49 protein-coding genes, 1 pseudogene and 1 CRISPR repeat array (2 of these 51 cut by a window edge) are annotated in these 57,671 nt (G+C 50.5%); of the genes and pseudogenes, 19 read left to right on the forward strand and 31 right to left on the reverse strand.

What is annotated here, in order from left to right; genetic code table 11:
- Positions 1-472 carry the final stretch of a LacI family DNA-binding transcriptional regulator gene (locus CLR69_RS16430; RefSeq protein ID WP_129712171.1) on the forward strand. It extends 578 nt beyond the left edge of the window, so the window shows 472 of its 1,050 coding nt (coding positions 579-1,050); its start codon lies beyond the left edge, outside the window; it ends in the stop codon at positions 470-472.
- 42 nt (positions 473-514) lie between these two features.
- Here the strand turns inward: CLR69_RS16430 and pdxR are convergent, their stop codons facing one another.
- Positions 515-1,933, reverse strand: a complete 1,419-nt coding sequence (gene pdxR, locus CLR69_RS16435; protein ID WP_129712170.1) for a MocR-like pyridoxine biosynthesis transcription factor PdxR — start codon at positions 1,931-1,933, stop codon at positions 515-517.
- A gap of 91 nt (positions 1,934-2,024) precedes the next feature.
- Between pdxR and CLR69_RS16440 the strand changes: the two genes are divergently transcribed.
- From CLR69_RS16440 to CLR69_RS16450, 3 genes are all read left to right on the forward strand, one after another.
- Positions 2,025-2,456: a GNAT family N-acetyltransferase gene (locus CLR69_RS16440; RefSeq protein WP_129712169.1), complete on the forward strand. Its 432-nt coding sequence runs from the start codon at positions 2,025-2,027 to the stop codon at positions 2,454-2,456.
- 133 nt (positions 2,457-2,589) lie between these two features.
- A complete protein-coding gene (locus CLR69_RS16445) occupies positions 2,590-3,021 on the forward strand; it encodes a carboxymuconolactone decarboxylase family protein (RefSeq protein WP_129706611.1) in 432 nt (143 codons plus the stop codon).
- Between the two features lie 198 nt (positions 3,022-3,219).
- A complete protein-coding gene (locus CLR69_RS16450; RefSeq protein ID WP_129712168.1) occupies positions 3,220-3,834 on the forward strand; it encodes a hypothetical protein in 615 nt (204 codons plus the stop codon).
- 62 nt (positions 3,835-3,896) lie between these two features.
- Here the strand turns inward: CLR69_RS16450 and CLR69_RS16455 are convergent, their stop codons facing one another.
- From CLR69_RS16455 to CLR69_RS16465, 3 genes are all read right to left on the reverse strand, one after another.
- A complete protein-coding gene (locus CLR69_RS16455; RefSeq protein ID WP_129712167.1) occupies positions 3,897-4,355 on the reverse strand; it encodes a GNAT family N-acetyltransferase in 459 nt (152 codons plus the stop codon).
- A gap of 354 nt (positions 4,356-4,709) precedes the next feature.
- Entirely contained in the window at positions 4,710-11,981 is a 7,272-nt protein-coding gene (locus CLR69_RS16460; RefSeq protein WP_165345978.1) for an RHS repeat domain-containing protein, read from the reverse strand.
- Between the two features lie 1,139 nt (positions 11,982-13,120).
- Positions 13,121-13,402 carry a hypothetical protein gene (locus tag CLR69_RS16465; protein ID WP_129706603.1) on the reverse strand — a complete coding sequence of 94 codons (282 nt, stop codon included), beginning with the start codon at positions 13,400-13,402 and terminating at the stop codon, positions 13,121-13,123.
- 269 nt (positions 13,403-13,671) lie between these two features.
- On the opposite strand from CLR69_RS16465, the pseudogene CLR69_RS16470 reads away from it, so the two are divergent.
- Positions 13,672-13,785: pseudogene (locus CLR69_RS16470) on the forward strand (IS630 family transposase); the annotation flags it as partial.
- Between the two features lie 174 nt (positions 13,786-13,959).
- On the opposite strand, the gene ssb1 reads toward CLR69_RS16470, so the two are convergent.
- Positions 13,960-14,505, reverse strand: a complete 546-nt coding sequence (gene ssb1 / locus CLR69_RS16475) for a single-stranded DNA-binding protein SSB1 (protein WP_005975000.1) — start codon at positions 14,503-14,505, stop codon at positions 13,960-13,962.
- A 250-nt stretch (positions 14,506-14,755) separates the two neighbouring features.
- On the opposite strand from ssb1, the gene uvrA reads away from it, so the two are divergent.
- The gene (uvrA, locus tag CLR69_RS16480; protein WP_129712165.1) at positions 14,756-17,590 is read left to right on the forward strand and encodes an excinuclease ABC subunit UvrA; all 2,835 of its coding nucleotides are present in this window, start codon (positions 14,756-14,758) and stop codon (positions 17,588-17,590) included.
- Positions 17,591-17,606: 16 nt separating this feature from the next.
- On the forward strand, positions 17,607-18,026 hold the full coding sequence (locus CLR69_RS16485; protein WP_129712164.1) for a secondary thiamine-phosphate synthase enzyme YjbQ: 420 nt from the start codon (positions 17,607-17,609) through the stop codon (positions 18,024-18,026).
- Between the two features lie 376 nt (positions 18,027-18,402).
- On the opposite strand, the gene cas6f is transcribed toward CLR69_RS16485, so the two are convergent.
- From cas6f to cas1f, 6 genes are read right to left on the reverse strand one after another with little or no spacing between them, the layout of a single operon-like run.
- Positions 18,403-18,957 carry a type I-F CRISPR-associated endoribonuclease Cas6/Csy4 gene (gene cas6f / locus CLR69_RS16490; RefSeq protein WP_129712163.1) on the reverse strand — a complete coding sequence of 185 codons (555 nt, stop codon included), beginning with the start codon at positions 18,955-18,957 and terminating at the stop codon, positions 18,403-18,405.
- 9 nt (positions 18,958-18,966) lie between these two features.
- Complete coding sequence (gene csy3, locus CLR69_RS16495) at positions 18,967-19,980, reverse strand: type I-F CRISPR-associated protein Csy3 (protein ID WP_129712162.1); 1,014 nt, start codon at positions 19,978-19,980, stop codon at positions 18,967-18,969.
- A 13-nt stretch (positions 19,981-19,993) separates the two neighbouring features.
- Positions 19,994-20,926, reverse strand: coding sequence for a type I-F CRISPR-associated protein Csy2 (csy2, locus tag CLR69_RS16500; protein ID WP_129712161.1), 933 nt, complete (start codon positions 20,924-20,926; stop codon positions 19,994-19,996).
- Positions 20,923-22,257, reverse strand: a complete 1,335-nt coding sequence (gene csy1, locus CLR69_RS16505) for a type I-F CRISPR-associated protein Csy1 (RefSeq protein WP_129712160.1) — start codon at positions 22,255-22,257, stop codon at positions 20,923-20,925. Before csy1 ends, csy2 begins: the two co-directional genes overlap by 4 nt.
- A gap of 14 nt (positions 22,258-22,271) precedes the next feature.
- On the reverse strand, positions 22,272-25,562 hold the full coding sequence (gene cas3f / locus CLR69_RS16510; RefSeq protein ID WP_129712159.1) for a type I-F CRISPR-associated helicase Cas3f: 3,291 nt from the start codon (positions 25,560-25,562) through the stop codon (positions 22,272-22,274).
- Positions 25,559-26,539: a type I-F CRISPR-associated endonuclease Cas1f gene (gene cas1f / locus CLR69_RS16515; protein ID WP_129712158.1), complete on the reverse strand. Its 981-nt coding sequence runs from the start codon at positions 26,537-26,539 to the stop codon at positions 25,559-25,561. Before cas1f ends, cas3f begins: the two co-directional genes overlap by 4 nt.
- A gap of 294 nt (positions 26,540-26,833) precedes the next feature.
- Positions 26,834-29,089: a CRISPR direct-repeat array (repeat unit 28 nt; unit sequence GTTCACTGCCGTACAGGCAGCTTAGAAA).
- A 252-nt stretch (positions 29,090-29,341) separates the two neighbouring features.
- Here cas1f and CLR69_RS16520 point away from each other — a divergent pair.
- Genes CLR69_RS16520 through CLR69_RS16535 form a run of 4 tightly spaced genes read left to right on the forward strand, consistent with a single transcriptional unit; the run spans position 29,342 to position 31,509 of the window.
- Positions 29,342-30,202, forward strand: coding sequence for a hypothetical protein (locus CLR69_RS16520; protein WP_129712157.1), 861 nt, complete (start codon positions 29,342-29,344; stop codon positions 30,200-30,202).
- Positions 30,195-30,599 carry a DUF1240 domain-containing protein gene (locus CLR69_RS16525; RefSeq protein WP_129712156.1) on the forward strand — a complete coding sequence of 135 codons (405 nt, stop codon included), beginning with the start codon at positions 30,195-30,197 and terminating at the stop codon, positions 30,597-30,599. Before CLR69_RS16520 ends, CLR69_RS16525 begins: the two co-directional genes overlap by 8 nt.
- A 46-nt stretch (positions 30,600-30,645) precedes the next feature.
- Positions 30,646-31,050, forward strand: coding sequence for a DUF1240 domain-containing protein (locus CLR69_RS16530; RefSeq protein WP_129712155.1), 405 nt, complete (start codon positions 30,646-30,648; stop codon positions 31,048-31,050).
- Positions 31,051-31,107: 57 nt separating this feature from the next.
- On the forward strand, positions 31,108-31,509 hold the full coding sequence (locus CLR69_RS16535) for a DUF1240 domain-containing protein (RefSeq protein WP_129712154.1): 402 nt from the start codon (positions 31,108-31,110) through the stop codon (positions 31,507-31,509).
- Positions 31,510-31,564: 55 nt separating this feature from the next.
- Here CLR69_RS16535 and CLR69_RS16540 read toward each other — a convergent pair whose 3' ends face one another.
- The 5 genes from CLR69_RS16540 to CLR69_RS16560 form a co-directional block, all read right to left on the reverse strand.
- Positions 31,565-32,044 (reverse strand): Hcp family type VI secretion system effector, encoded by a 480-nt coding sequence (locus CLR69_RS16540; protein WP_129712153.1) that lies wholly within the window; start codon positions 32,042-32,044, stop codon positions 31,565-31,567.
- 118 nt (positions 32,045-32,162) lie between these two features.
- A complete protein-coding gene (locus CLR69_RS16545) occupies positions 32,163-32,666 on the reverse strand; it encodes a M48 family metallopeptidase (protein ID WP_129712152.1) in 504 nt (167 codons plus the stop codon).
- 83 nt (positions 32,667-32,749) lie between these two features.
- Complete coding sequence (locus CLR69_RS16550) at positions 32,750-33,943, reverse strand: amino acid aminotransferase (protein WP_129712151.1); 1,194 nt, start codon at positions 33,941-33,943, stop codon at positions 32,750-32,752.
- A gap of 64 nt (positions 33,944-34,007) precedes the next feature.
- Positions 34,008-34,622 (reverse strand): YitT family protein, encoded by a 615-nt coding sequence (locus CLR69_RS16555; protein ID WP_129712150.1) that lies wholly within the window; start codon positions 34,620-34,622, stop codon positions 34,008-34,010.
- A 251-nt stretch (positions 34,623-34,873) separates the two neighbouring features.
- Entirely contained in the window at positions 34,874-35,353 is a 480-nt protein-coding gene (locus CLR69_RS16560; RefSeq protein WP_015841640.1) for an Lrp/AsnC family transcriptional regulator, read from the reverse strand.
- Positions 35,354-35,712: 359 nt separating this feature from the next.
- On the opposite strand from CLR69_RS16560, the gene CLR69_RS16565 reads away from it, so the two are divergent.
- A complete protein-coding gene (locus tag CLR69_RS16565; RefSeq protein WP_129706567.1) occupies positions 35,713-37,098 on the forward strand; it encodes an amino acid permease in 1,386 nt (461 codons plus the stop codon).
- A 133-nt stretch (positions 37,099-37,231) separates the two neighbouring features.
- Here the strand turns inward: CLR69_RS16565 and CLR69_RS16570 are convergent, their stop codons facing one another.
- The 3 genes from CLR69_RS16570 to dnaB are packed head-to-tail and all read right to left on the reverse strand — an operon-like array spanning position 37,232 to position 40,414.
- Positions 37,232-37,891 carry a hypothetical protein gene (locus tag CLR69_RS16570; RefSeq protein ID WP_129712149.1) on the reverse strand — a complete coding sequence of 220 codons (660 nt, stop codon included), beginning with the start codon at positions 37,889-37,891 and terminating at the stop codon, positions 37,232-37,234.
- Positions 37,884-38,966 carry an alanine racemase gene (gene alr / locus CLR69_RS16575; RefSeq protein ID WP_129706563.1) on the reverse strand — a complete coding sequence of 361 codons (1,083 nt, stop codon included), beginning with the start codon at positions 38,964-38,966 and terminating at the stop codon, positions 37,884-37,886. Before alr ends, CLR69_RS16570 begins: the two co-directional genes overlap by 8 nt.
- Before the next feature lie 41 nt (positions 38,967-39,007).
- Positions 39,008-40,414: a replicative DNA helicase gene (gene dnaB / locus CLR69_RS16580; protein WP_010279223.1), complete on the reverse strand. Its 1,407-nt coding sequence runs from the start codon at positions 40,412-40,414 to the stop codon at positions 39,008-39,010.
- Between the two features lie 274 nt (positions 40,415-40,688).
- Between dnaB and CLR69_RS16585 the strand changes: the two genes are divergently transcribed.
- Positions 40,689-41,672: a quinone oxidoreductase gene (locus CLR69_RS16585; RefSeq protein ID WP_129712148.1), complete on the forward strand. Its 984-nt coding sequence runs from the start codon at positions 40,689-40,691 to the stop codon at positions 41,670-41,672.
- Positions 41,673-42,041: 369 nt separating this feature from the next.
- Here CLR69_RS16585 and pspG read toward each other — a convergent pair whose 3' ends face one another.
- From pspG to CLR69_RS16605, 4 genes are all read right to left on the reverse strand, one after another.
- Positions 42,042-42,314 carry an envelope stress response protein PspG gene (gene pspG / locus CLR69_RS16590; RefSeq protein WP_129706559.1) on the reverse strand — a complete coding sequence of 91 codons (273 nt, stop codon included), beginning with the start codon at positions 42,312-42,314 and terminating at the stop codon, positions 42,042-42,044.
- Positions 42,315-42,491: 177 nt separating this feature from the next.
- Positions 42,492-43,514, reverse strand: coding sequence for a tRNA dihydrouridine(20/20a) synthase DusA (dusA, locus tag CLR69_RS16595; RefSeq protein ID WP_129712147.1), 1,023 nt, complete (start codon positions 43,512-43,514; stop codon positions 42,492-42,494).
- A 250-nt stretch (positions 43,515-43,764) separates the two neighbouring features.
- Positions 43,765-44,871: an NADH:flavin oxidoreductase gene (locus CLR69_RS16600; RefSeq protein WP_129712146.1), complete on the reverse strand. Its 1,107-nt coding sequence runs from the start codon at positions 44,869-44,871 to the stop codon at positions 43,765-43,767.
- Positions 44,872-44,937: 66 nt separating this feature from the next.
- Positions 44,938-45,732: an SDR family NAD(P)-dependent oxidoreductase gene (locus tag CLR69_RS16605; protein ID WP_129712145.1), complete on the reverse strand. Its 795-nt coding sequence runs from the start codon at positions 45,730-45,732 to the stop codon at positions 44,938-44,940.
- Between the two features lie 106 nt (positions 45,733-45,838).
- Between CLR69_RS16605 and CLR69_RS16610 the strand changes: the two genes are divergently transcribed.
- Both CLR69_RS16610 and CLR69_RS16615 read left to right on the forward strand, forming a co-directional pair.
- Positions 45,839-46,885 (forward strand): aldo/keto reductase, encoded by a 1,047-nt coding sequence (locus CLR69_RS16610; protein ID WP_129712144.1) that lies wholly within the window; start codon positions 45,839-45,841, stop codon positions 46,883-46,885.
- Positions 46,886-46,948: 63 nt separating this feature from the next.
- Positions 46,949-47,539, forward strand: coding sequence for a TetR/AcrR family transcriptional regulator (locus CLR69_RS16615; RefSeq protein ID WP_129712143.1), 591 nt, complete (start codon positions 46,949-46,951; stop codon positions 47,537-47,539).
- A gap of 165 nt (positions 47,540-47,704) precedes the next feature.
- On the opposite strand, the gene CLR69_RS16620 is transcribed toward CLR69_RS16615, so the two are convergent.
- A complete protein-coding gene (locus CLR69_RS16620) occupies positions 47,705-48,487 on the reverse strand; it encodes an ATP-grasp domain-containing protein (RefSeq protein ID WP_129712142.1) in 783 nt (260 codons plus the stop codon).
- Positions 48,488-48,870: 383 nt separating this feature from the next.
- On the opposite strand from CLR69_RS16620, the gene CLR69_RS16625 reads away from it, so the two are divergent.
- Entirely contained in the window at positions 48,871-49,251 is a 381-nt protein-coding gene (locus CLR69_RS16625) for a hypothetical protein (RefSeq protein WP_129706544.1), read from the forward strand.
- Between the two features lie 93 nt (positions 49,252-49,344).
- On the opposite strand, the gene CLR69_RS16630 is transcribed toward CLR69_RS16625, so the two are convergent.
- The 4 genes from CLR69_RS16630 to CLR69_RS16645 all read right to left on the reverse strand — a co-directional run bounded on the left by CLR69_RS16630 (position 49,345) and on the right by CLR69_RS16645 (position 51,930).
- Positions 49,345-49,638 carry a DUF7677 family protein gene (locus CLR69_RS16630; RefSeq protein ID WP_048262171.1) on the reverse strand — a complete coding sequence of 98 codons (294 nt, stop codon included), beginning with the start codon at positions 49,636-49,638 and terminating at the stop codon, positions 49,345-49,347.
- A 35-nt stretch (positions 49,639-49,673) separates the two neighbouring features.
- Positions 49,674-50,237 (reverse strand): SMI1/KNR4 family protein, encoded by a 564-nt coding sequence (locus CLR69_RS16635; protein WP_129706542.1) that lies wholly within the window; start codon positions 50,235-50,237, stop codon positions 49,674-49,676.
- Positions 50,238-50,404: 167 nt separating this feature from the next.
- On the reverse strand, positions 50,405-51,061 hold the full coding sequence (locus CLR69_RS16640) for a DsbA family protein (RefSeq protein WP_129712141.1): 657 nt from the start codon (positions 51,059-51,061) through the stop codon (positions 50,405-50,407).
- Entirely contained in the window at positions 51,049-51,930 is an 882-nt protein-coding gene (locus tag CLR69_RS16645) for an MBL fold metallo-hydrolase (protein ID WP_129706538.1), read from the reverse strand. Before CLR69_RS16645 ends, CLR69_RS16640 begins: the two co-directional genes overlap by 13 nt.
- 107 nt (positions 51,931-52,037) lie before the next feature.
- On the opposite strand from CLR69_RS16645, the gene CLR69_RS16650 reads away from it, so the two are divergent.
- Positions 52,038-52,946 (forward strand): LysR family transcriptional regulator, encoded by a 909-nt coding sequence (locus tag CLR69_RS16650; RefSeq protein ID WP_129712140.1) that lies wholly within the window; start codon positions 52,038-52,040, stop codon positions 52,944-52,946.
- A gap of 26 nt (positions 52,947-52,972) precedes the next feature.
- Here CLR69_RS16650 and CLR69_RS16655 read toward each other — a convergent pair whose 3' ends face one another.
- Positions 52,973-53,902: a LysR family transcriptional regulator gene (locus CLR69_RS16655; RefSeq protein WP_129712384.1), complete on the reverse strand. Its 930-nt coding sequence runs from the start codon at positions 53,900-53,902 to the stop codon at positions 52,973-52,975.
- Between the two features lie 118 nt (positions 53,903-54,020).
- Between CLR69_RS16655 and lysA the strand changes: the two genes are divergently transcribed.
- Complete coding sequence (gene lysA, locus CLR69_RS16660) at positions 54,021-55,283, forward strand: diaminopimelate decarboxylase (protein ID WP_129712139.1); 1,263 nt, start codon at positions 54,021-54,023, stop codon at positions 55,281-55,283.
- On the opposite strand, the gene CLR69_RS16665 is transcribed toward lysA, so the two are convergent.
- On the reverse strand, positions 55,280-56,236 hold the full coding sequence (locus CLR69_RS16665) for a DMT family transporter (RefSeq protein ID WP_129706530.1): 957 nt from the start codon (positions 56,234-56,236) through the stop codon (positions 55,280-55,282). The two genes, lysA and CLR69_RS16665, sit on opposite strands and share 4 nt — an antisense overlap.
- A 145-nt stretch (positions 56,237-56,381) precedes the next feature.
- On the opposite strand from CLR69_RS16665, the gene CLR69_RS16670 reads away from it, so the two are divergent.
- Positions 56,382-56,975 carry a helix-turn-helix domain-containing protein gene (locus tag CLR69_RS16670; RefSeq protein ID WP_129712138.1) on the forward strand — a complete coding sequence of 198 codons (594 nt, stop codon included), beginning with the start codon at positions 56,382-56,384 and terminating at the stop codon, positions 56,973-56,975.
- Positions 56,976-57,029: 54 nt separating this feature from the next.
- Here the strand turns inward: CLR69_RS16670 and CLR69_RS16675 are convergent, their stop codons facing one another.
- A protein-coding gene (locus CLR69_RS16675; protein WP_129712137.1) for a LacI family DNA-binding transcriptional regulator crosses the window boundary here: on the reverse strand, positions 57,030-57,671 show its 3' portion. Its footprint extends 372 nt past the window's final position; the window shows 642 of its 1,014 coding nt (coding positions 373-1,014); the start codon falls outside the window, past its right edge; its stop codon occupies positions 57,030-57,032.

Here is a 57,671-nt window from a genome sequence, read left to right on the forward strand (position 1 = left end):
GCGCATGACGATCAAACAACGTGAGCGCGGTTATCGCGATGCACTTGCGCAGGCGGGCATCGCGGTAGATGAGGAACTGATTCTGTCGTTGCCGGATTTTCATCCTCGCACCGCGCGTGATGCGCTGCTGCGCTGGCTGACGGCTAACCCTGATAGACTAGGCGTCACTGCGATTTTCTGTGCGGCGGATAATCAGGCTATCGGTGTGATCGATGCGCTGTATCAGCACGGGCTGCGGGTGCCGGAAGACATGTCGGTGATGGGAATGGACGATATTCTGCCATTCGACATGCTGCCAGTTTCACTCACCACGGTACATCTGCCGTTTGAAACGATTGCTCGCGCCGCACTACAACTGCTGGCGCAGCAAATGATGCCAGCGCAGGCGCTCGGTATTGCTCAGCGCACCGAGTTGGCGGGGCAGGTGGTAGTCAGAGAATCAGTGCGGCGAGTGGGGACGAATACCGATTGAGCCACGGGTAGCAGCGCGGTTCGGCTTGGGGAAAAAACGCTTTCACGACAATCCGATAGCCACTGCCAGCCGATGCACCAATGCCTTCGCCATCGCAGGTTCGGTCACATTCGTGAATCCCATAAGAAACCCACCGCCTGATGTCCTGCGCGTTTGCCAGTCATTTAGCGCTTGAATGGCAAGACCATGAGATTGAGCGGCCGCAGCCAGAGATTGGTCATCGCCACGAGTGGCCAATTTAGCTAACACATGAATGCCGCCTGCCTGTGGCTGGACGGTCAGGTGTGAACCTAATACCTGCAAAAGCTCATCAACGAGATAGCCGCGACGAATGGCATACAGTGAGCGCATCCTGCGTAAATGACGAGCAAAGTGGCCTTGCTCCATGAAATCTGCCACTGTGGCTTGGGGCAAGATCGAGCCAGGGCAGCAAAAGTGATTCGCCGTATCCCTGAAGCGCTCGATCTGCGCTTCAGGGACAACCAGATAGGCTAAGCGTAGGCCGGGGAACAGTACCTTACTGAAGGTGCCGGTATAGAGTACGCGCCCGTCGCGATCCAGACTTTTCAGCGCAGGTAATGGCCGGCCGTGGTAACGAAACTCGCTGTCGTAGTCGTCCTCAATGATCCACGATCCACGGTGGCTGGCCCATTCCAGCAGTTGTAGTCGCCGGGGCAAAGACAATGCCATCCCCATAGGGCTTTGATGCGTGGGAGTCACCACGGCAAAACGAGCCTCTGCGGCTCGCTGTTGACCGATGTTCACATTCAGTCCTTCCTCATCCACCGGTATCGGTTCCAGATGCATACCTGCTCGTTCCAAAAATTGGCGAGCAAAGAGATAGCCGGGATCTTCGAACCATCCACTATCTCCGGGCTGCAACAACGTGCGGCACACCAGTTCCAGTGCTCCCCGGTAGCCCGCGGTGATGAACACCTGATCGTGTGTGCAAGTGATGCCGCGCGAGATCCCCAGATAGGCAGCGATGGCTCGACGGAGCGGTTCATAGCCCGCCGGATCGGGATAGACCATGGCTGCGGTATCCAGAGTGCGTAAATTGTGTCCGGCAAGGCGCGCCCAGGTCTTGCGGGGAAAGGCATCCAGTGCAGGCAAGCCGAGTTGGAAAGGTTGTACTTGAGCGGCTTCGGTTTGCAGGCGCGGGGGTATTTGAGAAAGGGATGTGGTGATGTATCCCGACTCGGCCAGCTTTTCCAACTGGGGTGAGACGATAGTACCTGCTGGGCCACGAGTCAGGAAATAGCCTTCACTGGCCAACATTTGATAAGCCATTTCAACGGTGCCTCGTGCCAGATTCAGTTCACTGGCGAGGCTGCGCACGGACGGTACGCGATCGCCCGGATGAAGTTTTCCGGCGGTAATAGCGTCGCGGTAGCGTCGATACAACTGTAAATAGAGCGGTGCATCGTGTTCCCTGCTTGGCTTCAGTTGCTGCATGTCCATACGTTATGTCCCATTCATTTAGTCAATTCTTGCACCTTTCTTGTGGGGCATGATTTTCCTAACATACTGGCTTCATTACAAGGAGATCGACATGAGCACCTTTCGATTGAGCCTCATTGACAGCGATCGGGACTACCTGGCTTGCTTCGAGGTTATGCGGAGTCTGCGGCCCCATCTTCCTGATGCTGATGGATTCACCGCGCAGGCCCGTCGTCAAGCTGGGCAAGGCTATCGTCTGCTGGCGGCATGGCAGGGCGATCTCGTCATGGGGTTGGCGGGTTACCGCGTTCAGGAAAACCTATTGTATGGCCGATTCCTCTATGTTGATGACCTTGTGGTTGCCGTAGATGCCCGCGATCAAGGGCTCGGTGGCCTGTTGATCGAGGCAATGCGCGAGGATGCGCAGCGGCAAAATTGTGTTCATCTGGTGCTCGATACGGCCTTGGGCAATGCGCTGGCGCAACGCTTCTATTTTCGTCAGGGCTTGCTTTCCAAAGGGCTGCATTTCAGCCAAGCGCTATAGAGGTGTGAGCAAAAAGACGTTGTGGTCACCTCGGATGGCAAGGTCGGGCTACCCCGACGGTTGAAGCATGGGCTCAGACACACCATGCACTTGCTTCTTTTCTCGTTCTTTCATTTCTTATCGGAGATCTACAATGAGTACGCTTCGCTTGCCTTACCAAACCCTCTCGCCAGAAGCCTATCAAGGGTTCGGCATGGCCAAGAAAGCTCTGAACAAGAGCAGCCTTGGAAAACAGTTGATCGAATTGGTCTATTTGCGTGTTTCGCAAATTAATGGCTGTGCTTTCTGCCTGGAAATGCATGCGTCGGCTTTGCGTGCAGACGGCGTGCCGGATGCCAAGCTGGACAGTCTGGCGGGCTGGCGTGTGAGCGCGCAGTTCAATGAACGCGAGCGTGCGGCGCTAGCCTGGACTGAATCGCTTGTGGACGTGGCTCGCAGCCACGCGCCTGATGAGGACTTCGAACCGCTGAAGGCGCATTTCAGCGATGCAGAGATCGCCGATCTGAGCTTTGCCGTCGCGCTGATGAGTGCCTTTAATCGCTTGGCTATCGGTATGCGTCAATAAAGTATGGTTACCCGCTTGCTGGCTCAGCAAATGATGCCAGCACAGGCGCTCGGCATCGCCCAACGCGCTTAACTGGCCGGATAAGAGGTGGTCAGAGAATCGGTACGGCGAGTGGCGTTGTGAAGATCAACGTAGCAGGTTTGTTCATGTTGTGCTCAAATCCCTTACTGTGATGGTTTTGTGTCTAAGGAGGGAGTGATGGAGATTGAACAGAAAAACATTGGCAAGAACCAAACGGTTATAAACAATGAATCCGGCGTTATTAACGTCAATAATCACCACGGGCAATACACTAATCTGGCGGGCGAAAACACGGCTCGCATTTATAAGGAAATATCGCATTCTGAACAGAGTAAGTTCATTGTCAGTTTTGTCGCCGTTTGTTTATTGCCGGGATTGAGTCTTGTCGCGGATCTTATGCAGATTCATCCTGCAATCAACTTACCTCTGTGGGCGTATGTTGCCGCATTCGGGGTGATATTTGGTGTGGTGCTGGTGGGATATTATGACAATCTCCGCATTTTTGTCGTCGGTGCGCCGAATAAAGAGGAATGCAAACAGCTTTATGCCGACAGGTTATTTAGCAGAACTGAGGACGGCTATGTGGTGTTTACCCACACGACGGCGTGTATTTATCCAGACTGCTGCGGAAACATCGTGATTGCGACACCTCCAGAGCGATACAACGGAGAATACTCTTTTTTCGGTAAATGCAGCCTGGCTGGCAGGCAGCACTCTTACGGAATTGACTATAACTTCAAAGCGTACCCGATAAAGGTGGATTGGCGGCCGATACCCAAATCAAACCAATAACACGTCTAATATCACACGCTACCGCACAGAAGCACTGTGCGGTGACAATCTGTTGTTTATGATTAAAGCGGCATTCTATATTCGATAACACCTGGTTTTTCCGCGACCCAGTCATAAAGGCGCTGGGCTGTTTTATTGGTTTCCTGAGTATGCCAATACAGACGATCGCAGTGCGTTTCTTGTGCCTTTTCTCTCACATAGTCGATGAGTTTTTTGCCAACGTTTTTGCCACGAGCTGTGGGCTCAACAAAAAGATCCTCAAGGTAACAATAACGATTTATTCCCCAGGTGGAATCGTGAAAAACAAAGTGAACGAAGCCGACAATGCGTAAACCCTCCCTTGCTACAGCGCAATATACGGGAACATCAGCGTTAAAAAAGCGAGCCCAGGTTGTTTCAGTTACCTCTGCGGTAAGCTGGACTTTGTAAAACGCCTGATAACTTTCCCAATAGGGCAGCCATTGTTCGTAATCTTCTGGTTCTACTGGATTAATCATAATTTCCCGAACTGAATTCATCATTTCTTACTCTCATGTTGTCGCGGATATGCTGTTGCTACGGATAGGTGCTGAAAATCAGGCTGATTTTTTATAGCAATAAGCTAAAAATAAGATAGCAATGAAATAGACGGATATGTCCCTCCATTTATTGAGAGAGGTACAGACCAATTCGGGGGCGGTGTTTGCAGGGCCGCCTGTATCGACGACCCTGATATTTACTTTATGCTACAGACTGCGCCATGCGTTAGGATTTCTCTGGCGCCTCATGGACAAGCTGACCTTTGAAATATGTTTTGACTACGTTGGTACGACGAACCTCTTTATTCTGGATGTTAAATAGATGAGGAAACGCTACTTTCCTCATCTGCGATATCGTTATGCCTTGCTGTTGTTCCAGCTTGATGGGTTCATCATCAGTGCTGACTGCAAGCCCACGCTGCCGCTCATCGACGGGTTGTAGGCCTGTTTCCCGTAGAATGAAGAGGACTGATTTTGTGAGGTTGATGACGCGCTGTTTTTTCCACCCGACGAAGGGATAAAGGGTTTCACACCTTGTTTGGCTATCGCTCCTGTCAGGCTGCCAAACGCAGGTATCGTTAATTTACCGATTGTGAGGCTTTGCACTGTCTTTATGATGGGAATGCGGCTGAGATAAGTCGATTGCGGTACGATGCCGAGGCTGCCAAACGAGCTATAGGCATTACTGACATCCGTAAGTGATGACGGACTAAATGATAGTCTGTTGCCAGTACCAAGGATTTTTTCGTAAATCTTTGATTGTTGATGTGCAAATGCGCCGCCAGCACCCGCGACCGCCCCGGTGACCGCGCCACCAATCGCCCCGGTAATCGCGCCACTGAGCATCGATTGTTGCCAGGTTCCTGAGTTGGCTACGCCGAATGCGTCATTAACAAAATGCTGGCTGACGCCTTGCGCGGCGCCAATGACGCCGCCAGCAACCGCTCCTACCGATGCTCCAGCAAAAGCACCAGCGATCACGCCGCCAGCCGTTGTGGAGGCTGTCGCTGCTGCTGCTGAACCAGCGGCAAACGCGCCGACGCCACCCGCGGCAGATAATGCGCCTGTCACGGCTCCAATCCCCGCTCCGGCAAAGATATAGCCTGCCAATGCACCGCCTTTTAACCCGGATTGAATGCCGGTGTAGGCCGCGATGCCACCGCCAAGCACTGCGCCAACAAGCGCACCCATGAGTAAAATGACCAGAATTGGCGCTATTTCACCCGATGGATCGGTTTGGTTAACGGGGTTGTTGTAGCAATAAACGAAGGGGCCGCCGTATTGGAATCTGGGGTCGCATGAGTAGAAACGCCCAAGCTGAGGGTCGTAGAAACGAGCACGATAATTATAAATCGCCAGTTCAGCATCAAACTCTTGGCCGGTATAGCGATAGTGAACGATATCTGGCGTACCGACGCTATTGGCAAATAGCTGACCAAACGGCATGTAGTCCAGCATGGTCGCTACGGTGCCGTCAGCAGCGATGATAGCGCGTACTGACCCCTGTAAGTCTTTCAGAACATAGTATGTGGCATGGTCTTTTACCATTACCAATAGTCCACCGATGCCGTAGATATATTGGGTGTTCTGCTCCGCTGACTCCATCAGTGGAAGATCGCTAAGCCCATGTACATACAGTGTTTGTGTACCGTTACTATGCCTTTTTATGACACGCTGATTAATGCCGTTATAGGAAAACTCCAACGAGTTGCCATCTTCCAGTGAAACGGATAGCGGCAGATTGTTCAGCGTATTGTAGTCGATTCGTGCAATCTGGCGATGCGACGAGGCGGTGACATTGCCGAACATGTCATAACGATAGTACTGTGTCTGCGCGTTATCGTGATGGACGGCGGCAACCTTATTGCTGTTCTTCAGGTAATCATACGTGCGTAGTGCTGTTCCCTGCTGAAGGGACAAGATATTGCCGTTGGGATCGAAAGTGAGCGGGTGACCGACGCCAAGACTGTAGTCAGAATGAGTGCTGTGCTGGGCAACGATCAGTTGGCTGCGTTTATCGTACTGGTAGCGGTAAGTGAATGTATTTTCTGGGGTAATACTGTTCTCACTGGTGGCGCTGGCAATATTACCGTTGTAGTAACCTGAGCCATTATAGCCACCGGATGTGTAGCTAAAGGTGTGCTTGAGTAGTGGGCTACCGTCAGCGTACTGGTTATCTATTTCTGTTACCCAGCCCGGAGAGTTGTAGGCAAGTTGGCGCACTAGCGGCCGGTTTCCTGTGTTATTGAGCCGTTCTCCGGCGAGGCTACCATCGGCATGGTAACAATATCGGGCAAATTTTTCTGGGTCGTCTTCCGTACCGATAGCCGTGTTTTGCCCCATGCTGTTATAGGTATATATGATGCTGGGAATGGGAGCCCCTGCGGGGTAATCAATACGCGTAGTATTACCCAGATTGTTGTATGTATATGTTGTTATTTGCGTGGCCTTATCCGGCACGCTCAGTGTGGAAAGTGTCGTATTGCCATAGCGATCGTAGCCATAGCTATTTTCAACGATTGCACCGCTGGCATTTCGTTTCTGTATTTTCCATAAACGCCCACGTAATGTGACGTCCTCTCCGGTTCCGTCATAGCTATTTTGGGTTTCCCAGAGGTTATTCTGCGGATAGTGTGGATCGCTGTTCGCTATGTTTTGTAATTCCGTTCCATCTCCCCAGGAGCGCGTAATTTCTCCTTCCTCAACCACTCGGCCCAGAATGTCATATTTCTTGTAGAGAACCGTGCCTTTCTCAACCGTTAGTGGCGTTGAGCTGAAGCGTAAACGGCCTGCGGAATCATAGATGTAGTGCGTTTCTCCCGTATCTGGTGTCGTTCGGGATGTGAGTTGCTGTAGAAAGTTATATCGATTGTGGGTCGTAAATGCCCCGGCGTCATTGCCGGATAGAAAGGCATTCGGATGCAGGATTTGGCAGATATTCCCAGCGGCGTCGAAGATTTGCTGCACTGCATCAACAATCGTGTTATCCGCATTTGTCTGCTTGCCTAACGTTTGCCCTCGGCGATCTTTAATCTCCAGCACCTGAGAACCATTGGCATCGGTCAGCGCGGTGACCAGGAACTCGCCAGGACGATACGGAATTCCTGCGATGCTTTTTTGATCGGTAACGGCATACCTTATCTGGGTGGTATGGCTATTGTTGCCCGTGATGGCAAACAATTTACCGGGTAACCCTTTCTTGAGCGGTCGTCCGAGTGATGATGCTTCATAGCGGGTGCCGCTGTAAGGGTACCCTTCATCTTGTGGATAGCACTTGCTGATTTCACCACTCATGATGCCCGTGGTGCTATCCAGCCCGCTGACAAACTCAGGGCGGTAGCCGAAAAGCGTATCGTTAAATGTCGCTATCTTGGTTTCCGCAATACAGTTTCCTAGTGTGTCATAGCATTTTGCTTTAACCAGACACTGCGTGTCATTTAACACCTGATACTGCATCTCCTGTCGATTCGCATTTTTATAAACCATTGAAATCTGAGGTGAGCGATACGTAACAGGGTTAGCGAATTGTAATTCGCCCTGTGCTGAAAAAATGCATTCGCCGCTAATCGGTGTTGAGGTCTTTATTGCAAAAACGAGTCGTCCATCGGCGAGTAAGAGAACGGCACCTTGGACTGGGATCAGCAAGATTGTCGCGGGGACCTGGCCATTAATCTTGCTATTTTTGTGTGTTGTGCCATCCAGTTCTAGCGTCCAGCCTGTTGACGACTGCCATTTGGCGTTTAAACGATTGCCGATAGCAATGCCAAAAGCGACATTCTGAGGGGCGTGAGAGGATAGGGTAACGCCGACAGCATAGCGACCATGTTGCTGGGTTGGACGCCATGAAATGGTGTTAACTGACTGACCTGTATGACAAAGTTGACCGTTATTGCGCTGCCAGGCACCCGCGACATCCCGCAGCCAGCGATCCCAGGTTTGCTCGCCGTGCATAAACGTTTCGTATAGGCCACCTTCTGCCGCCATGATGTCACAGCTACTGGATGGATCGTTTTTAGAATAAACAAAAGGTTGTGCGTTATTTCCGCTTCGTGTCGCGTAGCTCACTGACCCCTTTTTACTGTTTTCCTGCGGGCCGACTTCGGTAAATTTCTGGCGTAGTGGGTCATAGCCATAACGTGTGATATCTGCATTGTTGCCGAGTATAGCCGTTTCATCCCAATAGATCGGATCGTAGAATTTGGCTTCCATATTGCTCGTTAACGGGGTAATGCTGATATTGTTGATCTGAAGGTAAGTGGATGATTTTTCATTTGTAAATGCTATGGTAAGCGGTAGGGACGTGCCTTCTCCCCGATAGTCGATGACTGCCTGCCAGTACACCCATTTTGCTTCATCGGTGGGGATAATCGCCACTTTTTTGCGCTCATCAGTGCCTGAGCGCGTTTCCAGATACACGTTGCCCGCATTGGTCAGAAAGCCTTTTTCCGCTTTTACCCAACCAGCAATAATGACGGTTTGCGATTGTTGCAGCGGCATTGTCCGTGACAGTGCATGCTTAGCCACAAGCTTAAAGCTACAGGTGCCCGTGCAGGCATCGCCAGAGATAAGATAGTCTGCCATCGTCCCCTTGCCAGACGATAATTGCCAGTTCAATGGGTAGGCTTCATAGGGTTCAAAACCGACAAAATCACAGGTGTTTTTGTCTTTACTGGTGAACGTCGCAATGGGCAGGATTTCATTTTTATCCCACAACGTGCTTTCTATCTGTTCGGTTGCCTCACTGCTACAGGTAATTGCCCCATAAAAACCCCTGTGCAGAATGCCGTTTACCATCAACCATGATGCGCCAGGGTTGCCCGTGATGAGGTGTGGATTCTCCGGCGTTGTGTCATCAATAGCTTGCTGCAAGATATACGCATGGCTTGTTGCCCACACCGTTGGGGCGGGGCTGCCAGAGGCTGGGTACTGACGCAATTGAGGAACGTATTGTTGCAGACTACCGGAAATGACCTCTTTCTTGCCGCTATTCGCAGGGAGGGTGACGGAATCAAAACGGGTGAATGGGGCGTCAATAACGTGCTTAAACAAGAACCACGGGTAAGCCTGATAAGCATAGCCATAGTGCTTGGTGAGCATTTCTACCACGCCATCTCGGGTGACATTATCAAACGTTTCTTGTACAAGCTTGCCGAATTGGCTGTCATAAATGTAGTTAGTCGTAGTTAGCAGACCATCATGGATGCTTGTATCGGTGGTGCAGCGGATATAGCCACCAAATAAGTCACGTTGCATTCCTTCGACGGTGAGCGTTGTAAATACCTTGATATGTTTCTGCTCATGAACCAGCAGAGTATGAGTACTATCAAAAGTTTTTTGCTCAATAAGCTGCCCATCCAGAAGGCCTGAATCATCCTGATCTGCTGCACTGACCTTCTGATGTTTTCTGGTTAGTCCATTAAAGTAGTTATTTTCGGTATAGCCAAAAAGAGGGGCGGCTAGCGTAGCCGTGCCTGGATAATAGGTGCTTTTGTAATACTTAAATACGGCGCCGGTAGGATCGCAGGTCGCCGTCTCGATATCAAAAACATAGGCGGTTGTGCTGGTGGTATAGCCGTCATTGATACTGACCGTATCGACGCAATAATCGACGAGAGTCCCTTGCAGGGTATTATCCAGATAGCGGTTCAACGTTAAGGTTTCTGCGTTATCAAAGCTCTTCTCCAACGGTAAATAGGTAACAAAAGTGGATAGCCCGGCAGGGTATTGACCGTTAATGTTGGTTTTGATTTGCCCGTCAGCGTTGATCTGTGTGAAGTAGCGTTGGACGATAACGTCTTTATTCGCAAGGTCCTGATTGAGGAATGGCCAGACCGTCGTATCTTTGACTGCGGTTCCTGCCAGGTTCAGATAAGAAATAAAACGCGGCCCCTGATTGATCATGGTTGTGCTGTCAATTTCATATGGCACTTCCTGATAATGGCTTACCGCGTCCTGCCAATTACACCGTGAACCTCGTTGGTAGATACGATTTCCCATGGTGGCAATATCGGCCCCCGCCGTTGGGAAGAAATGTATTTTCCGCGCTGATGTTGGGCCGTCTTTACTATACAAATCCGTGGCGCTGTTATCCCATCGGGTCATTTGGGTTGTGGGATCGTAGCCGATGATTTTAGCTTGAACGGCAGATTCCCGATTGCTGACAGCAATGGCGTAATCGGTGCCGTAGGCGTACCAGTTTATGTCCTGATCGCTACAGGTATCGCGGAAATTTAGGCTTTTGTTAAATAGCCATGATGTACCGTTGTAACGCAGTAAATGCGGACCAGAAGCAATCATGCTGTTGTTGATGAACTTGGCGATAAAGGGGATGGTAATCACCTTGGAGGGGTGACTTTTCGGTAGCCTACATGGGAAGTCGACGCTTTTTAGCGAGCTAAAATCAGCGTCCCATTCCAGGACTTTAATGGTGTAATCAACGCTAAGAGACGCTTCCTGAGTAATATACGTCAGCGCAACAAACGAGGCGCTGCTGGCAAAACCAAAGCTGTTTTCTGGGTTAGAGCCGCCGATCGTAAAGGTTAACTCCGTCGATGCGCCTGCGAGCCACCGATCGTTTCCGTCCTGATAATAGAGCGCGAAGGTGTTGTTGTGCGCGCCGCCGCTTTCTGGCGCATAGTCCAGAATGGCGTAGTACTTGTTGGTGGCGGTGATGTAGGGCTTATTGTTTGGCTTATTTGCCGCAAGATCTGAGGATCTTTCTTCAATAATCCATAACTTGGAAAAATTATTCCACGTGTAGCGTTGCAGCTTACGATTATCTTTATCACAGGTGACGAAGAAATTGTCACCTGCGGCAAGCTGTAGGTGAGCGGTTTTCTCGCTAATCGGTGTAGTTTCAAGCCATTCGCCCCATTTGCGATTGTCTTTATGGTAAACGTGTACGCCTGATTTCTTATTCTGTGGGCTGGAGTACGTCAAGCAGGCGAAATCAGCGGAGGTAACGACGTTAACGCTGTTAATATCGAATGCGGCCTTGATGATCTGTTGTGTCGGCGTCCATTGGTGCCAACGTCCCAACCAGGTATAAAACGTGACATGGATTTGGTCGGTCGATTCGTTTAGCCATAGGCTGACGACATAGTCCGCCCCAAACCAGACTCGTGGTTTCGCCGCGCGTGGCCAAGGGCTGGTTATCTGCTGTTGTCGGTCACAGAGGGGGAGTGTTTGCTGTTTGTATCGATAGGAGATATCCGCCCCATCAGGCGTAATTGCACGGCTAAGTGCACCAGCGTTAACACTGCCTGTGGCCCAGTAGCTGAGTTGCAGGTCTGGCAAGGAACATGAGGTGGCGTACGTGCGTCTTATGCTGGTCAGCGTGCGTTTGACCGTATCGCCGTAGAGATTGTCATTTTTTGCGTAGTGGCTGAAATTACTGCTGATGTCATAGCCCAATTGCACGGTATAAAGGGGATCACCTTGAGGGTTATTGACGACAATATTGTCCAGATAACGTGTTTCGTATTTGTCCTGATAGGGACTGGGCTGGTTGTCTGGGATCTGTGTATAGGGGGCGTGCCAATGTGGTGACAAGTATTCGCGTGGGCCAGAAGGAGAATGGATATCGTACTGTTTTTCTTTGTAGTTGAAATTAATGGTACGGTTAAACATGTCGGTTATTGTTGAAAGATAGCAGGCTTTAGTAAACGATAATCCGTTGTTGCCAACCTGTTGTTCCACCACGTTATAGCTAAAAGCGATCGTATCTCCCCAAAGACTTTCTATTCTCTCCAGATTCCAGGCAGATGCGAATCTTGATTGTAATCGTGTTTTATCTCCAGCATGCGTTAGTGCTGATTGCCCTGACCAGTTACCCCATCTTACTTTCCACTGGATTGCATGTTGACTCGAGGTTATTCCGCCATAAAAATAACTGGTGCCATCGTCTTTCACAATTTCCCAGCGTTCAAATTCTGGGTAATATAAAATCTTACTGAAATCATACTGGAAGCATTCAAAAGCGAAACCACCAGAAAGTACACTCAGATATGAGTCTCGGTTATTAACGGTAAAAATACGTTGATTATGGCTATCTGTGATTTTCCATTCTTGGTTTTTTTCGACTGTATTAACGCTGGCGTTAATATCAATGGCTATTCCCGAATCAATAAACTGTGACTGAATGGCGGAATCTATTTTCCCTTTGTTAAGTGTGTCAATACTATTGTTGGATAGCGTAGCACGCCGCCATTCATTTTTGGTTCTTATTAGCTCTGTTACGCTATTATTAATATAAATTTGATAGGTGTTATCGCTTAATGAGGCATTTCCTCGTATTTCTACTTCTATCCTCTCAAATGGAAGTTTCCAACCTAGCCCTAATATACTGGTTGGTGCGCTGACATTTGACTGATGGATTTCATTTTTAATATTACTTCCATAGGATGCCGTGACTTTCACATCTAACTTGTTTCTTCCTTTTAACGAAACCAGTTCCAGAGGTAAGTTTATATCGCCACGAAACAAATTAACACTATCCTTGAATATGTTGTTGATATTTTTATAAAACTGATCTGGACGTATTTGAGGAGTTTGACTGTTTGTGCTGTTATTCATTTTTCATATCCTTTTAATGAAGCGATGCCAGTCAGGATGTGTGTGAGACTAATTGGAATATAGACGATAGTACGTAATTAGATTGACGGATTTCGAGTGTGTGAAAAATGTATTCTGCTCTATGGTGGTATTCAAAAATCGCAGATAGCATTTCTGCTACCTGCGATACTATTGTACGAGAATGAAATGTAAAATTATGAATCACATTCTGCGACAACCAGAACGTTGACGCTGCCGTAGGCTTTATTATTGGATTTATCTTCCATATAACAGGTTGCAGAAACGGTTACGCCGTTGCCACTAAAACTCGATATGGAACTTGAAACACTGATGGTTTTTAAATGGTGGTCTGCACTACCGAACGAAAGTTCAAAGGCTTGAACCGCGACAGAGGCGTTAAGTACACGAGTTCCGAAATCTATATTTTGTGTTGAACCAGATTGAACTTTGACAACTTGAAATTTTGTAGTGGACATAGCTTATCCTTATTAATAAATAATTTAATTGTAGTGGCAATTTATTTCAGGAGTATTTCTGTTAGCTATTTAAATAACATCAGTGCAAGATTAAATTATATTTAATAAATGCTTTTGTCAATGTGGTGAGATAAAAATAATTAATGCTATTAAATTTATTATCTCATTGTTTTTTATTGATTTTTAAATATCATTTTCATGATCATTATTAGTCGTGAAATTATATATTGGGTCTGATTTTACGTGATAAGGAGATCATATTTGTTGCCATGAAGGTATTTATTACTGTTGAGCAAAAAATCGAACTCGAACGCTTGCATGATACCACTCACGATGGGCGTGTTCGTGATCGTATCAACGTCGTACCTCCAGCTTCCGAAGGCTAGAGTTCAGCGATGATTGCGCAAGCTGTTTTTTGGTGGGAAAGTTCGCCAATGCATTTTTATAATAGTTGTGTAATAAAATCAGGGATGCTCTGAGAAATATGCTCAGTCGTGTTGAATAAAAACCCCCGTAATAACGGGGGCTTATATTTTACACTTTACAACGAGTAACTGTTAGAACGGAATATCGTCGTCGAAATCCATTGGCGGCTCGTTGCTTTGTGCCGGAGCGCTATTCTGAGCTGGGCGCTGCTGCGCTTGCGCGCCGCCGCTGAACTGGTTGCCGCCCTGCGGTTGCTGAGGTTGACCCCAACCGCCTTGTTGTTGGCCGCCACCTGCATTGCCACCGCCTGCTGGTGCGCCGCCGCCCTGACGTCCACCTAGCATTTGCATGGTGCCGCCGACGTTAACGACCACTTCAGTGGTGTAACGCTCTACGCCAGCCTGATCGGCCCATTTACGGGTTTGCAGTGCGCCTTCGATGTAGACCTGAGAGCCTTTACGCAGGTATTCGCCCGCGACTTCTGCCAGCTTGCCGAACAGAACCACACGGTGCCATTCGGTCTTCTCTTTCTGCTCACCGGTTTGCTTGTCACGCCAGCTTTCAGACGTAGCCAGCGTGATGTTGGCAACTGCACCACCATTCGGCATATAGCGGACTTCCGGGTCTTGACCCAGATTCCCGACAAGAATCACTTTATTAACGCCTCTGCTGGCCATGCTCGTATCTCCTGATGAATCGATAGATTTATTTTAAGTCTAAACGATCAATCTTAACATGGGAAAACTCTCTGTCATACCTGCGAAATGGCTTCAGAAATGAAAGTCAGATTTGCAGCGTTTGCAAAAGTAAACGGGTTTAATACTGGATATCCATTCAGTTTTTTTTGTGCCATAATTGTTCGTTTCGTACCGGTTCTCTCCGTTCGGGAGACGATGACAAACCGTTTTTATTCCGGGAAGTGTGTGAATGGATAAGATCGAAGTTCGTGGTGCTCGTACTCATAATCTCAAGAATATCAATCTGATAATTCCCCGCGACAAGCTGATCGTCATCACTGGTCTGTCTGGTTCGGGTAAGTCATCGCTGGCGTTTGACACGCTGTATGCCGAAGGGCAGCGACGCTATGTGGAATCACTTTCCGCCTACGCCCGTCAGTTCCTATCGCTGATGGAAAAACCGGATGTTGATCATATAGAAGGGCTATCGCCCGCGATCTCTATCGAGCAAAAATCTACTTCACACAACCCGCGCTCTACGGTTGGGACAATTACTGAAATTCATGACTACCTACGCCTGCTGTTTGCTCGCGTGGGTGAGCCGCGCTGCCCAGAACATGATGTGCCGCTGGATGCACAAACCGTCAGCCAGATGGTGGACAACGTGCTGGCGCAGCCGGAAGGCAAGCGTCTAATGCTGCTGGCACCGATTGTGAAAGATCGTAAAGGTGAGCACAGCAAGACGCTGGAAAACCTGGCGTCACAGGGCTATATCCGTGCCCGTATCGACGGCGAGGTGTGCGATCTTTCCGATCCACCGAAGCTGGAATTACAGAAAAAACACACCATCGAAGTTGTCGTCGATCGCTTTAAAGTGCGAGAAGACTTGGCGCAGCGGCTGGCGGAATCGTTTGAAACCGCGCTGGATCTGTCCGGTGGTAGCGTGGTCGTAGCGGATATGGATGACCCTACACAGCCTGAACTGCTGTTCTCGGCGAACTTTGCCTGTCCGGTGTGTGGCTACAGCATGCACGAACTGGAACCGCGTATGTTCTCGTTCAACAATCCGGCGGGGGCGTGCCCAAGCTGTGATGGTCTGGGTGTGCAACAGTTCTTCGATCCGGCTCGCGTGGTGCAAAATGCGGAGCTGTCGCTGGCTGGTGGTGCGATTCGCGGTTGGGATCGCCGAAATTTCTACTATTTCCAGATGCTGCGTTCACTGGCGGAGCATTACAAATTTGACGTCGACGCCCCGTTTGAGGGCCTGAGTGCCGCGGTGCAGAAAGTGATTCTGTACGGCTCCGGTAAAGAGAACGTCGAATTCAAATATATCAACGATCGCGGTGACACCTCGGTACGTCGTCATCCGTTCGAAGGCGTGTTGCATAACATGGAACGCCGCTATAAAGAGACGGAATCTACGGCGGTGCGCGAAGAGCTGGCGAAATTCATCAGCAACCGTTCCTGCGCCAGCTGCGGCGGTACACGCCTGCGTGAAGAAGCGCGTAACGTGTTTGTCGAACAGACGACACTGCCGCAGATTTCCGATATGAGCATCGGCCATGCGATGACGTTCTTCCAGAATATGAAGCTCAGCGGGCAGCGTGCTCAAATTGCCGAGAAAGTGCTGAAAGAGATTGGCGATCGGCTGAAGTTTCTGGTGAATGTCGGGCTGAACTATTTGTCGCTCTCCCGTTCCGCGGAAACGCTGTCTGGCGGCGAGGCGCAGCGTATTCGTTTGGCAAGCCAGATCGGGGCTGGGCTGGTTGGCGTGATGTATGTTCTGGATGAGCCGTCTATCGGCCTGCACCAGCGCGACAACGAGCGCCTGCTGGAAACCCTGATCCATCTGCGTAATCTGGGTAATACCGTTATTGTGGTGGAACATGATGAAGATGCGATTCGGGCCGCCGATCATGTGATTGACATCGGCCCCGGTGCGGGCGTGCACGGCGGACAGATTGTCGCCGAAGGCACAATGGACGAGATTATGGCGGTGCCGGATTCTCTGACGGGGCAGTTCCTCAGCGGTAAACGCAAGATTGAAATCCCGAAGCAGCGCGTACCTGCGGATCCGACCAAAGTACTTAAGCTGATTGGTGCGAAGGGCAACAACCTGAAAGACGTCACGCTGACGCTGCCAGTTGGCTTGTTTACCTGTATCACCGGCGTGTCAGGATCGGGCAAATCAACGCTCATCAACGATACCTTGTTCCCACTGGCGCAGCGTCAGTTGAATGGTGCAACGCTGGCAGAACCTGCTGCTCACCGTGAAATTCAGGGGCTGGAGCATTTTGACAAGGTGATCGATATCGATCAGAGCCCGATTGGCCGAACGCCGCGCTCCAATCCGGCAACCTATACCGGTATTTTCACGCCAATCCGCGAGCTGTTTGCTGGCGTGCCGGAAGCGCGTACCCGTGGTTATAACCCCGGTCGTTTCAGCTTTAACGTACGCGGTGGACGCTGCGAAGCCTGTCAGGGCGACGGTGTGATCAAGGTAGAAATGCACTTTCTGCCGGATGTCTATGTGCCGTGTGATCAGTGCAAAGGCAAACGCTATAACCGTGAAACGCTGGAAATTCAATATAAAGGCAAGGGTATCCATGAAGTGCTGGATATGACCATCGAAGAAGCGCGTGAGTTCTTTGATGCGATTCCGGCGCTAGCGCGGAAACTGCAAACGCTGATCGACGTTGGCCTGTCTTATATTCGCCTTGGGCAGTCGGCCACTACGCTGTCTGGCGGGGAGGCACAGCGTGTGAAACTGTCGCGCGAGCTGTCAAAACGCGGAACCGGCCAGACGCTGTATATCCTCGACGAGCCGACAACCGGCCTGCACTTTGCCGATATTCAGCAGCTTTTGGCTGTGTTGCATCAGTTACGCGATCAGGGCAATACCATCGTGGTGATTGAGCACAATCTGGACGTGATTAAGACGGCTGACTGGATTGTCGACTTAGGGCCGGAAGGTGGCAGTGGCGGTGGAGAAATCCTGGTTTCCGGCACGCCGGAAACAGTAGCGGAGTGCGAGCAGTCCCACACTGCGCGATTCCTGCGGCCGATTTTGGCGCGCGAAGCCTGATAGCAGGGGGATGGCGATGTGGATGCAATATGAAATCCGCCTGAAGCCGAAAGCCAGAGGCTTCCATCTGGTGACCGACGAAATACTGGCGCAGGTTATTGCCCTGCGCCAGATAAAAATCGGGCTGATGCATGTGTTCATCAAGCATACTTCGGCGGCGCTGACGATGAATGAGAATGCTGACCCTACGGTACGGCAGGATTTCGAGAGCTTTTTTAATCGCTTAGTGCCGGAGGATGAACCGTATTACCGTCATACGTATGAAGGTAGCGACGACATGCCCGCGCATCTGAAAGGCAGCCTGCTGGGAAACAGCCTGACGATTCCTGTCACCAACGGGCGCCTGAATATTGGCACCTGGCAGGGTATCTATCTGTGCGAACATCGCAACCACGGCGGCAGCCGTTCGCTGATCGTTACGCTGAATGGGGAATAACCCCTTTGAGGCGAGTGGTATCAGAGGCGTATCCCGATAGCACTGAACTGCCTGCACGGCAGTGAACCGTAATCCGTTCTCCCGCGCTAAAACCGAAATTTTCTAAGCTGCCGTACAGGCAGTGAACTTTATCGAGAATGCGGGTGATAATCGGATCGTTTTCTAAGCTACCTACACGGCAGTGAACACCTCACGTTAACCGGGCCTCTTCGCTTAAAATTTCTAAGCTGCCTACACGGCAGTGAACTGTTAGATTTTCACGCTAATCATCAGATTATTAAAGATAATATGGTTTTTTTTGCGAAAACCCCTTTTTTATTAAGGCGGCCAACGGCATTTAAAAATCAATGGCTTGCCGTTGGCCGTTAAAAAAGGGTCAGAACCAGGGAACGGTGGTTTCTGCGCTCAACCCGTAGGAGGAGAAGCGCCCTGCTACGGGAGCGTCCTGTAGCGGACCATGTTCCACAAACACAAAGAACATCTGCCCGTTCGACAGGCTCTTAATTTGCACAAATGGCAGTGCGCTGCGTTTTTCCACCGCATCAGGAATTCGTGCTGAGGCTTCCGCCTCCGTCAGCCAGCCTTTGTTCACCGAACGTCGACGTAGTCTTTCGGCGCTGCTCTTGAACTGAACGCGGCGTACAGTGCGAAACTTTGCGTCGTTAGGTACGGGATTACACTCAGAAACCTGTGTGTAATCCCGCAATCCTTTTAGCCAGAACGTTTTTTCTAACGCAGAGAGCGCGTCTTCCGTACCGTGTAGCCGCAAGCATTCCCCCAGTGTTTTACCCACTTCGGGAAAGCTAATCCCAATCTTGCCATCCGCCAGTTGCCCTAGCACCCGGTGCAGTTTTGCAAATAGCGCGTTCAGTAGCTGGGATGCAGTGAACTCGGGATCGGGTTGGACGCGAATATCAATGTAGTGATCCATACCGCCACCTTATTCGCCTTTTTCACCAAACACACCGCCGCGAATCAGTGTGGCGATTACGTAGTGCTGTTGCTCCGGCAAGGGGACATCGCCTTTAATTACCCAGTTATCCAGCAGAGTGTAAAAATCCATTTTCTCTTTGGGTTGGCGATAGGCTTTACCGCGACTGGTGACGGAGCCGTAAGGTTCGACGGCAATCGGACCCGCTTCATCAGCAGCCGGATACCAGTCGTCGATGGTGCGCAATGCGTTGCCAATTTTCTGTGAGTGAATGGCTGCGACATCATTCACTTGATAGAGGATCTTGCTTTTGCCGTTACGCGCTTTTTCGTCGAGCACCAGTTCCTGAGAAGGGAAGACTTCCTGACCGTTACCTAGCTGTACATAGGCTTCGACGGTAAAAAGGGCCGAGGCGTCGCCCGCCAGCCCTTTCTCAATCGCTTGTGCCAGTGCGGCAAGATCGCCTGCCGGCTGGCTGAACTGGCGCAATGAATAGTCTTCTCCGTTAAATTCCCAGCTCTGCTCACCTTTCTTGGTGACGACCACGCGGATCGCCTCTGCGCCGACACGGTTGCGCCACAGAAAACGACCGTTCGCGATGTTCTCTGCATAGCGTGCCGCTAATGTGCTGAAACCTTGTTCCTGAGCGTATCCGGTAATAATTTGCCCCAACGCGGTTTGGTACTCCTGATCGTTACAGACCGATGGCTGCGCCAGATTACCCAATACCCGCAGAGTGAACACGACTTTCAGGGTATCGGCCCCGAAGGGAAGGGCGGCGACGTCCACTTTTTGCAGGTTGGCTTTCTGAATTTCCGCATCCAGTTTGGCTGGGTCGCTAGTGAGGGCATTTTTCAGGCGGTTAGAGATCGTCCCGCGTACTGATTTCTCCTGAATGGCAATAGCCGTCCAGTTATCCTGCTGCGCCCAGTTGCCTGCATACATCAACGCATCCGAGTTAGCCAATTTACGTTCAAAAGCCAGTACTGATGCGGTCTTTAACGTCGTTGCTGCTTTTGCCATGATGTCGTCCTTTTTAGTAATCGAATTCGTAGGAAGTGTCTTCAGCTACAGGGTGGGTATCCGCTAATTGGCGGCAGTGATAATCGCCGTTCTGATAGTCATATTCCCAGAGTATCTGGAGGATATCGCTGATGCGGTGCGCGCCTTGCCATTCCCCGATGCCGTAGGCGGCTTCGACAAAACAGAACGGCGTGTGTGGATCGCGGGTTTTATCGACCTCACCGGGCGCATAAAGTGGCGAAATGGCACGGTAGCCAATCATCAATGGCGTCAGAAAACCGCCGTCGCCGGGTTTGGGAAGGTATTTCCACTGTATGGTGTTATCGTCAGGATCGTGTTCTGACTGCATCTTTAGCGCGGCAAAATCCAGCCAGGCATCGATCATTTCTGCTTGTGGGTTGGCTTGCTGTAACGTCTGAAAATGGCGATGCAGTAATGAGGTGCGATCTCGCAGCACAAAGCCCGGTAATAGGCGGCGCATGACTCCACGAGTTTCCGTTTCGTCCACCGGTAACGACTGGACGGTGACCCGCTCGATATCAATCACGGTTCCTCCTGCCAGACGTTGGCATTGCGCCTGCTGTTTCAAATGTTCACATAGCGCTGTCGTGTCCGCTGGGATCTGTCCGTCGCAGCGTATTAACAGCGAGACGGTCATATGCATGCGGCCTTCTTCATTAAAAGCGGCGGTTTTTGCTTCTTTGGTGAGCGGATTTCGTGTCAGGGCAAAACTCCGTTCCCAACTGGAGCCATAAGCGTGTAGCTGATGCTGATGGCTTACCACGCCGCAGCCTTCCAGCGTCAGACCGTGGCTGGCCTGTAATTTACGCGATAGCGCATGGGTAAAACCGAGAAAGTGCGTAATGGCGGGGAAGCCGTAGGTCAGTCCAGCAATGGCGTTGGCGTTTTCGACCTGGATACGGCGGAGGATAATCAACGTGCTCATGCCAGCTCCTCTTTCAGTGCGCTTTCCATTTCACGCATACGACGTTTGAACAGGGCTGCGGTAGACCATTCCCGACGTTCTACCTCGCCGAAAATCAGGTTTTCATGCTTGAGGCGACGGTTCAGCCAGCGGCCAAAATCGTAGGCGATGGCCTGTTGCCAATCTTCCGCTTCGCGTTCACGGCGGAAAACAGTATCCGTTTCTGCACGATAAGGGTCGAGCCATAGCTGCTGGGCGCGTTTCAGTTCAGATTCTGCGCTCCAACCAGAGGGGAGATTCTGCACGCTGGCGACATAGAAGAAGAGCTGATCGATCAACTGGTCGAGGTAACGCAGGCGCTGTTGACGAATGTCGCGATTGTTTTCCACGTTTTTTACGCTGAGTAGGAAGTTGCGCATTGGTCTTACTATGTCTCTGGTGCGATAGTCCACTTCACCGTTCAAACGGAAAATACATTCATGCTGCTGCGGCGGTTTTTCAATACTATTCCACTGCGGTGGCGCGCTGCTGAGCAAATAAGAACGACCGCTGCGGCTGCTGTTTAGCGCAGAAATATTTTGCGGCTTAGTGCCACCCATATTCTGTACTGCCAGGTTGGGATAGCTGATAGAGAGTTGGTCGTGCCATTGATTTGTTCTTTGGGCCTGACGAATCGCTTTTGCCTCGTCGCCAAAACGCATGGCATTAATCCGCTGGTGGAGAGCCTGTGCCAGTGAAGAGGAGTAAAGCGGGCTGAGCAGATGGTATTCACCGCTTGCTAGTGGGAAATAGATCTGTTTGGCTAGCTTATGTGAGCTGGGTTGGCGATTGGTGAACACCTGTTGAAACCCTATTAGCCACGGTGCAAGCTGTTCCGGGTTTTCAGCCAGCGCTTCCAGTGCGCGGTGGTCACCACGCTGTAAGGCTGCGACCAGCGAATCTCCGTCGTGTTCAGTCTGTAGCAGCTTGGCAACGTCTAATGCAGCTGCGTTGCCGACGGCATCGATGGCGGGTTGTGCCAGCGTCGCGGTAGAGAGTGTTTTGGCATCCGCTACCGTTTCGGCGTTAAAGACGCTGTTGCCTTTGGCATCACTGTGGGTGAACTTCACCGCGTGGGTGACCAGGCTAATTTGTCCAGCGCGGCTGGCGGCATCAGTTAACCAGTTGCGCACCTCGTGCTTCTGCTCTATTTCCTGCCGCGCCTGTGCCAGTTCTTGTTCCGCTACAGCCAGCACTTCATCGCTGAGTGCCGCGCGTTTCTTCTCCGCCTCTTTATCGAAAGCATCCAGCTTGGCCTGCTTTCGATTAGTCACGTAGGACACGATGAACTGTGTCAGCCTGTTTTCTTCCATTCCTCCCCCTCTTGTCATTGTTTAAACACCCCTAATAGCGGGTGCCAGTACCAGTCCTCTTCTTCTCGTAGGCGAATTTCGCCGAAACGGGCGCTCACCCAGCTCAGTTCCCACTGCTTTTCTTCTGCCAGCCGTTGGTACAAGGCGTGGTAATCCGGTTCGATCCAAGCACTGACGCCTTCTGCCATGTTTAGCGTGACGGGGCGAGCAATATCGTTTTGCTTCCAGCCGCTGGGTCCATCGTCCTGCACCATGAAAACCGGTTCTTCGTCGTCATCGGCGATCCACAGGGTGTACGCTTCATCTTTCGCCGATTGACGAAATGGTGTACGCCGCTGTAGTTCGCCATTCCAATGCGGGTGCGCGCGCCACCAGAAGGCCGCGGGAGGGCGTTTCAGGTCATCGAGTTTTTGATTTTTGAGGCCAAGCAGTGTTTTTCCTAAAACGGCATGCTCTAGCGCTACCAGCGAAAGCGGTTTGGTAAACGATACTGGCTGTACGATACGCGGCGTGGCACTGAGATGGCGGTACTCTTTTTCCTGCAATAGCTGGTGGAGATCGTGTGTATCTAGGTTGTCATCCTGAGACTCAAAGCCAGGTTTACAGTACGCGATGTCTTTCCCTTTAAGTGCTCGAATATTGTGGCTAAGCAGATAGATATTGGGGGTTTTAGGCACATACTGCTTGTCCTGCCGGTGACGCAATATTCGTCCGGCAAGCTGGATAAGCGAACGCATCGAGCTAGGCTCGACAATCGCCCAGTCGTAATCATGATCGCGGCCCACTTCTGCTACCGAGGTCGCTAACACCACAAAGAGGTGATGCAGTTGCGACGAGTTTTCTATCGCCTGACGAATTTCCTCCACTTGCCACAGCGCGTTGATATCGTTACGCATTAGCGCAGCATCAAGCCGCTGTTCAATGTGGGAGCGCATCGCTAGCGGGTGTTGGCTGTGATAAATGCAGTAATGAATGCAGGTATCCGGTGGCGAGGGGATGGTAAGTAACTGTCGAGCAACGGCAACCAGAGGTTCGATGTTTGCCATTCTGACCAGCCCCAGCGAGACGGTTTTCCCGTTTTCATGCTGTTGGTGATGCTGAGAATGTAAATCGAACATCCGTGGATGGATCGCGTGCGCGACGGCCAGATGAACATCGTCCGCATTTTTACTGGGACTGCTGACCGGTACGATAGTGGCGAAGCGTAGCGGGAGTTCATCTTTCGTCAGATTTTTTAGCCGCTGATGAACGAACGCATCGTGCCTGACCATGAAGTCTTTCACGTCGCCATATTGCTCGTTCTGACAGTCAAATTCATCAAACCAGCCACAACAGACGTTCAGTAGTGTATTTGGCGTACCGTAAGCCTGTTGCCAGGCGGCGCGGCCATCAAGATAGGCATCGAACAATGCACGAATTAACGCAGGCGGAAGCGTGGCTGACGACAGCAGCACGCGTGAGCCCAACATTCCCGCCCAGTTAACCAGCCGGCAAAGTGAAGGAAGATCTTCCAGACCAAAATCATCCGGTTCATCCAGCACCAGATCGGAGGTTAATAGCCGTAGCATGGGGGCAATCTGGTGGCCGCCGCGTAGCCCTTCCGTTGCGGGCATCAGGTGATCGATAGTGGTGATCAGCACTGGCGCACTCAGTAATTGATGCAGAGTTGGACTGCGTTCCAGCCATGCTTTTAGCCGACCATCATCCAGCGATCCATCGTAACGAACATACTGATGTTCAGAGAACAATGGATCGGCAGATTCACTGCCGGTCTGTTGCGTATTCTGCTGGCGTTGTTGATTTTCTTTCTGCATTTCATGGAGATCTTGCACCGCCAGTGAACCAATCAACACCGCTAAGTCGTCTTCGTCCAGCTTCAAACGCTGCCGTAGTGCATCGCCCGTTTGCAGCGTCAGCGTGCGTAACCCTAGTGCGACGGAGAAACGGCAACCGATGGATTCATCCGACAAGCCATACATAATTCGTGCATTAGCGAACGTTTTTCCCCTGCCTGTCGATGCCATATTGACGCCGAAGAAGCCGTGCTGCTTGCTGGTTTCACGAATGGAACAGGCAAGGTCGAACGCGCGATCTTGCCAGCGAAAGTGCGGGTGCGTGCTACGTTGCCGAAACCCTTTGTGGCGAGTAATCGCGGGGAGCGTGTCACGTAGGTGCGGCAGGCTTCGCCCCAGCAGTAAGGCATTTTGCCCAACGCCGATGCAGTGTTCATCCAGCCTCTGTTTATATTCCCCGGTCTTGCGGTCGGTGTTAGCCCACACAGGATAAGTGATGTCCTGCCAGCCAACCGTTGCCGCTCCTGCCGAGTAGTGGTGGTCTGCCAGCATTAGCGCGAGACGTGCCAGATGCACGGTCAACCGTTGATCTAACTGGCTGAAATGCAGAAAGGAGGGCAGCTTCAGTGCGCGATCCGCAAATTTTCGTGCCTTCTCGCGCCAGACTGCGCAGCGCAGCGGTGTGCCATTAGGGAACTGCCAGTTTTGCTCTCGCTCGTGTGGCGTCCAGTCGATCTGACAATGGTTGAGTGCATTCCACTGCGGAGAAAGATGGTCGGTTAACCATGTCTCAGCGAAACTTAACTGTGGCTCACTGCTATTTGGTGCAAGCTCTGTCGATTTATTAAACACAGGCAGGCGATGGTGAGAAACAATCAGCCAGGCTATGGTTTGCGCCAGAGGCGGTAAGGTCCGAAATGGACTATCGCTGAATGTCGGTTTATCCCGTTGCAGACCAGCCAGTAGTATTGTTTCTGCTTCAGAGGTAATCATGCTGAGCGTGGTTAGCCAGGCTTTATCGTCCTGCTCACCGACAAAGGCCTGAAATAGTCGTAGCGATACCCATTCATGTCGATAGGGTTGGCTGCGTGGGCCAGTACCGCTCAGGCCAGCCTGAAATAGCATATTGGCTTTGCCAACATCGTGAAATAGCCCAGCAATTGCGGCCAGCAGGCTAAACACTTCGGCGCTATGCCACGGGTTTTCATCTTTTGTGCGCAGAACATCCCGGCTAGTGGTATTGGTGGGGACACTTCCCTGAGCATTAAAACGCCGCAGATTACCGACGACCCACAACAGCTCGGTGTGGTTTGTGCTACGAACCCAGTGGCAGGCAACTGCCGTGTTACGACGCGCCGTTTTGCGCAGCAGCCTGCGTAGCGTGTTCAGCCCTTCCTGTGTGATGGCCGTTTGCCATGTGCGCTCGCCTTTGCGTTCAGCAAACTGATCCAGTATCCGGCGGGTTTCAATCAGCGCTCGCTTATTGCATTCTGAAATCAGCAGAATGTTCATTGAGTTGCCTGACTTAGCTTGCTGGCGACATCCTGTAAGCTGCTTATCATCACATCCAGCGCTTCGGATTGTTGAAATGCGGTCAGGCAGCGCTGACGAAATTCTTGCTCCTCCTCGCCTTCCATCGCGGCAATAAACGCCTGCGGTAGCACCAGTGCATCCTTAATTAAATCGGCGACGTCGAATACCAGCCCGCCACGGCGAGTTTTACCGTGTAACACGGCTAACCCGTGCGGAAGCCCCAACACCCACGTTGAGACGGCTGCAAGCCCATAAGCCAGATAGTTACCGTGATCGAGAAAGCGGTTCGCCAAATCGGTGCCGCCGCCGCGTTTGGCACGGGTAAAGTCGCCATAGCTCACGGTATTGGCGGCTAATTTATACAGTGCTTTGGTCATCATCGCTTCCTGTACCAGCACATCATTGCTGGTGCGACAATCGGTTAACCCTTTTTCATAACGATCCAGAAGCGCCTGAAGATGCTCGGACTTAAAGGTAAAGCGCGATTCACGGGACAGACGAGAACCCAGCCAGTGCTGTCGAATTTGCGCTATTCGCACTTGTTGGAAGGCGATGGCGGCGGCCAGCCTTTTCTCATCATCGAACCAAAAGCTGACCCAGTCCTGCAAGTACTCGGTTGGTCGATATTCGCTCTGTGGCGATAGCCAGGATACTGCGACTTCAGCCTCGTTGGCGGCAAACAGTGGTGTACCACCACCGCCACAAAAACCAATCATCACGCCTGCTCTGGCAAATTCTCGCATAGCGGCCTGCGTGACGGAGGTACCGGTTCCCAACATCACCACGCTGGTATTGGCGATGGGAATATTCCAGTACAGAGACTGGTTTCCTTCCTCTGTGACATATTCGACACGGCCACCGTTGACGAGAATGCGACAATGTTGGAGGTAATAAACATTGGCACGTTTGGAATGCAGAATAGTTTTTAAGTCCGAAGGCCTAAAGGCGTTATCCATAATATATTTTCTGCCGTAATAGATAGTAGCCATGACGCCAGCGAAATAGATCGCAAGCTAACCATTTGATAAGGAAAAATATAATCATAAGAGACTAATGAAAATCAGACTATCACAGTTGTATGTGAATAATGGTGACCACAAAAAATATTACCCAAGCACAGACCCTTTTTATTTGGCCTATTTCACAGGATTAAAAATCAATGAGTTACAGTTGGGGTTAAAAAAAGGGTTTTTATGGTGAAAATGGCAATTGCTGCTAATAAAACAAATCGTTAGAGTGATCGGGTTACAGTTCACTGCCGTACAGGCAGCTTAGAAAGATGGGTGCCAGGATCCAGCCGATAGCCTCTGGTTCACTGCCGTACAGGCAGCTTAGAAATGCGTAATATCAGCGCGGTGCCGGATATGCTCGTTCACTGCCGTACAGGCAGCTTAGAAAAAGCGGAATTCGTCTATTTTCTCCAGCAGCAAGTTCACTGCCGTACAGGCAGCTTAGAAAGCTGACAAAACAAAGTTGGACGGAATCAGCGCGTTCACTGCCGTACAGGCAGCTTAGAAAAAAGAATTGCGTGTATCCGGCATTATCCCGTTGTTCACTGCCGTACAGGCAGCTTAGAAACATTGAGTTCACTGGCTTTTTTATTGGACATAATGTTCACTGCCGTACAGGCAGCTTAGAAAGGAAATAAGCTGGTGGTCTGTGCTGCACAACGGTTCACTGCCGTACAGGCAGCTTAGAAAAGGGTGGCAACGGCTGACTATCCAGCCACGTTGTTCACTGCCGTACAGGCAGCTTAGAAATTGCCGATCGCAATCAACCCGCCCAGCACAACGTTCACTGCCGTACAGGCAGCTTAGAAATGGTCGGCGTCAATATGGTATTGGAGCTGAACGTTCACTGCCGTACAGGCAGCTTAGAAATTTCTTCAGTGCGCAATGTGAATATGGTCGGTGTTCACTGCCGTACAGGCAGCTTAGAAAAACCTTTATTGCACCGTATTTCCCTGTAAACGGGTTCACTGCCGTACAGGCAGCTTAGAAAATCAACATAGCTCTTATTCGCCGCATCCTGCGGTTCACTGCCGTACAGGCAGCTTAGAAAACTGACAATGTTATTGCTTTTAATGAATTATCAGTTCACTGCCGTACAGGCAGCTTAGAAAGGTTGCAGAAATGGGAACGGTGGCGCTTTGCCGTTCACTGCCGTACAGGCAGCTTAGAAAAATCACGCCCGGAGCGGTCAGGATGCGCTGCTGTTCACTGCCGTACAGGCAGCTTAGAAAGCTACCGCATTAAAGAAGGTCAGTTGATCCTCGTTCACTGCCGTACAGGCAGCTTAGAAACAGCAATTCAACGCCAGACGGCCCCGCATAGGGTTCACTGCCGTACAGGCAGCTTAGAAAATGAGCCAGATAATTACACTCGCCCTTGATGGCGTTCACTGCCGTACAGGCAGCTTAGAAAGATTGGCCTCCACTGCGCAGGCGGTGCAACAGGTTCACTGCCGTACAGGCAGCTTAGAAATTATCCCGTTTGCTGAGAAAACACAGCTTACCGTTCACTGCCGTACAGGCAGCTTAGAAAATATCCGCCATAAAGAAAGCCAGAGGTGAATCGTTCACTGCCGTACAGGCAGCTTAGAAACGCCAACGATGTACTTATCACTACACAACACACGTTCACTGCCGTACAGGCAGCTTAGAAATACTGTAAATCGCCTGGCGATGGATGCTGATCGTTCACTGCCGTACAGGCAGCTTAGAAATGTCACTGCCAGCGTAAAATCCTCAGCCGTCAGTTCACTGCCGTACAGGCAGCTTAGAAAGTGCAGCACTAATCACCAAAATCGGCCTTGAGGTTCACTGCCGTACAGGCAGCTTAGAAAATCTGCGCACATATCGTTATTTGGGTGAGGGGGTTCACTGCCGTACAGGCAGCTTAGAAAGCCGAAGCCAATAACTTTTTGCCCTTCATTATGTTCACTGCCGTACAGGCAGCTTAGAAAAAAAGGTGCGGAAGTGAAAGCCCGTGCTGCCAGTTCACTGCCGTACAGGCAGCTTAGAAATCAGCCAGCGCCCACAGCCGCGTTAACACTTTGTTCACTGCCGTACAGGCAGCTTAGAAAAGCAGAGAACGGCTATCAGCGGCTCTTTGTGCGGTTCACTGCCGTACAGGCAGCTTAGAAAAGGATCACAACGTTGTCAGGATTACGTTTGTGGTTCACTGCCGTACAGGCAGCTTAGAAATACAAGCTCACCTGGCGTTAAATTTTCATTAAGTTCACTGCCGTACAGGCAGCTTAGAAATGATTACCCCACGTATCCCAGCGGGCGATCTGTGTTCACTGCCGTACAGGCAGCTTAGAAAATCCACATTCAGGATTAAATCATGAGCAAAAAGTTCACTGCCGTACAGGCAGCTTAGAAAAAACTGTGCCACGACCTGTGCCTGTCGCGTGTGTTCACTGCCGTACAGGCAGCTTAGAAAGCACGCACCCGAATGCGATGCTGTTCGCACGCGTTCACTGCCGTACAGGCAGTTTATCCTCGGTTTTAAGCGCCATTATCTGGCTATTATCGAAGTAACACTATCGTCTGTGCTCGATGTGTTATCGTCTTTAAATAACGTATTTTTGATTCCCCTTTTTCGTAACATTTTTAAATAACGGGTTTTTTTATGGGGAATGAAAAATTGCGGATTGAACGTTATTAACATTTAAAAATCATCATTTTTCCGTTAAGGTTACCTTACAGGGAAATAGTGAGTTGACTTAAGTCAAATTCAAGGGAGTGAGTGGCTGTGAAATACGATCCGGTTTTAAAAACGCTTGTTGATGATGACTATCGATTAGAAGATTATCTTGATTTTAAAAAGCAGCATGCTGATATTAACTATCAGAAATTACATGCTCAACTCAATGAAATAAATAACGATAACATTCATGCCATATTAACTGCGCAGGAAGCGACGTATTTTTTGCAGACGTTATGTACGCCTAACCCTAATCAATCGTGGAAAACGGCTATATTTGGCTGTTCCGATCCTATTTCATCGTTTGCTGGGAACATCGCAGAAGCCGTGTCTGTGAGCCGGATCGTGATGGAGATGAAAGGGTTCGGCGTCACGGCAACGGAATATGTCGGAAAAAATGGCAGTAAGTACATAAAATTATCTGGCTATCCGGGGGTAAGAAAGTATTTAGATGCCACCCGATATTTAGTCAGTAACCAAAAAATACTCGATATAGGGATAGGTACAAAAGGGATTGAAAGTGGTATTGCGACTGGAGCAAGGTTCTGCATTGTGTTTTCAGGTGCTTATCGAGCTATTGAGTTGATGGTGAAAGATGAATACGCACTGACCGATTTTTTTGTGAATTTAACGATGGATGCGGCAAAACTGGCTGTATCGGTTGGTGTTGTATGGGGGGCGAAAATGGCAGCTACCTCGGTAATGGTGGCCACAGGAGGTAGTGTTATTATTATTGCCGGTGGTATATTTTTACTTGGGGTTATTGTCAGTTTTTCATTATTCTGGCTAGATAATGAATATAAAATAAGTGAGACGATAATAAAAAATTTAAAATCACATAAAAAACAGTATACGCCATATCACCCCGATCAATTCTTTCATGCCTGGGGGAGGTTCAGTCGTGGTTAAGATTAATAGGCCATTAGCTGGCGCATTTGCAGTTTTTATTTTTCTATTGACATGCTTTACTGGTTGGTTTTCTTTTAATTCGTATTTAGATATTTTACAGTTAAATGATACGATAGTTTTTTCATGGAAAGTTGGGTTAATGGTATTTGGTTCTCCTTTGCTATTCTATTTTTCATATTTATTTTTTTATTCTGCAATAAATAATAAAGTGGCGAAAATTAATAATAAATTTGGAGGAGGGTTATTTATAATAATGATCGTTGGTGCTGTAATTAGTTCATTCTCATCTTTCTACATGTCTTATAATTTTAGATATTATGGTTATGAAATATGTCCTAAAACATCCTGGATGGACCCCAATAAGTATGTGAAAGACATCGCTCTTTGTAAAGAGTAAAAATGGTACGAGAGTATTATTTTTCATGCTTGGGGGAGGAGCATTCATGGTTAAGATAAATAGACCGTTTTTTTTCATATATTCAGTTTTTATTTTTATTATTTCATGCTGGGGAGGATGGTTCTCTTTAAGCGGGTATATTGATTTCTTTAATCTAAATGATGTCATTTCATTTTCATGGAAACTCGGGGTGGTGATTTTTCTAGTTCCAATAGTGTTCCAGTTTTCTTATTTTGGTTTTTTTTCTGCTATAAAAAATAGACCAATTAAAATGAATAATAAAATTTCAAATGCATTGGTTGTATTTGCTATTTTTGGTACTGTGGTGAGTTTGTTTTCATCTATGTATATCTCTTATAGTCTTAATGAGCAGGGTTATAAAACCTGTCCCAAGAGCTCATGGATAGCTCCCAATAAATATGTGAAAGACATCGCTCTTTGTAAAGAGTAAGAAGAAAAATGGACGTCTGATAGGGAATGCTTTTTCATGCCTAGGGGGGAGTCAGTCGTGGTTAAGGTAAACAGGCCATTAGTTGGCATATTTGCAGTTTTCCTTTTTTTTCTTTCATGTTTTATTAGCTGGATTTCTTTCAATGGATATTTGAGTTTTTTACAAAAAAGTGATGTGATAATTTTTTCATGGAAACTTGGGTTAATGGTATTTGGATCACCTCTGTTGTTTTATTTTTCATATTTGGCATTTTATTCAGCTATAAAAAATGAAGTACCTAAAATGAATAATAAACTAGCTAACTCATTAGCTATTATAGCTATATTTGGTGCTGTCTTTAGTTTTTTTTCATCAATTTATATATCATACGATCTTAATGATAAAGATTATAAAATCTGTCCTAAGAACTCATGGATGGATCCCAATAAGTATGTGAAAGACATTTCTCTTTGTGATTAATGGTGAATAACAAGCACAACTAATAAGATGTGCCTGTTATTAAAGGTCATAAATATTAGAGGCTCATTTCCTCCCAAATGCTGTAACCCGATGTTCCTGCGATTTTGTGGTTCCATGCTATGGTTTTATATTTTATCTGGACTTTTTCATACGGCATGATGTCGTTGTTATCGATGACGTGTGGATAGACACAGGTGACGTCGACAATGCTCGCATCGGTTAAGGTGACTTCGTAATAAAGTTCTAACTGCCCAGCAGAATTGACGCGATAAAAATAAAATGCCACATCAACCTTTTCATTATAAGAGATTGCCATTCCTAATAATGGGGACGACTTATCGATTGGCTTAATAAAATGAATCGGGTGATGCGCGACATTCTGATCGCGGCTGATGCTATGGTTTAAACCTAATACTTGTATTTGATCTTCATGACCCGTTTGGTAGCGATTACCAATCGAATCTAGCGTTGAGCAACCAGATGATATTAAACCCTGTTTTTGGCCATTAATGCTGGCATAAATCAAATTAGCCATATCAAATCCTTATGAGAATATTTATCAATAGACTGCGTGATAATATATTGATTATCCGCACAGAAATAATACGGCTAAGACAAAGCTAAAGTAAAGCGAGCCATAATAAAAGATGAAGTTAGACCGAGCCTGAATTTATTTCTCGCCAGTTTAGCCAGATGCGCATATCAAATTCCAACTGATGGTAGTCAGGATCCATATGGCAGCAGAGTTGATAGAAGGCCTTGTTGTGGTCTTTTTCTTTGAGGTGGGCGAGTTCGTGTACCACGATCATCCGCAGGAAATCTTCTGGCCCGTCACGAAATAGCGTCGCTATCCTGATTTCATTGTTGGATTTTAATTTTCCGCCTTGCACTCGCGCCACAAACGTATTGGTTCCCAGCGTCCCTTTTATCGGATTCTGTTTATTGTCGTAAAGCACCTTTGATATCGCTGGGGCGTTTTTCAGATAGCGCTGTTTCAGTTCGGCAACAAACTGATAGAGCGACTTATCACTCTGGATCTGATGGCGGCCAGGATACCTTTTTTCCAACCAGGGGCCGAGTTTGCCTTGATCGAGGAGCGTTTGTACCTGGGCAACAATCGCCGGAGGGTAACCGTTCAGGTAACGTAGTTGAGTCATGGGATTTTTATCACACAAGCCACTGAGTTAAGCGAGTTCACAACGGTGAGTCGGTTAAGCCAGTGGCTTTATCATTTTACGGTTTACTGAATGGCGGCGAAAGCGGCAGCGACGCGCTGGACGTTGCTATGGTTCAGCCCCGCCATACACATACGACCGCTGGCGATCAGGTACACGCCAAATTCTTCACGCAGGCGGTCAACCTGTTCCGGGCTGAAACCGGTGTAACTGAACATACCGCGCTGAGTGAGGAGGTAGTCGAAGTTGCGGTTTGGCAGTGCATTTTTCAATGCGGAAACCAGCTCCTGACGCATGCTTAGAATGCGGGTGCGCATCTCCTCGACTTCCGCTTTCCAGTCGGCATTCAACTGCACGTCGTTCAGGACTTTAGAAACCACCTGTGCGCCGAAATTTGGTGGGGAAGAGTAGTTACGGCGTACGGTCGCTTTTAACTGACCCAGCACACGCTGTGCGCTGTCGGCATCGTCACACACCACGGAAAGACCGCCGACGCGCTCGCTATACAGTGAGAAAATCTTGGAGAACGAGTTGGCGATGAGTGCTGGAACGCCCGCGCTGGCAACGGCGCGAATCGCATAGGCATCCTGCTCGATCCCAAGGCCAAAGCCCTGATAGGCAATGTCCATAAACGGAATCAGCTCGCGCTGGATGATAACCTCAATGACGCGATCCCACTGTTCGGTAGTGAGATCGGAACCGGTCGGGTTATGGCAGCACGGATGCAACAGTACAATGCTGCGCGCTGGCAGCGTTTGCAGAGTGGATAGCATGGCGTCAAATTTCACACCCAGACTTTCACCATCGAAGTACGGGTAGGTATGAACGTGAAAACCCGCGCCCTCGAAAATTGCAATATGGTTTTCCCATGTTGGATCGCTGACCCACACTTCTGAATGCGGGAAATAACGTTTTAGGAAATCCGCACCGACTTTCAGCGCACCGGAACCGCCCAGCGTCTGAATGGTGGCGATGCGGCCAGCTTCCAGCGCCGCGTGGTTTGCACCAAATAGCAGTTGTTGGATCGCGGTACGATAAGGCTGTAACCCTTCCATCGGCAGATAAGAACTCGCGCTCTGAGCTGGCTGTTTCAGGCTGCTTTCTGCCGCACTGACGGATCGCAACTGCGGGATAATATTCTGCTCGTTGTAGTACAGCCCGATACTTAAATTGATCTTATCTGCTCTTGGATCCAGCTTGAATTTTTCCATCAGAGACAGGATAGGATCTCCGGCATAGGTATCAACGTTTTGAAACACAGTGTAGCTCTCCTGAGTGTGTCATTTTTATGGGTACCGCAACCCCGACGATGGTGGGGGACAATCAAGCCGTATAACGGCCAGGGCGATGATTCATCGCGATAATCAGGTTCAGAATGGTTGCCCCCAGAATCGAAGCAATCAACATCGGTATGCTTACCACGAACAGGGAAGTCAGCACAATCATAACGTCAACGCCCATTTGGACTTTTCCCGCCCGCAGGTCGTATTTGTCCTGAAGATATAGCGCCAGAATATTAACGCCGCCGAGGCTGGCCTTATGGCGGAACAGCACAACAAAACCTATTCCAGTGATGATATTACCGAACAGCGTGGCGTAGAACGGATTGAGCTGATCGAAATGAATGAACAGTGGATGTAGATCGGAAAACAGGGACACGAGCCCGACGGCGCTGAAGGTTTTCACCGTAAATTCCCACCCCATGCGGCGTACTGCCAGATAGTAAAAGGGCAGATTCAGCAGGAAAAACGCGACGCCAAAGGAAACGTTTGTCAGATAATGGATAAGAAAAGCAATGCCTGCGGTGCCACCGGTGAGCGCGCCAGCCTGACGCAGCAGGATGATACCAAATGACGCCATCAGTGTGCCGATCACGATTGCCAGAACGTCTTCCAGCAGCGTGTGTGATATTTTTTTGGTGGGAATAACGTTATCCATGGTGAGCACTCAATAGACTGTCGTAAAAATATGTGCTTACCAAAGCAAGAATCACACCAGATGATGCCGCTTAGCGGCTGATTTATGTGAAATATCCGCGGTAATAAGAGTAACGTATTGAATTATATAAATGAAAATAATGCGTGATTTGTGCGTAAATTGTCATTTATTTGGTTGTGTCGTGCGATAAATTGTGGTTTATTGCGTAAGTTGCTCGTTTTTTTGCACCAAATAGACGCAATTGCCCCAAATCAGGGCAATGCTGGCAGTTCTGGCGTGATCAAACCGTTCTCTTTAAGGCGGTTTAATACCACCGAGGTTTTCAGATGCGCGATGCTCTTATTCTGCGACAGAATCTGGCTAATCAGCGTGCTGAGTCCAGGCAGATCCGCGACGGCGACTTTTAACAGATAATCGGCATCACCCGTGGTTTTATAGGCGTCAATAATCGCATCCACTTCCCCCAGCATCTGGTGAAAGCGTTCAACGTATTCGCTGGTGTGGTTGATCAACCGTACTTCAATTAACCCCAGACATTCCAATCCAACGGCATTCGGCGACAGGCGTGCATGGTAGCCAAGAATGAGCTGTGCCTGTTCCAGCGCGATACGGCGACGAGAGCATTGCGAGGCGGAAAGACCGACCAGTTCGCTCAATTCCTGATTGGTCAGGCGGCCATTGGTCTGTAGCAGCGTCAGGATTTTCAGATCGAAATCATCAATGTTGTACATCGCGTTCCCTAAACCGTGTCAGATAGTGAGTCAAACAGACTACCAGCTTTTTAGGCTGTGTTGCCTATGAGATTTTTATCGCTACAGGGTCGCGTAATCTCAGTTTGCACCATGATGGTTCAATTCATGCATCGTAGGGCAAAAGGTGATGCCATTTTGTGCATTATTTATCGTTAATATGCACTTAATGTTCGTATTTTTTAATTTAATGCGTGATGTGTGAAATTTGGGTGGAAATAAATTTTCCCATTTTTCATTGCGTTATGTGAATGATGATCATGATGGCAGGGCTGAGGGGCTATCTGGCCCGATAGTTGCTACACCTTCCCGATTCGAATTTTATTGCTGACGGGGGAAGAATGGATACACAACAAGAAGAAGGGCAGTTGAAACGAGGATTGAAAAATCGCCATATTCAACTGATCGCACTGGGAGGTGCGGTAGGAACTGGGCTGTTTTTAGGCATCGCGCAGACCATCAAAATGGCGGGGCCATCGGTGCTGCTTGGCTATGCGATTGCGGGCGTGATCGCATTCTTTATTATGCGCCAACTAGGTGAAATGGTGGTGGAAGAGCCTGTTGCTGGCTCGTTCAGCCACTTTGCGTATAAGTATTGGGGCGAGTTCGCCGGGTTTATGTCTGGTTGGAATTATTGGGTGCTGTACGTTTTGGTCAGTATGGCAGAGTTAACCGCGGTCGGGATCTATATTCAGTACTGGTGGCCGGATGTGCCTACCTGGGTTTCTGCGGGGGCATTCTTTGTACTGATTAACGCCATCAATCTGACTAGCGTTAAAGTGTACGGCGAAATGGAATTTTGGTTTTCGATCATTAAGGTGGCGGCCATCATGGGGATGATTGTATTTGGCTGCTATCTGTTGTTCAGTGGGGCTGGTGGCCCTGACGCTAGCGTCGCAAATCTATGGCAACACGGTGGTTTCTTCCCGAATGGCGTCAGCGGTATGGTCATGGCGATGGCAGTGATCATGTTTTCCTTTGGTGGACTTGAGCTGGTAGGGATCACTGCGGCTGAAGCTGACGATCCGCAAAACAGCATTCCGCGTGCGACGAATCAGGTTATTTATCGCATTCTGCTGTTTTACGTTGGAGCGTTGGCTGTGCTGCTGTCGCTGTATCCGTGGGGGAAAGTCGTGGAAGGCGGTAGCCCGTTCGTCATGATTTTTCATGCACTGGATAGTAACGTCGTGGCTACCGTTCTGAATCTGGTGGTACTGTCGGCCGCTCTGTCGGTTTACAACAGCTGTGTGTACTGCAACAGTCGGATGCTATTCGGGTTGGCGAAACAGGGGAACGCGCCGCGAGCGTTGCTGAACGTGAATAAGCGTGGCATTCCGTTGGTGGCACTCGGCGTATCGGCACTTGCGACGGCACTGTGTGTCGTGATCAACTATCTGATGCCGGGAAAAGCCTTTGAGCTGCTGATGGCGCTAGTGGTCTCTGCCTTGGTGATCAACTGGGCGATGATTTGCATCACTCACCTGAAATTTCGTGCGGCGAAACAACAGGAAGGCCAGAAGACGCGCTTCAAAAGCCTCGGTTATCCTGTGACGAATGTGATTTGTCTGCTGTTTCTGGCGGGGATTTTGATCATCATGGCGATGACGCCGGGTATTCAGATCTCCGTGCTGTTGATTCCGTTCTGGCTTCTTGCACTGGCTGTAAGCTACGTGGTGAAAAAGAAGAAAAGCACGGTGGATACGCTGGCAGTAAAACCTGACTGTTAATTAATCAAAAAGCACTTCTTAATTAAGACAAAAGGCACTTCCGATCGTGGAGTGCCTGATGTTTATTCTGTTAATGATGTTGATCTTTTGAATGATGATTCTCGGAATAGCGTGATAGCCATTCTGAGCATCATCACTCCACAATGATCCGTTCGTCGCCCTCTCCCAAACATACCGTTAACTGCTGCCCGCTGGGGCTAAAAGCGCAGTAGGGTAGGGGATCACGCAGATAGAGGTGCAGCGGAAGTGCCATATAAAGTGCGATCAGCACGAATGCCGCGATTGTTTTGGCGGTGATGGTTTTTGTAGGGGCTGTTTTGGCCTGCGTTGTGCGCGCCGCTAGTTGAGCGTGCCGATATTTCACGACGCCGATAGTGGTCATCGCTACACCTACCAGTATGGACACATACAGTTCGCCAGGTGTCGGAGAAAGTATCAGCTCCTCATTTTCATACGCTTGCCAGTATTGAATGCGCCACAGGGCGCTGATACCGATTTGCACCAGTCCCCCGAGTATCCAGGCAATGCGCCATCCCGAGAGCTGAAAGAGCGCCAGAAAGCAAAATCCCGACGCTGCGCAAGACCAGTAAATAAGATCGAGTATCGCACCGAACATGCCGCCAAACAGCGTGCCGCCTACATCCGTCGGTTTCAGGGTATAGTAATTAATGAGGGCAAACAGTGTCAGGATCGCGGCTACGGCAAGCCAGCTTGCCGTATAGTAGATAGCCCGTCTGAAAGCCGGCAAGCCAGGGGCTTGCCGATAAAAATCCATCAGTCCGTTTTTACTCACCGTCGACGTATTCCAACGCAGTGCGCTGTGTTAGGCGGGTAATCAGTTCGTAGGCGCTGGCCCCCGTGTGTGCGGCAATGCGTTCAACCGGTAGCGTTGGCCCCCAAAGGATCACTTCATCGCCAACCTTATCCTGCGCATCCGGTCCTAAATCAACCGTAATCATATCCATCGATACGCGACCGGAAAGGGGGACTTCGCGACCGTTGATGAACACGGGCGTACCGGCGGGTGCGCAGCGCGGGTAGCCATCGCCGTAGCCGACGGCCACGACGCCCAAACGGGTATCGCGCGGGCTCGTCCAGGTGCCGCCGTAGCCGACGGCTTCACCCGCTTTGTGTTCGCGAACGGCAATCAGATGAGAGGTAAAGGTCATGGCTGGCTGGAAGCCGAAATGCGCGGCATCTTCGTTATCCAGCGGCGATACACCATAGAGAATAATGCCAGGACGGACACGATCGCGGTGTGACTGTGGCCATAGCAAAATGCCACCGGAGGCCGCGATGGACTGTGCGCCGGGCTTACCCTGAGTAAAGGTATCGAAGCAGGTCAACTGGCGCTCGGTAGTTCCGGCCTCGGGCTCGTCGGCACGGGAAAAGTGGCTCATGATATTGACCGGCTGAACCACATTGCGACATGCGGTCAAACGCTGCCAAAACGCGTCGGCGTGTTCAGGCAGAACGCCAAGCCGGTGCATACCGGTATCGAGCTTCATCCACACGCGTAGCGGCTGTGACAGCGTAGCCTGCTCCAGCGCGGCAAGCTGTTCGGGGCTGTGAACGGCGGTTTCTAGCTGGTGCTCTACCAGAAGCGGGAGGTCGTCGGCGGAGAAAAAACCTTCCAGCAGGACGATCGGTTTGGTGATGCCTGCGGCACGCAGCGCCAGCGCCTCGGAGAGCCGCGCGACGCCGTAGCAGTCAGCGTCGCAAAAGGTATGGGCTGATTCGATCATGCCGTGGCCGTAGGCGTTGGCTTTCACGACGGCAACGACCTGACTGCCAGGCGCTAACTGGCGGATTCGTTGCAGGTTGTGGCGTAAAGCACGCCGGTTAATGACGGCAGTTGCCGTTTTCATTCTTGTTCCTTAGTGCAGTGTTGTCATTGCTGAGCGCTGCGTTATTCATCGTCATATTGTGGGCCGGCATAGTTATCAAAGCGCGACCACTGCCCGTTAAAGGTTAAACGAACGGAACCAATCGGGCCGTTACGCTGTTTCCCCAGAATGATTTCAGCGATGCCCTTCAAATCGCTGTTCTCATGATAAACCTCATCACGGTAGATAAACATAATCAGGTCGGCGTCCTGCTCGATGGAGCCGGATTCACGCAGGTCCGAGTTGACCGGACGCTTATCGGCGCGCTGTTCCAGACTACGGTTAAGCTGCGACAGGGCGACGACCGGAACCTGCAATTCTTTTGCCAATGCTTTAAGAGAGCGAGAAATTTCCGCAATTTCCAGCGTACGGTTGTCGGACAATGACGGCACGCGCATCAATTGCAGGTAGTCGATCATGATCAGGCTCAGGCCGTCATGTTCACGGAACACGCGTCGGGCACGGGATCGTACTTCGGTCGGCGTCAGGCCGGAGGAATCATCGATGTACATATTGCGCTTTTCCAGCAGGATCCCCATGGTGCTGGAAATGCGCGCCCAGTCCTCATCATCGAGCTGGCCGGTACGAATGCGGGTCTGATCCACGCGGGACAGAGAGGCGAGCATACGCATCATGATCTGTTCACCGGGCATCTCCAGACTGAAGATCAATACGGGTTTATCCTGCATCATCGCCGCGTTTTCACACAGGTTCATGGCGAAGGTGGTTTTACCCATTGATGGACGCGCAGCCACGATGATCAGGTCAGATTTCTGCAAGCCTGCGGTTTTCTTGTCCAGATCCTGATAGCCGGTAGACACGCCGGTTACGCCGTCGTGCGGGCGCTGATACAACTGTTCGATACGGGAAACGGTGTCTTCCAGAATGCGGTCGATGCTTTTGGGGCCTTCATCTTTACTCGCACGGTTTTCGGCGATCTGAAAGACGCGGGACTCGGCCAGGTCGAGCAGATCCTCGCTGCTACGCCCCTGTGGATCGTAGCCTGCATCGGCGATCTCATTAGCGACGGAGATCATTTCACGCACCACGGCGCGCTCACGCACGATGTCGGCGTAGGCACCGATATTGGCGGCGCTTGGGGTGTTTTTGGCCAGCTCTGCCAGATAGGCGAATCCACCTGCGGATTCCAGCGAGCCTTGCAGTTCGAGCGACTCGGACAGCGTAATCAGGTCGATCGGTTTGCTCATTTCGAGCAGGCGCTGCATTTCGGTGAAGATCAGGCGGTGGGCACGGTTATAGAAGTCGTTAGCGACAACACGCTCGGCGACATTGTCCCAGCGTTCATTGTCGAGCATCAGGCCACCCAATACCGATTGCTCCGCTTCCAGCGAATGTGGCGGAAGTTTCAGACCTTCCATCTGGCGGTCACGGGGTTCATTCGATTTATTGGTGGGTCTTTTCTCTGCCATGAAACGGGTTCTTTACCGGTTGATTTGCCATTGGATTAGTGGGCATTGTATATGTCGCACGTCCGAAATAACACAATATACCCGTTATACTTCACGTTGCATGTGCGTTGGTGACGTTTAGATACTCGGCCCGTTGTGGGCCTCGCCCTAAAGGGCCGCAGCAAGCAACGTTCAAATCTGCTCGTGGCAGATTTGTCGCCAGCCTGAAACTCAAATTATTTAGGGTATACGTGTTATAGATAGACGATGAACCTGTCACGGTTAAGGAGATAACATGGCAAAACGCGTTCAGTTCCGAGCTTATGGTGGCCCAGAGGTTTTGCAATATGTGGATTTCACGCCTGCCGAACCCGCAGCGGGAGAAGTTCAGGTTGAGAACCGCGCCATCGGCATTAATTTTATTGATACCTACATTCGTAGTGGCTTGTATCCAGTTCCTGATTTGCCTTCCGGGCTGGGGACCGAAGCCGCGGGCGTCGTAACGAAAGTCGGGGCAGGTGTTAGCGCGCTGAAAGTCGGCGATCGCGTTGTGTATGCGCAGTCTGGACTGGGGGCGTATAGCGAGGTGCATAACGTAGTCGCGGAGAAAGTTGCGCTACTGCCGGACGCTATCAGCTTTGAGCTGGCCGCGGCCTCTTTCCTGAAAGGGCTGACCGTTTACTATCTGCTGCGCCAGACGTATGAGATCAAGCCAAATGAAGTATTTCTGTTCCATGCGGCTGCGGGTGGCGTCGGGCTGATTGCCTGTCAGTGGGCAAAAGCGCTGGGGGCGAAGTTGATCGGTACGGTGGGTTCCGATGAGAAAGCGGAGCGCGCAAAACAGGCGGGTGCCTGGGCGACGATTAACTATCGTACCGAGAATATCGCCCAGCGAGTCGCAGAATTGACCGATGGCCAGAAAGTGGGTGTTGTGTATGACTCGGTCGGCAAAGATACCTGGGAGGCCTCGCTCGATAGCCTGCGCCGTCGCGGATTGATGGTCAGTTTTGGTAACGCTTCCGGGCCGGTGACTGGCGTCAATCTGGGGATTTTGAACCAGAAAGGGTCACTGTACGTTACGCGTCCCTCTCTGTTTGGCTATGTGACGAACCGTGCTGAGTTAGAGCAGGCCAGCAATGAACTGTTCTCATTGATTGCCAGCGGGGCGATTACGGTAGATGTGCCACAGAATCAGATATTCGCGCTAGCAGATGCACAAGCTACCCATCGGGCGCTGGAAAGCCGCAGCACACAAGGCTCATGCCTGTTGATTCCCTAACGGTTGTTGCTGAAAAACAAAAAGCCTCCCAAAGGGAGGCTTTTGCCATTACGCAAATTTCATCAGACTGTATGTAGGGTACAGCGTGGTGATCGTCACGAAGGTACCGCTGTGCGGCTATTGTTTCCCTGACGACGATGAAATCGTGTGGCTTATTTGCCACGGTGTTTGCTCACTCTTTAAACGACAATCGAGTATCAAACAGTGGCGTCATCCTAGCAGCCACATCAGGGAAAAAATATCTGCTGGCGCACACTTTTGTACTAAAACAGATCGTATTAAAACAAAGCAGTACCCAAACAAATCAGTGTTAAACACGACATTGCCCGTTATTTTCGCGCGTAATTCAGATTTTTCCCTGTTCTGGCATTACCACTCATTCCCATTGCGCTGGCGGTAGGTGTATTTCCGATAGGTAGAACGGTGCGAGTTGTAGACGGGCCGCCCGCTAAACTTACGCCACAGCCACACGGCCGCGACAGCTAAAATCAACCACGGCAACACTTTTACCGCCATGGTAAACAGCCCACCAATCAGCATAAAAAGGGACGCCACAAACAGTGCCGCAATTACGCCCAGCAGTGACACGCCCGTTAACATCAGCATGATAAAAAAGCCAATAACGAAGAAAATTTCCAACATGGTGCGCTCCTATAGCTGTTAAATCGCTTCTGACGCAGGAAAAAGTGGCTCTGCGTGTTACATAAGCTATAACAAGAATCGTGCCAAGATGTGCCGCTGGTAAGTAGTTGATTTACCAGCGACGTCAGAAGAAGGCGTGAAGGAAGGTTGTTGAAAATGACTAACTATTAGTGTTTTTTAAACCAGATTAACCAATGCTAGCGCACGTTCTACTACCGCAGAATCGGCTCCAGGTTTGTGGGCATTTTCGCTCAGGTAGCGTCGCCATTGACGAGCGCCGGGGATGCCCTGGAACATGCCGAGCATGTGGCGCGTGATATGGCCTAAAGATGCACCGCCAGAGAGCTCGCGCTCGATGTAGGGATACATGGCGCGTACTACGCCAGCGAGATCCGGCGTGGCTGCATCAATACCAAACAGTTCGCGGTCGACCTGCGCCAGAATACCGGGATTCTGGTATGCCTCACGCCCCATCATCACGCCGTCCAGATGCTGTAAGTGCGTTTTGGCTTCTTCCAGCGTTTTGACGCCGCCGTTGATGGCGATGGTGAGCGCGGGAAAATCACGCTTGAGCTGGTAAACGCGCGGATAATCCAGCGGCGGAATCTCCCGATTCTCTTTTGGACTCAGGCCCGATAGCCAGGCTTTGCGTGCGTGGACGATAAAGGTATCGCACTCGCCGCGTTCGGCAACGGTTTGAATAAAGTTGCACAGGAATTCATAGCTGTCTTGATCGTCAATGCCGATGCGAGTTTTCACCGTAATCGGGATTGAGGTACTGTCTTTCATCGCTTTGATACAGTCCGCGACCAGTGCCGCTTCACCCATCAGACAAGCGCCGAAACGACCATTCTGGACGCGATCGGACGGGCAGCCGACGTTCAGGTTCACTTCATCATAGCCGCGCTGTTCTGCCAGTTTGGCACACTGCGCCAGCGCTTGCGGATCGCTACCGCCGAGTTGCAGCGCAAGCGGATGTTCTTCTTCGCTGTAGGCCAGATAGTCGCCTTTACCGTGCAGAATGGCGCCTGTTGTCACCATTTCGGTATACAGCAGCGTCTGGCTGCTCAACTGGCGAAGGAAGTAACGGCAGTGGCGATCGGTCCAGTCCAACATCGGCGCGATGGAGAAGCGGTTAAGGTGAGAAGCGCGAGAGTCGGTGGATGCCGTGTGGTGTGTACCTGATTTTACGTCGGTCATGATTTGTCAGTTATCGTTTCGTGTGTGTCTGGCAGTATGGTCTGAGGCTATCTTTGCTGGCGTCCGACTATAGCACAGGGAACGCATCGTGACTGAGTGTTATCTTACCCTGCGTCAGGGAACACGCGTTCCATGTGTGCGATAACCTGAGTTCAATAAATATGAATCTGAGCTGCGCGGCTATTTTCCTGTCGTTAACAGGGAGGTGAATGCCCATTAAAGATGTCCCGCCAGTAGCGGGACCTCAAGATCAGAACAGAGATGCAAGGTCTTCGGCCCGAAAGCCGTGGAGCTCATCCGTTTTGCCTGCTCGGACTTTTTGTACCCACTGTGGATCTGAGAGGAGGGCACGACCGACGGCTATCAGGTCAAACTCTTCACGCTCCATTCGGGTGTAGAGATTATCAAGCGCTGCGGTACCGGAACCTTGTCCGCCAAATGCACCGAAAAAATCACCGGACAGGCCGACAGATCCCACACTGATGGTGGCGGCTCCGGTAAGTTTTTTGGCCCAACCGGCAAAGTTCAGTCCATTACTCCCATCCTGTTCGGGGAACTCCGGTTCCCAGAAGCGTCGCTGGGAACAGTGCAGAATATCAACACCAGCATCAACCAATGGCGCTAGCCAGTCAGTCATCTCACGCGGCGTACTTGCGAGGCGCGCGGTATATTCCTGCTGCTTCCACTGGCTGACACGAAGGATAAGCGGAAAATCCGGGCCTACGGCAGCTCGCACGGCACGCACAATGTCGGCTGCAAAACGGGAACGCTGTAAAATAGTTTCCCCACCCCAGGCATCGGTACGACGATTGGTTACGGGCCAGAAAAACTGGTCAATCAGATAACCATGGGCACCGTGCAGTTCTACGGTGTCGAACCCAAGGCGTTTAGCATCGGCTGCGGCGTGAGCAAAGGCGGCCACCGTATCCGCAATATCCTCTTCCGTCATCGTCACACCTCGGGGGGCGTCCGCACCGACCAGTCCAGAGGGGCTTTCTACCGGAGCGTCTGGCTCCCATCCTTGTGCGCGAGTTGAACCGGTATGCCAGAGTTGTGGCCCGATACGTCCGCCTTCAGCATGTACTGCATCGGCGACCATTCCCCAACCTACAAGCGCCTGTTCGCCGTAAAAGAAAGGGATTCCCGGCATGTTACGTGACGCCGGGCGATTAACCACGGTGCCTTCGGTCAGGATAAGTCCAGCTTCGCCTTCAGCGCGACGGCGGTAATAGTCAGCCTGAGCCTGACCAGGTATCCCATCTGGCGCCATACCGCGGGTCATGGGGGCCATTACGATACGGTTTGGCAGCGTCATCCCCTTCAGAGTGAAAGGGGTAAACAGAATATTGTCACTCATATCTCTATTTTCCTTACTATGAAACAGTGGGTTATCGATCGTTTCAGATTGCAGAACCTGTACGGTTTATTTGGTCTCACTGAGGTAACGTGGTGCGGCGTGTTCCTGACCAAATTCAGTCAACATTGCCTGACGAGACTGTTCATGGTGAGTCCACAAAGACTCTTCGTATAGAGGAGGGATCGTCACCGACTCCCGACGATCAAAACCGGTCAGTGCAGCATCAACCAGCTCTCCGGCCTCCATCACACCACTTAGCGTGTTGATATCTGTTCCAGCTCGCTCCCAGATTTCAGTGCGTGTAACGGCAGGCACGACGGCCTGGACATAGACACCCTGTGGGCCAAGCTCAAGACTTAATCCCTGTGACAGGAAAAGCACAAACGCCTTGGTCGCCCCGTAAATTGTCATCCCAAATTCCGGTGCCAGACCAACCACGGAACTGATATTGATGATGGAGCCCGTTCCCGCTTTGGCAAGACGTGGGGCCACCGCGCGAGCCAGACGGACAACCGCAGTTAAATTAACGGCGATCAGACGATCAATATCAGCTGGTGTCTGCGTGGTGAAGGTGCCGGGCAAACTCATTCCGGCGTTATTGACCAGTATCGTAATACTGGTGTCGGTTTCGAGGCGTTTTGCAACAGCATCAAGCTCCGTTTCCTGAGTCAGGTCAGCTGGCAGAACGTCCACTTCAATGCTGTATTGTGCCCGCAGTCGTGTGGCAAGTGCCTCCATGCGAGTGACGTCACGAGCAACAAGGACAAGATTATGCCCACGACGAGCAAAGCGGTCTGCATACACTGCCCCCAGCCCTGTTGAAGCACCGGTGACCAATACGGAAGGTGTTATCTCAGTCATTTTTATCTCTCTGGTAAAAAATAGTCTTGTTTGTCTTTTTAAATGATGATCGACATGTATAATAAATGTCAACCATCATTTATTAATGAGCTGAGTGAGAAACGTTATGCGATATACAACATTTGGACGTAACACCGGTTTGCGCGTATCAGAGCTGGCACTGGGAACAGGAAATTTCGGCACCGGATGGGGATATGGTTCCGAAAAAGCAGAAGCCCGAGCGGTGTTTGATGGGTATGTTAATGCCGGAGGAAATTTTATTGATACGGCAGATGCTTACCAGTTTGGTGAGTCTGAACAGATGATTGGTGATTTTATTGCGGCCGATCGCGATCATTTTGTCGTCGCCACCAAATATACTCTGAGTGCGCGCCCAGACGCAGGGATTGCCATTACGGGTAATAGTCGAAGGAATATGATTGCTTCGGTTGAAAACAGCCTGAAACGTCTGAAAACCGATCGGATCGAACTTTTATGGGCACATTTCGATGACCAGATGACACCACTGGAAGAAATCGTCCGAGCCTTTGATGATCTTATTCGGGCGGGTAAGGTGCAATATGCCGGACTGTCCAACTTCCCGGCCTGGAAAATTGCGCGTGCAGAAACACTGGCTGAATTGCGCGGATGGTCACGTATTGCAGGCATTCAGGTTGAATATAGTCTGGCTGAACGTACCGCCGAGCGTGAACTCTTGCCGATGGCCGATGCTCTGGGCCTTGCTGCCACTATCTGGTCTCCTTTGGGGGGCGGGATGCTGACTGGAAAATATCGTACTAGTCAGGAAGGTAGGCTAAAAGGTTTCGCTGGTAGGCTGGTTCATACAGAGCAGGACCCGACGCTTCTCGATGAAGTATTCAGCGTGGCCCAGGAACTGAATGTCATGCCTGTACAAGTGGCAATGGCCTGGCTGCGTCACAGAGCGACACTGTTGCAGACGTCGCTGATCCCGATTATTGGTTCGCGGACGACAAGCCAGCTTGCCGAAACACTTCTGGCGCTGGAGATCAAACTCAGTGCCACGCAGGCGGCCCGGCTTGATGAGGTCAGTGCCATTTCCACAGGTACTCCCCATCAGCAGATTGTCGGTACTTTACCGCGTGCACAGGGTTTGGGTGCTGAATATGGTAAGATCACACCACCACGAGCCTGAGCAGGCGATCTGTTTTTCAGGGGCAGGTTAACTGCCCCCATATGAAAGTAGCGGGAGTAAAAAATGGCCAGAACCGGGCGAGTTTCCAGAGAGCAAAGCGATCTTAACCGTAATAGTATTATCGCTACCTCATCTCAGATGTTCAGGGAACGGGGCCTCGATGGTGTAAGTCTTAAGGACATCATGTCTGCCGCCGGACTGACTCACGGTGGATTTTACGGACATTTTAGCTCCAAGGATGCTCTGGAGGCGATCGCTTGTGAGCAGGCATTTGAAGAAAGTCGTGCGGCGATGGGCGAACGCAATATTCGTGATTTTCCACAACTGGTTGAATATTATCTGTCTTCTGACCACCGTGATTGTCCAGCCAGTGGCTGTGCCGTTGCTGCACTTGCTACTGATGTGCAACGTAAGGGGCAGGATAAGCCGGTGCATGAAACTTACATTTCCGGTGTCAGAGGAATGGCTGAACATATTAAAAATATGCAGAACAGCGACCCTAACAGTGTAACCAATGACAGGCATCTGATGCAGTTTGCGTTGATGACTGGGGCTTTGATGCTGGCCAGAGCAACTCGTGGAGACGAAATCTCCGAGCGTTTTCTTGCAGCCGCTAAAGCAGTTTTAATTGAGAGAGAAGCAACTGAAGAGTAATAGTGAACATCAGTGAAACGAAAATCCTCGACAGCATGCCAATGTTTAATTATTTCCGTAATGAAAGGTTAAATCGAATTCGTAACTAGTAAGCGCATACCTGAATCACTCAATAGCCAGATTAAATACGGCTCTGAGTAAAAAAAGTATCAGCCCAAGTCTGGGCTAATGCATATTAAGAAATATTTGAATGAACTTGTCTACTTCCCATTCTTTGGTATCAGAGACTTGTCCATCTCCAATTTCTATTAGGCGAAGCTCACCAGAAGCATTTTCAGCCATATCAATCGAGAAAAAAGGTGAGCTGATATGCTGTGCTATTTCAACAACAACATCTGGAACAATATTGTCAGAAGAATACACGTTATTTTGAACGGAAAAATAGCGTCTTTCGCTGGTTTTTATAATATCTTCAACTTTTCTCAGATTAACTCCGCCTTCAATATCACCACGGAATTTTTTAATGGATTCTATTATATCTCGAATCTCTTCAGCATTTATGGCGATAGACCCTCTGGATGTGGTTAGTGATTTTACATGGTCTTTTACAAAATAGGCTGGCCATTTTAGCTGGTTAGTCACTTTATCGAAATCGTCATTCTCTTTTAAGAAAATGGTCTCTGGCGTATATTTTTCGCATGATTTATACCATCCCGTAATATGATGGCTTGAGAGGTAATCCTCTAGAGATACGAGCATGTTACCGCCATTCTGAGTCACCGCATCGCTCAAACTCTTATATTCATCCGATTTGAGCATCCAGCCTCGCCAAATGACAGGTGCGTCCAGTTCAAAGCCTTTTGAGAATTTGTATTTTCCATTGGATACATGTTGTGTGGATAATAATAGACATGATAAGCCACTTTCTTGCGCAGAATAATATTCTGCCTTAAACATCTCATCCACTTTTGAATTATCAAAGTAATCACTAGGGTAAATTACATTCATATAAATGATCTCAGGATAGAAGGTGTAGGGTTGAAATTTAAAACAACTTATCACACTTCTTAAAAATAAGCAGCTTGTCGCTAGTGAGATCGTCTTCTGATATGGAGTCTTTTGATGCCATGTGAGCGCTAGCCGTATGCTATCGAAAAAGAAGAAATGAAAATGATCTCTTGCGTTAGATGCTTGAAGCAAGCTGACTGCTGATATTAAGGTGTTAAGGTTATAAAGTGGTTTAATAAGATATCGCAGGTTTTTTTTATACACTCTCTAAGTACTTCGCTCCCTATTTTCTATTTTTTCATGAGGTTGGAAAATAGATTCTTTTTATTACGGTGCGACAGTGCGTAATTTTATTTACTAAAAAATCAATAGAGAGGTTAATTATGTTAGAAGCCGGAACGTATTCTAGCGAAGATGGTAAACATGTGTTGGTCATTACCGACCCCGATTTTGCAGGGGCAACATTTACGGGGACATTCACTGCAAAAGATACACCTGTCGGTGAATTCATTTATCAGGGGGAATCTTTCTCTGGCTCCTGGCTCTACACCGCTGGTCGCGCCACGATTAATTTGGGTGTTGCGTGTACCTATCGCAATAATGCTGGTGGCTACAATTATGTCATCCGCGACTATTGGGTTGGCACATCAACGGATACTCCGCAACAAATTACGCTGAGCGGTAGTCGTTCGTACACGACCATTACCGGTGGTCAACAGCGTTTCTCATTTGAAGATGTTGTTTTTACCCGTCAACCTGACTGATTTAATTCATCATAACCCATCATTAATTCGGGTTTCTGCTAAGCCTCGACCATTTCGTCGAGGCTTTTTTGATCAAGCAATACTGTGGGGAAATTAATGCAGCTCTACCTCCCAATCTTCATAAGGGGGATCAACGGTGAAACTGGGATCGCAGTATTGCCGTAAATAGTCTGTTGCCCGTTTTTCGGCATATTTGGCGTTTAGTACGTTGCCGTCTTCATCCAGCTCTAACACATTAGCGTAGATAGCGAAGACTTGTTCAAACGCGCTGGGCTCTTCACCGTACAGTGAAAGGTAATCAATGCCTTCAAGCGTATTTTGGGTACCGCTGGCCATGAAATAGGCGAACGTTCTTAATGCACTGCTAAAGCTGTGGCTTAATTTCATGGTAACTCGCTCCCGTTATTGATTACGTTGCGCATTTATAGCTCATCAATCGGTGTCAGCCCGCCGTATTCATCAGAGTAAACGTATTTTCCGGCAATCACGTCGGAGACATAGTTCTGGAACCAGCTTGCAAATGAAGGAGAGAGCTTTTCTCTGTCGTCCATGTCGTGCCACATGGTAATAATCTGGCCATGCTGGCCTCCGGCTGCTGGATCGAGATCGAGGCAGTAGTGATCGCCGCCGCCGTTGTGGGTAAAGGGGATCCACTTTAGGTTCCACCAGTCTGTCTTGATGCCGTCTTCCGGGCTGGACTGGATGCCCTCAAATTGCCCATCGCTAAGTAACGACTGCCAGATTTCCCATTGTTCAAGTACCGCGTGTGTGGATAAGAATTCTGCGTTCTCAAAAATGCCGCCAGAGTAGGTATCTTGACCGTTGTGAATACGCAGACAGGCTTTGTAGTCCTCTGGCAACGAGGTGCCAAGTGCGTGTTCAAGCGCTTCTAGCTCTTGTTCTGTCGCGGGAGGATTGAGCCCTTTGCGTCCTTCAGGCCAGTGCGTTTCCAACCATGTTTCAAAAACAGACCAGTGTTCGTTCATGTTGCTTCCTTCTCAACGAGGTGATGAATAAACGCGGTGGCGCGCTGATTTATCACGAAGGAAATACTTTAGCGGTTTAAGGGGATGAGATATAGCCGGTATCGGGAACTAAAAAACAAAGGGAGCAGGCTGTTGGCTTGCTCCCTTGGGAAGGTTGATAAGAACGCTTATGCGGCTGCGCGGTTGACCATCTGTGTCAGTACGTTGCGCCATGCTTCTACCTGACCGAGGTAGTTTGCTGCTGGAATTTGCTGGAAATTCCCGTTTGCATCTTCCAACGCAAAAGTGGGGAAGCCCTGTCCGCGCACTTTCGCCAGTAATTCCCGGCTGGCGCTGATGTGTTTTGACAGCGCTTCTGCCTGAATAAAGGCGAGTTCTGTGCAGAAGGCGTCGCCATCCAGACCGATCTCTTCCGCACACTGACGCAGTACGGCAGCGTCTACGATTTTAAGCCCGGAAACGTAGTGCGCCTGCTCTATCTGGTGCAGCATCTCCATACCTTTGTCACCCATCGCTTCCGCAGCTAATACGGCAGCCGTCGGCGGCGCGGAATCCAAAACGACACTGGTGTCGCGTAGCAAGCCTTCGTAATAAGCTTCCCCGAAAGTTTGCCCGGTCAATTGCGCAATACGGCGATCGTGCGGGATCACATAATCGTGCCACTCTGGGGTGATGGTTCGACTGTTGCTGCCGGTCATCATACCGCCACCGTGGAGGATCAGTTCTAACCCGTCGATTTCCTGCGCGGCTAGCGCGAGTGGGGCGGCACCGTAGCACCAGCCGCACAAGGGATCGTAAATGTAATGCAGTCTTACTGTGGCCACTTCATTTCACCTTTCAGGACCTTGGCACTCAGTTCAAGACCAGACTCTTCTTTCAGCGTCGGGTAGTGTTTTTTCATTGCAGCGATCAGCTCGGCAGAATCTTTGCTTTTCGCCAGCTCTTTTTCCACAGTATCCAGATATTGCAGCGTGAATGTCACGTTTTTCAAGGTGTAATCTGTTGGTGCGATGAAATGGCCCGGCACGACGGTGGTCGGCTTCAGCGCTTCAATCGATTTCAGCGTTTCACGCCAGTGAACGCGAGATTCTGGCGTTTGGGTATCGGCCAGCCAGACATGGATGTTGGCAGACACTGGAATACCGCCGACAACGGCTTTCAGAGAAGGGATCCAGACGAAAGTGCGATCGGGCGTTGGTCCTTTCAGTCCTTTTACTTCCAGTTTTTTGCCGTCAACGGTAAAGCTATCGCCTGCCAGCAGTTGAGGAACCACGATCTCTTTCGGTGCATTTTCTTTCAGAACGGGGCCCCAGTGCGCCACTTTGCCGTCTTTGCTGGCATTGATTGCGTCGATGGTCGCTTGAGTCGCAACAATTTTAGCGTCTGGGAACGCGGCTTTAATCACGTCCAGACCGAAGTAGTAGTCAGGGTCGGAATGGCTGATATAGACGGTGGTCAGTTTTTTGCCGGTGGCTTTGATGCGGTCAACCAGCGTTTGGGCATCGTTACGCTGGAACTGGGCATCGATCAGGGCGACTTCTTTATCGCCGCTGATAATTTCAGAGGAAACGGGGAATACACTGGCTTCACCTGGATTAAACACGTCGATTTTTAACTCAGCGGCGTTAGCAGCAGATGCCAGTCCTAGGGATGCAGCGAGTAAAGACACGGTAAAAGCGATAGATTTAGACATGGTGATACTCCACAGGTATGACAGAAAGTGGGTTTATGTTATGTTGCATCTTTCGTACGAAAAACCGCAAAAATGGCAATTGTTTGTTGCATAAAACGGACTAATTTATGGATCGCATTACGGCTGCTGAAGTGTTTGTGACGATTATAGACCGCGGTAGCATGATCGCGGCGGCAGAGACGCTGGACATGTCTCGTGCGATGGTGACGCGTTATCTGGCGGAAATGGAGACGTGGGCCGGGGCGCGATTATTACATCGCACCACGCGCAAGCTGAGCCTGACGGATGCGGGTGAAAAAACGCTGACGCGCTGCCGGGAGATGTTGGCGTTGACGGCGGATATGCGTATCGAGGCTGCTACTGACGCTGCCACGTTAAGCGGCTTGCTGCGTCTCAGTTGTTCACAGTCGCTAGCGCAGGGGGCGGTCGGCATGGCGATAACCGCTTTCCTACGACGTCATCCTCGGGTCGCTATCGATCTGCAAATGAATAACCGAGCGGTGAATCTGGTCGAGGAACGTATCGATCTGGCGCTGCGTATTACCAATGAACTGGATCCCAATCTGATTGCCCGACCGCTGGCAAACTGTGAGTCGGTGCTGTGTGCATCGCCTCCTTATCTGAACGAGCATGGTATTCCACGACAGCTGACCGACCTCTCTATCCATAACTGCCTGACTTACACTTATTTTGGCAAAAGCCTGTGGCATTTTTCCCGTGGTGATGAAAAATTTACGATACCTGTAAGCGGAAACCTCAGTGGCAATGAATCGCTGGTGTTGTTGGCGGGGGCGTTGGAAGGGGCGGGGATTGCGCTGCAACCGCGCTATTCAGTGACGCCTTATCTCGCCAGCGGGCAGTTGGTGGCGTTGTTACCGGAATATCGTCCACAGACGATGGGGATTTATGGTATTTACACCTCGCGCCGCCAGATGCCTGCCACGCTGCGTACCCTGTTGGATTTTCTGGTGGACTGGTTTGCCCACGATCCGCGCTGGCGGGGGCTGACGCAGTGATAGGTAAAATTATCCTAGTCAAGTTCTCAGCATGACTGCCGCAAAACCTGTTCTAAACGTGAAGGCACACTCTCGGCGTATTGTTTGAGTTGATCAATGACGGTATCGACCAGCGCTGACGCTGGGCGGTGCAGTGGGCGAATCAAACTTACCGTAAAGGGCACGTCGATGCTGAAAGGCCGTACGACGACGCCGGAGGCGGAATAATCCAAGGCGGTCAGCGGGTTGACGATGGACAACCCGATGCCTGCCCGCACCATTGCACACACCGAGGCTGCGCTGTGAGTTTCCAGCACCATCCGGCGCGACACGTCCTGTTCCTGAAACAGCTTGTCCAGCAGTTGGCGATAGCTGTCAGCGCTAGACAAGCTGATAAAAGGTTCATTAGCAAAATCCTGCGGTGTCAGCACCGATTTTTGCACTAACGGATGCCCAGCAGGCAGTACACACACTTCATTTAACAGCATCAATGTTTGCCGCTCTGTACCGGCTGGCGTAAGGCTGTTTTCCGTTAACCCTAAATCGTGACGCTGTGCGGATAGCCACTCTTCCAGCAGCGGCGACTCTTGCGGAATAATGTGCAGATTGAGTAGAGGGTAGCGCGCCAGCAGCGGCTTGCAGGCATCAGGCAGCAGTGACTGTGAGAATACGGGCAGACAGGCGATAGAAAGCTGAGCCTGCTGAAAACGGCGGATATCGCTGGCGGCATTGATGATGCGATCCAACCCATAATAAGAGCGCTGAACTTCTTCAAACAGCTGTAATCCCTGTGCCGTCGGATAAAGCCTGCCGCGCAGTCGCTCGAATAGCGTCATCTGAATCAGTTTCTCGAAGCGTGCCAGCTCGCGGCTGACAGTCGGCTGCGACGTGTTCAGTAACGCTGCTGCTTCCGTCAGATTACCAGTGGTCATGACCGCATGGAAAATCTCGATGTGTCGTAAGGATATTGCCATTATGTTCCCCCCTATCCATATCATAGATGAATAGAGTCTGCTCAAAACGATATTTGTTTACCAGAATGGTAATTTTTATAGTGGTTCTCAACCACGATTAACCCGTAATTGGTAATTATTTATGCCTCACGATCTGAATGACATGACTCACGCTCTTAACGCGCAAAGCCTGCGTGAACTGCCGGCCCGTTTTGGCTGCCCGGTTTGGGCCTATGACGCACAGACCATCGTTAACCGCATCGGCCAACTGCGCCAGTTCGATACGATTCGCTTTGCGCAGAAGGCGTGTTCCAACACGCATATTTTGCGCCTGATGCGTGAGCAGGGTGTGAAAGTCGATTCGGTATCGTTGGGGGAAATCGAGCGGGCGTTGATCGCAGGGTTTGTGCCGGGCACCGACGCCCACGAGATCGTCTTTACTGCCGATCTGCTGGATCGCCCGACGCTGCAACGCGTTTCTGAACTGAATATTCCGGTGAACGCCGGTTCGGTCGATATGCTGGAACAGCTTGGGCAGCAGTCGCCGGGGCATCCGGTATGGTTGCGTGTGAATCCAGGGTTTGGTCATGGTCATAGCCAGAAAACCAACACCGGTGGTGAGAACAGCAAGCACGGCATCTGGTACGGCGATTTGCCGCTGGCACTGGCGCACATTCAGCGCTATCAGCTTAAGCTGGTGGGGATCCACATGCATATTGGTTCCGGCGTCGATTACGGCCATCTGGAACAGGTGTGCGAGGCGATGGTTCAGCAGGTTATTGAACTGGGTCAGGATATCGAGGCGATTTCAGCGGGCGGTGGGCTGTCGATTCCGTATCGCTACGGTGAAGAAGCGATTGATACTGAACACTATTACGGATTGTGGAATGCGGCGCGTGAGAAAATTGCTGCGCATCTCGGTCATCCGGTCACGCTGGAAATCGAGCCTGGGCGTTTCCTGGTCGCCGAATCCGGCGTGCTGGTGGCGGAAGTGCGAGCGATAAAATCCATGGGCAGCCGCCACTTTGTGCTGGTCGATGCCGGGTTTAACGATCTGATGCGTCCGGCGATGTACGGCAGCTATCACCACATTTCTCTGCTGCCGGGTGATGGCCGCGATACCAGCCAGTCCACGTTGCGCGACAGCGTGATTGCGGGGCCGCTGTGTGAGTCCGGCGATGTGTTTACCCAGCAGGCGGGCGGTGGCGTGGAAACTTTCCCATTGCCGGATGTGCAGGTTGGCGACTATCTGGTATTCCATGATACCGGTGCGTACGGTGCATCTATGTCGTCTAACTACAACAGCCGTCCACTGCTGCCAGAAGTGCTGTTTGAAAAGGGGGAACCGCGCCTGATTCGCCGTCGTCAGACGCTGGAAGAGCTACTGGCGCTGGAAGCGCTTTAATCGACATGCTTCGACTGTGTTGGGGGAAAAGTGTCCTGCTTTTCCCCTGAACGTGGTGCATGACGCAGGCTACCCCCTTGCCAGTTGAGTCTGATGCGCCAGCCGAACGTTATCCCAGCGGCGGACAGCAGAATCGCAAGTGCTCCGGCAAGCTGCATCACGTCCAACTGATGTCCAAAGGCTGCCCAGTCGACCAGCGCCGCAATGACGGGATAGATAAACGACAGTGCGCCAACCAGCGCGGTCGGGATCTTCTGGATCGCGCTGTATAACAGTGTCGACATGAGACCGGTATGGATCATGCCGATAGCCACGAGAATTCCCCATTGCGACGCTGTCGGAGACGTGGGAATAGCGGCGAAGGGGGCAAGAACCACGACGCCAACGAGTAGCTGTATCAGCACAAGTACGTGTGGCGGGATCCCTGAGAGCTTTTTTGTTATCGCGGCCGCTACAGCGTAGAAGAACGCGGCACCCAATGCCATTAGTATGCCAGACAGGTAATCTTTGCTATCGCTGTCGGCGCCTGTTTGAGCACTGACAATCAGGACGATGCCGCCAAAGGCGCACAATAACCAGTAGACTTTGCTGAGGGTTAGCGTTTCTCTGAAAAAGAGTGCGCCTAACCCGACCAGCATAAAAGGCTGTGTGTGATAAACCACGGTGGCAACGGCAATAGACGCATGCGAGTAAGCGCCAAACAGCAGTGTCCAGTTGAGTACCAGCGCCAGACCGCCGAGTATGGCAATACCAGCCTGTTTCCTGTTAATTACGCCTTGCCGCAACAAGCCCAATAACCCGCATACCACCAGCATCGTCAATGCGCCGAACGCACAGCGCCAAAAAACTACCGTCATCGCGGGTTGTCCTGCCGTCAGGACGAACCAGCCAACCGTGCCGGAAATGATCATCGCGAGAGCCATTTCTATTGTGCCGCGGGTCTGTGGTGTCATCTTTTTCCTGCCTGTCAGTGTGAAAAAATCAGTGCGAGAGTGCTTTTATATCGAACGAAATTTTTTATAATGAACAATAGAGCGAAATAATGAACACGAATCGATTGTTCGTCAAGTCGAACGGTTGGTCGTTATGGTGAACAATATGACGATAAACAATCAGGAAAATAGCGCACAAGAGGGTATACAGGTCGCTACGCCTATCGCACGGCTGGCTGTTTCTATCCGGCGCGAGCGTGAGCGGTTAAACCTGTCAGTGACCGAGCTGGCGAAGCGTGCGGGGTTGGCTAAATCAACGCTCTCACAGTTGGAAAGTGGGATCGGTAACCCGAGTTTGGAAACGCTCTGGGCGCTGGCGATGGCACTGGATGTGCAGGTGAGCCAGCTGATTGGGCAGCCTCGCCAGCATGTGCAGGTGATTCGGGCTAATGAGGGGGCGGCTACCTATTCAGAACAGGCAAACTATGCCGCGACGCTGCTGGCTGCCTGTCCGGCGGGCGTGCAGCGTGATATCTATCGGCTTAAGGTGCAGCCGGGGGAAGTCCGACTCTCCCAGCCGCATAGCCCGGGAACGATAGAGCATGTGATCCTGAGCCACGGTCGCGCCAGAATCGGGCCTGTTACACAGCCCATTGAACTCAGTGCGGGGGATTACATCAGCTATTCGGCGGATGTTCCGCACCTGTTTGACGCACTGGAGGTGGATACGAGCGCGGTGATGTTGATTGAACACGGCTGACGAGACCATTCCTCATACATGCAGCCTGAACGGAACGCGGTGTTACTGTAAATTTTATTGAGTGTAATACGGCCCTTTCTGTACCGATTCGCGCAGTTTAAGTTCGCCAGTGAAGGGTTCCAGCGGTTTGACGTCTTTGCCCGCGATAAGATCCAGCACTTGTGTAATCGCGGCAGCGGCCATTTCTTCAATTGGCATGTAGACGGTGGAAAGTGAAGGGTGTAGGTAAGTCGCACAAGGTTCATCGTCAAAGCCGAAGATGGAGACATCCTGCGGTAATTTTTTTCCCGCCTCGTAGAGCGCTTTCATCGCGCCAATCGCCATGTCATCGTTGCTGACGAACAGCGCACTAAAGCTGGCACCGTTATTCAGCAACTGGCGTGCGGCATGATAGCCACTGGCGACCATGCTGGTTCCGTGTGCTACCCGACGCGGGTCAACCTCGATCTGGTGGTCGAGTAATGCCTGATGATAGCCTGCAAGCCGCGCGCGTGCCGTTGGTGTTTGCATCGGTGCGGTGATGCAGGCGATCTCGCGGTGGCCCTGTTCGATCAGGTAATTCACCACGTCCAATGCGGCCTGCTGTTGACGGAAGAAAATACAGCGTTCCCGCGCCTGGGGCAGGTCACGGTTCATCACCATGATTGGAATAGTCAGCGTATTGAGCAGCGTCATGATGTCCGTTTCGGACATATA

The organism is Pectobacterium zantedeschiae, from assembly GCF_004137795.1.
Lineage (GTDB): Bacteria > Pseudomonadota > Gammaproteobacteria > Enterobacterales > Enterobacteriaceae > Pectobacterium > Pectobacterium zantedeschiae.

What these genes read in the sequence shown, in the direction of transcription:
- pdxR (WP_129712170.1), bottom strand. Translation starts at nt 1,933, where the DNA reads ATGGACATGCAGCAACTGAAGCCAAGCAGGGAACACGATGCACCGCTC.
- CLR69_RS16440 (WP_129712169.1), top strand. Translation starts at nt 2,025, where the DNA reads ATGAGCACCTTTCGATTGAGCCTCATTGACAGCGATCGGGACTACCTG.
- CLR69_RS16445 (WP_129706611.1), top strand. Translation starts at nt 2,590, where the DNA reads ATGAGTACGCTTCGCTTGCCTTACCAAACCCTCTCGCCAGAAGCCTAT.
- CLR69_RS16450 (WP_129712168.1), top strand. Translation starts at nt 3,220, where the DNA reads ATGGAGATTGAACAGAAAAACATTGGCAAGAACCAAACGGTTATAAAC.
- CLR69_RS16455 (WP_129712167.1), bottom strand. Translation starts at nt 4,355, where the DNA reads ATGATGAATTCAGTTCGGGAAATTATGATTAATCCAGTAGAACCAGAA.
- CLR69_RS16460 (WP_165345978.1), bottom strand. Translation starts at nt 11,981, where the DNA reads ATGTTTAACCGTACCATTAATTTCAACTACAAAGAAAAACAGTACGAT.
- CLR69_RS16465 (WP_129706603.1), bottom strand. Translation starts at nt 13,402, where the DNA reads ATGTCCACTACAAAATTTCAAGTTGTCAAAGTTCAATCTGGTTCAACA.
- ssb1 (WP_005975000.1), bottom strand. Translation starts at nt 14,505, where the DNA reads ATGGCCAGCAGAGGCGTTAATAAAGTGATTCTTGTCGGGAATCTGGGT.
- uvrA (WP_129712165.1), top strand. Translation starts at nt 14,756, where the DNA reads ATGGATAAGATCGAAGTTCGTGGTGCTCGTACTCATAATCTCAAGAAT.
- CLR69_RS16485 (WP_129712164.1), top strand. Translation starts at nt 17,607, where the DNA reads ATGTGGATGCAATATGAAATCCGCCTGAAGCCGAAAGCCAGAGGCTTC.
- cas6f (WP_129712163.1), bottom strand. Translation starts at nt 18,957, where the DNA reads ATGGATCACTACATTGATATTCGCGTCCAACCCGATCCCGAGTTCACT.
- csy3 (WP_129712162.1), bottom strand. Translation starts at nt 19,980, where the DNA reads ATGGCAAAAGCAGCAACGACGTTAAAGACCGCATCAGTACTGGCTTTT.
- csy2 (WP_129712161.1), bottom strand. Translation starts at nt 20,926, where the DNA reads ATGAGCACGTTGATTATCCTCCGCCGTATCCAGGTCGAAAACGCCAAC.
- csy1 (WP_129712160.1), bottom strand. Translation starts at nt 22,257, where the DNA reads ATGGAAGAAAACAGGCTGACACAGTTCATCGTGTCCTACGTGACTAAT.
- cas3f (WP_129712159.1), bottom strand. Translation starts at nt 25,562, where the DNA reads ATGAACATTCTGCTGATTTCAGAATGCAATAAGCGAGCGCTGATTGAA.
- cas1f (WP_129712158.1), bottom strand. Translation starts at nt 26,539, where the DNA reads ATGGATAACGCCTTTAGGCCTTCGGACTTAAAAACTATTCTGCATTCC.
- CLR69_RS16530 (WP_129712155.1), top strand. Translation starts at nt 30,646, where the DNA reads ATGGTTAAGATAAATAGACCGTTTTTTTTCATATATTCAGTTTTTATT.
- CLR69_RS16540 (WP_129712153.1), bottom strand. Translation starts at nt 32,044, where the DNA reads ATGGCTAATTTGATTTATGCCAGCATTAATGGCCAAAAACAGGGTTTA.
- CLR69_RS16545 (WP_129712152.1), bottom strand. Translation starts at nt 32,666, where the DNA reads ATGACTCAACTACGTTACCTGAACGGTTACCCTCCGGCGATTGTTGCC.
- CLR69_RS16555 (WP_129712150.1), bottom strand. Translation starts at nt 34,622, where the DNA reads ATGGATAACGTTATTCCCACCAAAAAAATATCACACACGCTGCTGGAA.
- CLR69_RS16560 (WP_015841640.1), bottom strand. Translation starts at nt 35,353, where the DNA reads ATGTACAACATTGATGATTTCGATCTGAAAATCCTGACGCTGCTACAG.
- CLR69_RS16565 (WP_129706567.1), top strand. Translation starts at nt 35,713, where the DNA reads ATGGATACACAACAAGAAGAAGGGCAGTTGAAACGAGGATTGAAAAAT.
- alr (WP_129706563.1), bottom strand. Translation starts at nt 38,966, where the DNA reads ATGAAAACGGCAACTGCCGTCATTAACCGGCGTGCTTTACGCCACAAC.
- dnaB (WP_010279223.1), bottom strand. Translation starts at nt 40,414, where the DNA reads ATGGCAGAGAAAAGACCCACCAATAAATCGAATGAACCCCGTGACCGC.
- CLR69_RS16585 (WP_129712148.1), top strand. Translation starts at nt 40,689, where the DNA reads ATGGCAAAACGCGTTCAGTTCCGAGCTTATGGTGGCCCAGAGGTTTTG.
- pspG (WP_129706559.1), bottom strand. Translation starts at nt 42,314, where the DNA reads ATGTTGGAAATTTTCTTCGTTATTGGCTTTTTTATCATGCTGATGTTA.
- dusA (WP_129712147.1), bottom strand. Translation starts at nt 43,514, where the DNA reads ATGACCGACGTAAAATCAGGTACACACCACACGGCATCCACCGACTCT.
- CLR69_RS16600 (WP_129712146.1), bottom strand. Translation starts at nt 44,871, where the DNA reads ATGAGTGACAATATTCTGTTTACCCCTTTCACTCTGAAGGGGATGACG.
- CLR69_RS16605 (WP_129712145.1), bottom strand. Translation starts at nt 45,732, where the DNA reads ATGACTGAGATAACACCTTCCGTATTGGTCACCGGTGCTTCAACAGGG.
- CLR69_RS16610 (WP_129712144.1), top strand. Translation starts at nt 45,839, where the DNA reads ATGCGATATACAACATTTGGACGTAACACCGGTTTGCGCGTATCAGAG.
- CLR69_RS16615 (WP_129712143.1), top strand. Translation starts at nt 46,949, where the DNA reads ATGGCCAGAACCGGGCGAGTTTCCAGAGAGCAAAGCGATCTTAACCGT.
- CLR69_RS16620 (WP_129712142.1), bottom strand. Translation starts at nt 48,487, where the DNA reads ATGAATGTAATTTACCCTAGTGATTACTTTGATAATTCAAAAGTGGAT.
- CLR69_RS16625 (WP_129706544.1), top strand. Translation starts at nt 48,871, where the DNA reads ATGTTAGAAGCCGGAACGTATTCTAGCGAAGATGGTAAACATGTGTTG.
- CLR69_RS16630 (WP_048262171.1), bottom strand. Translation starts at nt 49,638, where the DNA reads ATGAAATTAAGCCACAGCTTTAGCAGTGCATTAAGAACGTTCGCCTAT.
- CLR69_RS16635 (WP_129706542.1), bottom strand. Translation starts at nt 50,237, where the DNA reads ATGAACGAACACTGGTCTGTTTTTGAAACATGGTTGGAAACGCACTGG.
- CLR69_RS16645 (WP_129706538.1), bottom strand. Translation starts at nt 51,930, where the DNA reads ATGTCTAAATCTATCGCTTTTACCGTGTCTTTACTCGCTGCATCCCTA.
- CLR69_RS16650 (WP_129712140.1), top strand. Translation starts at nt 52,038, where the DNA reads ATGGATCGCATTACGGCTGCTGAAGTGTTTGTGACGATTATAGACCGC.
- lysA (WP_129712139.1), top strand. Translation starts at nt 54,021, where the DNA reads ATGCCTCACGATCTGAATGACATGACTCACGCTCTTAACGCGCAAAGC.
- CLR69_RS16665 (WP_129706530.1), bottom strand. Translation starts at nt 56,236, where the DNA reads ATGACACCACAGACCCGCGGCACAATAGAAATGGCTCTCGCGATGATC.
- CLR69_RS16670 (WP_129712138.1), top strand. Translation starts at nt 56,382, where the DNA reads ATGACGATAAACAATCAGGAAAATAGCGCACAAGAGGGTATACAGGTC.